Origin of the sequence: Pseudomonas sp. BTN1 (genome assembly GCF_001907715.1) — a bacterium.
Taxonomy (GTDB): domain Bacteria; phylum Pseudomonadota; class Gammaproteobacteria; order Pseudomonadales; family Pseudomonadaceae; genus Aquipseudomonas; species Aquipseudomonas paracarnis.
The window spans coordinates 110,692-168,362 of sequence record NZ_MPBM01000018.1; the positions used below are offsets into that span (position 1 = coordinate 110,692).

The following is a 57,671-nucleotide window of genomic DNA, read 5'->3' on the forward strand; positions in this document are numbered from 1 at the left end:
CGAAGAATTAAGAAGAGGCAGGACCCATGGCAAACGTGCAAAGCGGCAAAATGATCGTCGGTCTCGATATCGGCACCTCCAAGGTGGTGGCGCTGGTGGGCGAGGTCGGGGAAGACGGCGCGATCGAAATCGTCGGTATTGGCACGCATCCGTCCCGGGGCCTGAAGAAGGGCGTGGTGGTGAACATCGAGTCCACCGTGCAGTCGATCCAGCGCGCCATCGAAGAAGCGCAGCTGATGGCCGGTTGCCGGATTCACTCGGCGTTCGTCGGCGTGGCAGGCAACCACATCCGTAGCCTGAACTCCCACGGCATCGTGGCGATCCGCGACCGTGAAGTCAGCTCGGCCGACCTTGAGCGCGTCCTCGACGCCGCCCAGGCCGTGGCGATCCCGGCGGACCAGCGCGTGCTGCACACCCTGCCGCAGGACTACGTGATCGACAACCAGGAAGGCGTGCGCGAGCCCCTGGGCATGTCGGGCGTTCGCCTGGAGGCCAAGGTCCACGTGGTGACCTGCGCCGTCAACGCCGCACAGAACATTGAAAAATGCGTGCGCCGCTGCGGCCTGGAAATCGACGACATCATTCTCGAGCAGTTGGCCTCGGCCTACTCGGTACTGACCGACGACGAAAAAGAGCTGGGCGTGTGCCTGGTGGACATCGGCGGCGGCACCACCGACATCGCGATCTTCACCGAGGGTGCGATTCGTCACACCGCCGTGATCCCGATTGCCGGCGACCAGGTCACCAACGACATCGCCATGGCGTTGCGCACACCGACCCAGTACGCCGAAGAAATCAAGATCCGCTACGCCTGCGCCCTGGCCAAGCTGGCCGGTGCCGGTGAGACCATCAAGGTGCCAAGCGTGGGTGATCGTCCACCCCGCGAGCTGTCGCGCCAGGCCCTGGCCGAAGTGGTCGAGCCACGCTACGACGAGCTGTTCACCCTGATTCAGGCTGAACTGCGCCGCAGCGGCTACGAAGATTTGATCCCGGCCGGCATCGTGCTGACCGGTGGTACCTCGAAGATGGAAGGCGCGGTCGAGTTGGCCGAAGAGATCTTCCACATGCCGGTGCGCCTGGGCGTGCCCCATGGCGTGAAGGGCCTGGGCGACGTGGTGCGCAACCCGATTTATTCCACCGGTGTGGGCTTGCTGTTGTACGGGCTGCAAAAGCAGACCGACGGCATTTCCCTGTCGGGCCCGAGCATCCGTGACAGCTACCGCAGCGATGACGATGAGAAAGCGCCGCTGCTGGACCGGATCAAAAGCTGGGTACAAGGCAATTTCTAAAGATTTACCGCGACACCGCAACACCCGCAGCAAGCAGTAGGCGAAAAAACTAGAGAAAATGAAAGGAGAGGGAACATGTTCGAACTCGTAGACAACATCCCCGCTAGCCCGGTTATCAAAGTAATCGGTGTCGGCGGTGGCGGCGGCAACGCTGTCAACCACATGGTCAAGAGCAACATTGAAGGCGTTGAGTTCATCTGCGCCAACACTGATGCCCAGGCGCTCAAAAGCATCGGCGCGCGGACCATCCTGCAATTGGGCACCGCGGTGACCAAAGGCCTCGGCGCTGGCGCCAATCCGGAAGTCGGCCGTCAAGCCGCCCTGGAAGACCGCGAGCGTATTGCCGAAGTGCTGCAAGGCACCAACATGGTGTTCATCACCACCGGCATGGGCGGCGGTACCGGTACCGGTGCTGCACCGATCATTGCCGAAGTGGCCAAGGAAATGGGGATTCTGACCGTTGCTGTCGTGACGCGTCCGTTCCCGTTCGAAGGCCGCAAGCGCATGCAGATCGCCGACGAAGGTATCCGTCTGCTGTCTGAAAGCGTCGACTCGTTGATCACCATCCCCAACGAGAAACTGCTGACCATCCTGGGCAAGGACGCAAGCCTGCTGTCTGCGTTCGCCAAGGCTGACGATGTACTGGCCGGTGCCGTTCGCGGTATCTCCGACATCATCAAGCGTCCGGGCATGATCAACGTCGACTTTGCCGACGTTCGTACGGTCATGAGCGAAATGGGCATGGCGATGATGGGCACTGGCTGCGCCAGCGGTCCGAACCGTGCACGCGAGGCCACCGAAGCGGCCATCCGCAACCCGTTGCTCGAAGACGTGAACCTGCAAGGCGCACGCGGCATCCTGGTGAACATCACCGCCGGTCCCGACCTGTCCCTGGGTGAGTACTCCGACGTGGGTAGCATCATCGAAGCCTTCGCGTCCGAGCACGCCATGGTCAAGGTGGGTACCGTTATCGATCCGGACATGCGCGACGAACTGCATGTAACCGTGGTTGCGACCGGCCTGGGTGCGAAAATCGAGAAGCCTGTAAAGGTCATCGACAACACCCTGCACACTAGCCAGGCCAGCCAGGCAACTGCTGTCCCAGCCCCTGCTCGCCAGGAACTGCCGTCGGTGAACTACCGTGACCTGGACCGTCCGACCGTGATGCGCAACCAGGCTCAGGCCGGTGCTGCGGCGTCCCGTAGCCCGAATCCGCAAGATGACCTGGACTACCTGGACATCCCGGCATTCCTGCGTCGTCAGGCCGATTAATGGAATGTATCAGGGCTATGAAGGTGATTGGTGTTCAGCAAAGGTCTGGTCTGTTATTATCGCCAGCCTTTGTTGATACCAGTTCGCAATTTGCGCTGAAGCGGTCCAAGCCATGATTAAACAACGCACCCTGAAGAATATTATCCGTGCCACAGGTGTAGGTCTGCACTCCGGGGAGAAGGTATACCTGACCCTCAAGCCCGCACCTGTCGACACCGGCATCGTGTTTGTTCGTGCCGACCTGGACCCTGTGGTGCAGATTCCTGCTCGCGCGGAAAACGTTGGCGAAACCACGATGTCGACCACTCTGGTCAACGGTGACGTCAAAGTGGACACGGTGGAGCACTTGCTCTCGGCCATGGCTGGCCTGGGCATCGATAACGCCTACGTCGAGCTCTCCGCGTCCGAAGTCCCGATCATGGATGGCAGCGCTGGACCCTTCGTATTCTTGATTCAATCTGCCGGCCTGGAAGAACAGGACGCAGCCAAGAAGTTCATTCGCATTCTGCGGGAAGTGACAGTAGAAGACGGCGACAAGCGCGCCACCTTCGTCCCGTTCGAAGGCTTTAAAGTGAGCTTTGAGATCGATTTCGATCACCCGGTATTCCGTGACCGCACCCAAAGTGCAAGCGTGGATTTTTCCAGCACTTCGTTTGTAAAAGAAGTCAGCCGCGCCCGTACCTTTGGTTTCATGAGTGACATCGAGTACCTGCGCAAGCACAACCTCGCACTCGGCGGCAGCGTGGAAAACGCCATCGTGGTCGACGCGGATGGTGTACTGAACGAAGACGGCCTTCGCTACGAAGACGAATTCGTGAAGCACAAGATCCTCGATGCAATCGGTGACCTCTACCTGCTGGGCAATAGCCTGATAGGCGAGTTCAAAGGCTTCAAGTCGGGCCACGCCCTTAACAACCAGCTGCTGCGCAAGTTGATTGAGCAGACAGACGCTTGGGAAGTCGTGACCTTCGAAGATGCCAGCACCGCACCGATCTCTTACATGCGTCCCGTTGCGGCGGTGTAAGTAACAACTCTCTTTCTTTAGTTTTGAAAGGCTGCCTTCGGGTGGCCTTTTTTTATGTCCGACGTTTGCCCCCTGTAGGAGCGAGCTTGCTCGCGAAAAACCTGAGAGCACCCTGCGCATTCAGGAATCCCTCGTTATCGTTGACGTTCTTCGCGAGCAAGCTCGCTCCTACAGGGGGTGGGTTGTGGCATCCATTGTCCGGTTACGGCCGCTGTGCTTGGCCTGGTACAACGCCTGGTCAGCCTTGAGCAGCAGGTCTTCAAGGGAAATGCGGCTGTGCTTCTGCCAGGTACTCAGGCCGATGCTCACCGTGATCGGTTGTTCATCCCCGGCCATTCGCGGCAAATGCTGGACCCCCTCGCGGATATGCTCGGCGATCACCCAAGCTCCCCTGGCGTTGGTGTTGGGCAACACCAACGCAAATTCCTCACCGCCATAACGCGCCGCCAGGTCGGCAGGGCGGCGGATATGGCTGGCGATCACCTGCGCGACTGCGCGCAACGCCTCATCGCCGCCCTGGTGGCCGTGGCGGTCGTTGAAGGCCTTGAAGTGGTCCACATCGATCATCAGCACACTCAACGACTCGATGGAGCGTTGTGCCCGATCCCATTCCAGCCGCAAGCGTTCGTCCAGCGTGCGGCGGTTGGCCAGGCCGGTAAGGGCGTCGGTGGCTGCCAGTTCTGACAGCACCTGTTCGGCGCGATGGCGACGGCGCAGCTCCATGCACAGTGCCCAGGTCAGCCACAACAGGCCCACGCACAACACTCCGGTCGCGATGCTGACCAGCCACGCCGCACGTCGCCAGGGGGCGAACATTTCATTGCTGGACAAGGCCACTGCCACGATCAGCGGCAAGTTGCCCACATTCGAAAAACTGTAGAGCCGTGCCTGGCGATCGACACTGGAGATACTTTGGAAGCTGCCGTCCCGTTCGCGCAGCATGCGCGCCACATTCGGGCGCTGGCTCAGGTCCTTGTCGACGATATCTGCTTCCAGCAGAGGCTCTTGCGCCAGCAGGATGCCTTGGTGGTTGAGCAGGTTGATGGTGCTGTTGCTGCCGATGTTCAAGCTGCTGAATAACTGATGAAAGTACGACAGGCGCATGGACGCGACCGCCACTCCCAGGAAGCGCCCATCCGGTGACGAAACGCGACGGCTGAACGCGATGCGCCAGGGGTCGGCACACTGGCAGCGCGCCATGAACGGACGGCTGATATACAGGCCCAGGTCGGGGTTGGTGCGGTGCGCCCGAAAGTAGTCCCGGTCGGCAAAGTTACCCAGTTTGGGCGTGAGCAGGGAGGAATCGGCAATCACCTCGCCAGCCGGGTCCAACAGCAGGATATCGCCCTTGTAGGGCGCCGCTGCGGAACGATCGAACAGCACCAAATGACGGATGCTCTCTGAAACGTCTTGCAGGTCGGTGCGCTCGGTGGCGCTGATCAAGCCTTTGAGGGCCATGTCGTAAAGTTCGACATTGCGCAGCACGTCAGCGTCGATCAATTGAGTGATGGTGTTGGCGGTGCGCTTGGCCGTCTGCAGGGTGTTGGCATGTTCACGAATCAGCAGCGCAGTGACGACCCCCACGATCAGCAACACCGTGAGGGTGCTGCCCAGGATCAGCAGGCGCTCCGGGCGGCGGTTGGGGCGGGTAGGGCTTGAACTCATCGGGCACACTTCTGCATTGAGAATGCCCTTAGCGTAGTAGCAACTCTTAAATATGGCGCAAAGCCAACCTGTAGGAGCGAGCAAGCTCGCTCCTACCTGTAATCAGAACACATTGATCGGGTAGTCCACGATCACACGGTATTCATCCACATCCCGGTCCACCGCCGAGTAGCCATTGCTGCCGCGATTGGTCGCCCATTGCAGGCGCACGGCCAAGTCCTTGGCCTTGCCGCCCTGCACCACATATTTCAGGTCGATATCGCGCTCCCAGTGCTTGGCATCCTTGCCATCGGCGCTGTACCAGTTGCTGTAGCCGCGACTGTTGGGGTCGACCTTGGTCAGGTCGGTCTTGCCGCTGATGTAGGACACGGCGGACGTCAGGCCGGGCACGCCGAGGCCGGCAAAGTCGTAGGCGTACTTGAGCTTCCAGGAGCGCTCATTGGGCCCGTTGAAATCCGAGTACTGCTGGGAGTTGTCCAGGTACACGCTGTCGCCCTGGGTGATGTAATCGAACGGCGTGTTGCCATTGACCCGCTGATAAGTCGCTGTGACGCTGTGGTTACCCACGCCCACGGTGAAATGCAGGCTGTAGGTGTTGTTGTCGATATCCCCCAGCAGCGATTGACCGGTGTCCTGGGTATGGTAGTAGTGCAGGCCGGGCGTCAGGCTGACCAGGTCGTTCAGGGCGTAGGTGTATTCCAGGTCGTAGTAATACTGGTGCCAGACGTCCTTGAGCTCGGACGCGTACAGGTTGCTGGTCAGCCCCTCGATCCCGCTGAACGACACGCCAGCCCAGTCCAGGTGCTGGCTGTCGGTGTTGGCGGGCAGCGTGCCGTAGCTGGTACCAATACGCCGATGGCCGCTCTGGTTATAGAGCTTGGTGAAACTGGCCTGGCCACCTTCGAACATCCAGCCGTCAAAGCTGTGGTTGGTCAGGCTCACGCCACGGAAAGTCTGCGGCAACATGCGTGTCATGCCGCCGGCGATCACCGGGTTGTTGAGGAACAGGTCGCCGGCTTTCAGTTCGGTGTCGAAGGCGCGCAGCTTCAAGGTGCCGCCAGCCGTCGAGAACGAACCCGGCGCTTTGCCGTTGCCGCTGCCATACGGAAGGATGCTGGAACCATCCGTACCGCCACCGCCGTCGAGCTTGAGGCCGAACATGGCATTGACGTCCAGGCCGAAACCGACGGTGCCCTGGGTGTAGCCGGATTCGAAGGTGCCGATAAAGCCCTGGCCCCACTCCTTGCTGTCATCGGTATGAATATCGCGCCGGTCGCGGTTCATGTAGTAGTTGCGGGTGTTGATCGTGAGGTGTGAACCCTCGACGAAGCCTTCGACGGGCGGTGCGTCTGCCGCGTGGGCAAGCGGGATGATCGTTGCTGCGATTGCGAGGAATAACGGGGTGAATGTCAGCGAGTTCTTCACCGGTGGAGCTCCTTTGGTCAATCATGAACGGCCAGTGTCGTGGGGTGTGCCCGGCCTTTTTTCACGGCAAAAAAAAGCCGCTGAAGTCAGCGGCTTTAAGACAGATTCCCAGTGTAGAGCCCTGGAAATAAGTCGAGGGAAATTCGGGTGAGTGGTCAGCTGTCTTTGCCGTCGCGCTCATCGATGCGTCAAAGTAACGCAGGGGAGCGGTGCGATACAGAGTGTAACAAGATAATAACTATTGCCCAAATCGCAACAGTTCGGATGTACGTCGATCTAAATGTGGGAGCGGGCTTGCTCGCGAATTCAGTGTGTCAGTTACAGATATATTGACTGACACACCGAATTCGCGAGCAAGCCCGCTCCCACATGTGACTCAAGCGTTCTTACGATTTAGACCGGAAGGGTGATACCAAACGTATTGCCACCGCCTTCACTGCGCACAAACACATCCCCGCCATGCATCAACGCAATCGCCTTGACGATCGCCAGCCCCAACCCGTGATTGGCCCCGCTGTTGCTGCGCGAGGCATCCACCCGATAGAAGCGTTCGAACAGGCGTGGCAAGTGTTCGCTGGCAATCGCGTCGCCGGGGTTGGTCACGCCGATTGCCACCTGCTTCTCCTGCACCTGGATATGCACGTCGATAATCTGTCCGGGTGCGGTGTGTTGCACGGCATTGCTCAGCAGGTTGATCAGCGCACGCCGCAGGTGGGCTTTTTCGATCTGCACCAGGGCATCGCCGTCCACGCGCACCTGAACCTGGGCGTCTTCGAGGATAAAATCCAGATAGTCGAGGGTGGTGGCCACTTCATCGGCCAGGGAGCATTCGATCAGCTTGGTGGCTTTGCTGCCCTGATCGGCGCTGGCAAGGAACAGCATGTCGTTGATGATCGAGCGCAGCCGTTCCAGCTCCTCCAGGTTCGATTGCAGCACCTCAAAATAGTGTTCGGCCGAACGCCCGCGTGTCAGCGCGACTTGGGTCTGGCCGATCAGGTTGGTGAGCGGCGAGCGCAGTTCATGGGCAACGTCGGCGTTGAACGATTCCAAGCGCGAATACGCCTGTTCAACCCGGTCGAGGGTGGCGTTGAATGAATTGACGAATTGGCTCAGCTCGGGCGGTAAGGGTGACAATTGCAGGCGCCCGGAGAGTTTCGGCGGCGCAAGCTTTTGCGCTTCATCCGAGAGTTTGCCCAAGGGCTTGAGGCCGATACGCGCGACCCAGAACCCCAGCAGTGCCGCCAGTATTACACCCACCAGCGCGAGGCTGATCAACGCCACCAGCAAGTGATGCTGGGTGGCGCGGAAGTTCTCCGTGTCGATGGCAATCATAAAGCGCAACGCCGGGCGCTGGTCCTTGGCTGCAAATTGGCTGACCAGCACCTTGAAGGGATAATCGTGACCCGGCAGGCGCAGGTCGCGCTTACCTGTGGCGCCTTCGGCAAAGGCGCGAATCTGCGCGTCCGGCTCACCGTATTCGTAGCTCGGGTCGCTGCTGACCACCCAGAAACGGATGCGCTTGTCTTCTTCCCCCAACAGCTTGAGCTTGGACCTGATCTTGGCCCAATGTTCCGGCGTGCCGAAGCGATTGATCGACGATTCCAGCACGCTGTAGCGCGCATCCAACTCGGCACCTGGCAACAGCCCCAGGCCACGGTCGACCTGCTGGTACAGCGCGCCGCCGATCAACAGAAAGATCAGCAACGCCACCAGGGTGAACATGCCACTCAGGCGCAGGGCGATGGAATTAGCGACCACTGTGGTTTTCCTGTATGCGGTTCTCCAGCACATAGCCCATGCCGCGAATGGTGTGCAGCAGCTTGTGTTCGAACGGCCCGTCGAGCTTGGCGCGCAGACGCTTGATCGCCACTTCCACCACGTTGGCATCGCTGTCGAAATTGATGTCCCAGACCATCTCGGCAATCGCGGTCTTGGACAGGATCTCGCCCTGGCGTCGCGCCAATACGCTGAGCAGCGAGAACTCCTTGGCGGTCAGGTCCAGGCGTACACCGTTGCGGCTGGCCTTGCGGCTGATCAGGTCGATCCACAGGTCGGCAACGGTGACCTGCACCGGTTCATGGCCGCCGCTGCGGCGGGTCAGGGCTTGCAGGCGGGCCACCAGTTCCAGGAACGAAAACGGCTTGCCCAGATAATCGTCGGCGCCTTCGCGCAGGCCGCGGATGCGGTCTTCAACGCGCTCGCGAGCGGTGAGCATGATCACCGGCGTCTGCTTGCGGGCGCGTAAGGCACGCAACACACCGAAGCCATCCAGGCCGGGCAGCATCACGTCGAGCACGATCACGGCGTAATCGTTTTCCAGCGCCAGGTGCAGGCCCTCGATGCCTTCACGGGCGACATCGACGGTGTAGCCTTGCTCGGTCAGGCCGCGGTGCAGGTAGTCCGCGGTTTTTTCTTCATCTTCAATAATCAGGACGCGCATGACCGCCTCAGTGTGTGGTCGCCAGCGTCAGCGCTGGTTTGGGCCTGTGGAAAAAACGTTCAAGGTACAAGTATATGACCGGCGTGGTGAACAGCGTCAGCGCCTGGCTCACCAGCAAGCCACCGACCACCGCGATGCCCAGCGGCTGGCGCAGTTCCGCCCCGGGGCCTGCGCCGAGCATCAACGGCACGGCGCCGAGCAACGCGGCAAGGGTGGTCATGATGATCGGCCGGAACCGCGTGACGCAGGCTTCATAAATCGCATCTTCGGGCGGCAGCCCGCGTACCCGCTGCGCCTCCAGGGCGAAGTCGATCATCAAGATACCGTTCTTCTTCACGATGCCGATCAGCAGCACCAGGCCGATCAAGGCCATGATCGAAAAGTCCTGGCCCAGCAGCCACAGCATGACCAGCGCACCGAGGCCCGCCGAGGGCAGGGTGGAAATGATCGTCAGCGGGTGCACAAAACTCTCGTACAGCACACCCAGAATAATGTAGACCGCCACCAGCGCCGCGAGGATCAGCCAGGGTTGGCTGGCCAGCGAGCTCTGGAACGCCTGGGCCGCACCCTGGAAGTTGCCGATGATTGTGCTCGGCATCCCGATTTCGTTTTTGGCCTGGTCGAGCATGATCACTGCATCGCCCAGGGCTACGCCGGGCGCCAGGTTGAACGACAGGTTGGCAGCAGGGAACATGCCGTCATGGCTGATGGACAACGGCCCGACCGTGGGCGGGTCGACTTTGGCCAAGGCCGACAACGGCACCATCTCGTTGGTCAATGGCGAGCGCAGGTAAAAGTAGTCGAGGCTTTCGGCCTTGCCGCGCTGTTGGCTGTCCAGTTCAAGTATCACTTGGTACTGGTTGATCTCGGTCTGGAACTCGTTGATCTGGCGCTGGCCGAAGGCGTCGTACAACGCCTGGTCGACATCGGTGGCGGTCAGCCCGAAACGTGCGGCGGCCTGGCGGTCGATGCTGATATGGGTGATGCTGCCGCCCAGTTGCAGGTCGTTGGACAGGTCGCGAAACGCCGGGTTGACGCGCAGTTTTTCGGTGAGACGCTGGGTCCAGGTGTTCAGCGTCGGGCCGTCGTTGCTCTTGAGCACATATTGGTACTGGGCGCGGCTGGGGCCGGAGCTCAGGTTGATGTCCTGGCCGGCGCGCAGGTACAGCACGATGCCCGGCACCTTCGCCAGTTGTGGGCGGATGCGGTCGATAAACTGGCTGGCGGACACATCGCGCTCACTGCGGTCTTTCAAGGCGATCCAGAAGCGGCCGTTGGCGATGGTCTGGTTGCTGCCGGTAACGCCCACCGAATGGGAAAACGCCTGCACCGCCGGGTCGGCCTTGACGATCTCGGCCAGGGCCTTGTGCTTGGCGACCATGTCCTTGTACGACACATCGGCCGCCGCTTCGCTGGTGCCGAGCACGAAACCGGTGTCCTGCACCGGGAAGAATCCCTTGGGAATGAACACATAGCCGACCACCGCCAGGGCCAGGGTTACCACGAAGATCGCGGCCATGCTGCGTTGGTGCGCCAAGGCCCGGCGCAGGTTGCGCGCATAGCCGGCCAGCAGGCGTTCGCTGAAGCTGGGTTTGGCGTGGGCAGGGTGGGTAGGGGCACGCATGAACAAGGCGGCCAGCGTCGGGGCCAATGTCAGCGAAACCACCACTGAAATCAGAATGGTCGCGGTGGCCGTCAACGCAAACTCCTTGAACAACCGACCGACCACTCCGCCCATGAACAGCAGCGGAATAAACGCCGCCACCAGCGAGAAGCTGATGGACACTACGGTAAAGCCAATTTCACCCGAGCCCTTGATCGCCGCTTCACGTTTGCCCAAGCCGGCTTCCAAGTGCCGATGAATGTTCTCCACCACCACAATCGCATCGTCCACCACAAAGCCCACGGCGATCACGATGGCCACCAGGGTCAGGTTGTTCAGGCTGAACCCCATCACATACATCAGGGCGAAACTGGCTACCAGCGACACACCCAATACCGCAGACACAATCAGCGTCGCCGACAGTTGACGCAGGAACAATGCCATCACCGCCACCACCAGCAGGATGGCGATCAGCAGGGTCATTTCCACTTCATGCAGTGAGGCGCGGATAGTCTTGGTGCGATCGGTCAACACGCTGACCTGCACCGAGGCTGGCAACATGCCTTGCAGGCGCGGCAACTCGGCCTGGATGCGGTCGACGGTGTCGACGATGTTGGCGCCAGGCTGGCGTGAAATCACTAGGTTCACCCCTGGCGTATCGCCGGACCAGGCTTGCACGTAGGCGTTTTCCGAGCCGTTGATGACCTTGGCGATATCGCGCAGTTGAACCGGCGCACCGTTCTTGTAGGAAACGATCAGTTGGCCGTATTCCTCTGGGTGAAACAGCTGGTCGTTGGTCGACAGGGTGGACACGCTGTTTTCGCCATAGATCGCGCCCTTGGCCAGGTTCAGGCTCGACTGCTGGATGGCCAGGCGTATGTCGGCGAGCGTCAGGCCGATGGCCGCGAGCTTGTCGGGTGCCGCCTGCACGCGGATCGCCGGGCGTTGCTGGCCGGTGATGTTGATCTGGCCGACGCCGTCGATCTGGCTGATCTGGCGCGCCAGCAGGGTTTCCACGTAGTCGCTCAGCTCGGTGCTGGGCATGCTGCTGGAACTGACACTGAGGATCAACACCGGGCTGTCCGCCGGGTTGACCTTCCTCCAGGTGGGCAAGCTCGGCATGTCGCTGGGCAACTTGCCGGACGCGGTGTTGATCGCGGCCTGGACTTCCTGGGCGGCGGTGTCGATGCTTTTTTCCAGGGTGAACTGCAGGGTCAAGAGGCTGGAGCCCAAGGCGCTGCTGGAGGTCATCTGGGTCATGCCGGGGATGGCACTGAACTGCACCTCAAGAGGCGTGGCCACCGATGAGGCCATGGTGTCCGGGCTGGCGCCGGGCAGTTGCGCGGTGACCTGGATGGTCGGGAATTCCGCTTCCGGCAGTGGCGCGACGGCCAGGTTCGGGAAGGCAATAATCCCCAGCAACACCAGGGCGAAGGTCAGCAACAGGGTGGCGACCGGGTGGTCAACGCACCAGGCCGAGGGCGACCGGCTTGCACTCATGGTTGCACCTGGGCGTTGGCGGTGTGGATCACTTGCGGCGGCTCCTTGAGCACCTCCACCTGCGCACCGGCCTTGAGCCGCGATTGCCCATCGCTGACCAGCACATCGCCGGCCTGCACGCCTTTGATGATATTGATGTCGCTGTTCTGGTAGGCGACTTGCACCGGCACCACCTCGACTTTGTCAGCGCTTACGCGGTACACGAAATGTGAGTCCAGCCCGCGCTGCACCACGGTCGGCGGTACCACCAGGGCGTTCTTGTCGAGGGCCGTCTGGACCTTGATGGTCACCAGTTGCCCCGGCCATAGCTTATGCGCCGGGTTGCTGAACTCGGCCTTGGCCCGCAGGGTGCCGGTGGTGGAACTGATCTGGTTGTCGATCAGGCTCAGGTGGCCTTCGCCGAGCAGGTCGCCGGTCTGGTTGTCGGTGTCGGCGCCCAGGTAGGCGTCGACGGTGGCCCGGGTGGGGGCGGCAATCAGGCCCTGCAAGGTCGGCAGCATCTGTTGTGGCAGGGAGAACTCAACGGCAATCGGATCGAGCTGCGTGACGGTAAACAGCCCCTGGGTGTCGCTCATGCGCAGGAAGTTGCCTTCGTCCACGTTACGGATGCCCACGCGGCCGCTGACCGGGGAGCGAATCTGGGTATAGGAAAGTTGTACTTGAGCCGCATCAATGGCCGCCTGGTTGCCCTGCGCGGTGGCCTTGAGCTGGTTGACCAGCGCCTGTTGCTGGTCATAGGTCTGTTTGGACACGCCGTCGTCGATGCTCAGCGCTTTGTAGCGCTTGAGATTGACCAACGCCACTTGCAACTGCGCCTGGCTTTCGCCCAATTGCGCCCTGGCCTGGTCGAGGCTGGCGCGGATCGAACGGTCATCGATGGTCGCCAGCAAGTCGCCGGCCTTCACCGATTGGCCCTCCTTGACCAGCAACTGGGTGAGGATGCCGTCGATCTGCGGGCGAATCACCACACTGTGCAACGACAGCACTGAGCCGATGCCGCTGATGAACCTGGGAACGTCCTGTTGCGCGACGCTCACCACCCGTACCGGGATCGCTGTGGGCGCAGCCAGCCGGGGCTTGGCAGGCCGTGTTACGGCCCAGGCGGCCACCGCTAGTATCAAGAGGACGCCCACCATCAGGGCCGTGTTTCGTTTTATCTGCATGGGAGGCGCCGGGACGCAGTTGCACGCTTTAAGCCGCAAGCTGCCAGTTGAAGGTTGGGTAGCTGCTTTATAGCCCGGTAATACGGTCAGCACGGTGACGCGAAACTGACAGCCGCGACAGCTAGCGCGTTTTACTTGTGGCTTGAAGCTTACCGCTTGCCGCTTTGCCCCCGTATACTCGCGCTTTTACACCTATAGCTGCGCCGGAGCCCCTATGACTTCCCCAACCCAACCCCCTGTCGACGCGGCTGACCTCGTCGATTCGGCCACCGCCGACGGCGTTGAAAAAACCGAGATCCCGGCGTTTAAGTTCCCCTTCAAACCGGGCGAGCTGGCTGGCGCCAAGAATGCCAGCCAGCCCTGGTACAAAGGCGGCGCCAAGAACGGCCATACCAAGACGCCGGGCATGGCGCCTCCGGGCACTCGCCGGTCCATGGGTAAACGCTGAGATTAAAACCGTAGGTGCGTTATAGGCTGTTACCTACATTGCCCGTAGAAATTTCTGCTTGTAGGTCCGCGACCGATTCTTGAAAGCTTGCACAGCGTTTGCTTCGTCCCGATGACGCTCATCGGGGCGTGGTGAGTCAGCTTTCCGGAAAAGGACATTCCCGTGGCCCTGATACACCTCTGTGCGGTGCTCGCCCTCTTGCTCTCGACAAGTGTCGTTGCCGCCGACGTGCAACCGCGGCGTGAAATCCGTTTCGCCGTTGCCGCGCATTTCCCGCCTTTTCAAAGCCGCAATTCCCAAGGGCAATTGGTGGGGCTGAATATCGAACTGGGCAATGCCCTCTGCGAGCAGCTCAACGTGCGCTGTACCTGGGTTGACCAGGTCGTGATGGAAAACTTCCCGGCCCTTGAAGCCAGGCAGTTCGACGCGATCATGGGCATGGCGCCCACCTGCCGTCGGCGCAAACGGGTGAGTTTCACCGATGACCTCTACCCGATCACCACGCGGCTGGTGGCGCGTAAAACCTCAGGCCTGCGCCCTGATCGGCGCTTGCTCAAGGGCAAGCGGGTCGGGGTATTGGTGCGCAGTAATCGTGAAGCCTACGCCCTGTCGCAGTGGGCGCCGGCGGGAGTGATCATCAGGAGTTTCTGGCTGAACGACCAACTGGTGCAGAGCCTGGTTTCGGGCGATATCGATGCGACCCTGCAAGGCGTCGTGGAGATCCGTGAAGCCCTGCTCGACACGGCCGATGGCCTGGACTTCGACTTCATGGGCCCGCCTGTGTCGTCTGGCCTGCTGGGTAATAGCGTGGCGATCGCGGTGCGAAAAACCGATACCGCGTTGCGTAATGAGCTTAATCACGCGCTTGAGCAACTGATGCAGAATGGCGAATACCAACGCATCCTCCAGCCCTATCGCCTCGGTGTATTGCCCGCCCGTCCATGAGCGCTAATGTGTGTGCAGCTTTGCACCCGAAGTTGAGTTAGATACCCATACCGTCATGAGGCCGCAGCGGCTTAAGCCGCCCTCAACGAGATAAACGCATAATTGGCTGGCACCTCAGTGGCAATTTGCGCTCCGGCATCCAGCACCTGTTCGGCGACGTCCATCCCGGACACATGAAACACCCATTCATTGGTCACCGCCGGCTGTTCAACCGCCTGTTCAATGGCCTGGGCAAACGCCTGCATATCCGGCAAGTACGCGGTAAACCCGTCGCCCTTGAGCGCGGTCGTGCGGATGCCGAGCAACGCGCACACCGCTTCTTTGGTCTGCACGTCATCACGGTCGGCCTGGCGTGAGCGGCGAATCAGTTCGGCCAGTTGTGCGTCCATCAACTCGCCACCGACGATCAGCGCGGGGCCTTGCTCCCAGGATTCGGGCGGGCAGTCCTTGGCGCTCGGGTTCAGCGGGATATGCGGGTTGATCTCCATCGGGTAGATGCGGCACACCAGCGGGCGCCGTTCGTAGATGCGGCAGCGGTTGTCTTCGTCAAGATTCCGGCAGCGTCCGGCGTTGTAGGCGGCAAAGGTAATTGCCACAAACGCCTCGGTATTGCCGCTGGGCACGACCACTGAGCGGCGCTCAGCGTGTTCCCGTTGTTGCAGGGGCAGGCCCAGGCCATTGCCGAGAAAGCCCTCGACCAGAACGATGACGTTGCCGCCGTCCGCCGCCCAGCTGCGGGCTTCTTCGAGGGTCAGGGGCACGTGATGGTCGCTGCAGCATTTACCGCAACCGACGCAGGAAAAGTGTGTGTTCATGGCGGATCTGTCACCAGGCAAGGTCAGAGGGCACGCTTGAGGGGTGACGGGTTTTTACCTTTATCTACCGCTCAGGGGCTCTGGAAGCAAGTTATGCGCCAGTGAGGATCAGCCCTTGGATACGATGTCGCGCAGCACAAACCGCATGCCCGCACTTTCGTACAGTTGCCGGGCGCGCAGGTTGCTCTCCAGCACCTTGAGGTCCACATAGGGTTCGCTGCGCTGCTTGAACACCTGGAAGCTGTGCAGCAGCAAGGCGCGGCCCAGCCCTTGGCCTTGGGCACAGGGGTGTACGGCCAGGTTCTTGATAAAGGCGCTGGTCCAGCATTGTGCCACTGCGAGAATACCGTCGCGGTTACTCGCCACCAGACACAGCGTCGGGTCGTAGTCGGCATCGGTGACGAACTGCTGGCGCCACTCCTCCAGGTGGCCGACACGGCCGCCGCCTTGGTCCTGGGTCATGCGCAGCACGGCATGGATCGCCGGAGCTAGCTCATCGCGATAATGATCCAGCCGGGTATTCGCTGGCCACTGCGGGGCGGGCAGGCTGCCGGTGAGGTCGCGACGCAGCAACTGGTAATACTCGGCCAAGGCTTACAGCCCCTTTTGCGCCACGGTTTGCGCGGCGACCACCAGGCATTTGGTCAGCTCTGGGGATGAGAACTTGGTGAGCACCGAGTCGGCGCCGGCCAGGCGCGCTTTTTCGCTGTTCATCGCACTGTCCAGGGAGGTGTGCAACAGCACATAGAGGTCCTTGAAATCCGGGGTTTCGCGCAGGGTGCGGGTGAGGGCGTAGCCGTCCATCTCAGACATCTCGATGTCCGACACCACCACGTTGATCTGTTCAACCGTGCCTTGCAGTTCCAGCAACACGTCGATGGCTTCCTTGGCGCTGCGGGCGGTGTGGCAGGTCAGGCCGAGGTTGCGCAGGGTGTGTACCGATTGCTGCAAAGCCACCTGGCTGTCGTCCACCACCAGGATGCGGGCGTTGCCCAGCACTTCGGCTTCTTCCATGGTCAGGTCGGTCGGCGCCGCTTCAATCGGTGCCGGGGCGATGCCATGTATGACTTTCTCGATATCCAGCACCTGCACCAGGCCACCTTCCACCTGGGTCACACCGGTGATAAACGCCCGATTGCCGCCGGAGCCGTAGGGCGGCGGGCGGATATCGGTGGTCAGGCAATGCACGATCTTGCTCACCGCCTGCACATGCAGGCCCTGCTTGGAACGGCTGACATCGGTGACGATCAGGCAGCCGCCGTCCGGGTCTTGCAAAGGCATTTCACCCAGGGCGCGGCTCAAGTCGATCACCGACAACGAAGCGCCGCGCAAGGTGGCGATGCCTTTGACGTGCGGGTGGGACTCCGGCAGCTTGGTCAACGGCGGGCAGGGGATGATCTCACTGACTTTCAACAGGTTGATGGCCATCAGCTTGCCGCTGCGCAAGGTAAAGAGCAGAAGCGAGAGTGAGTCTGCGCGGGCTTTGGTGGTGGACATAAAAACCTTCTGTGGATCAGGGATGACGATCTATAGAGAGTTATCGACTTGGCTGGCCTGGGCTTTAACCGGATTTTTGTGTCGGGCACTGTTTATGTGGGCGCTGGCAAGCCAGCTCCCACATTAAGTCCAGTATCAGCCCTTCCAGGCCTGTGGGTTCACCAGATCCTGCGGGCGTTGGCCCAGCAGGGCGCTGCGCAGGTTGTCCACGGCGCGGTTGGCCATGGCTTCGCGGGTTTCACCGGTGGCCGAACCAATATGCGGCAGGGTCACCGCATTGCTCAGCTGGAACAACGGCGATTCAGCCAGCGGTTCCTTTTCATACACATCCAGCCCGGCGCCACGAATGCGTTGGGTTTGCAGGGCTTCGACCAGCGCTGGCTCATCCACCACCGGCCCACGGGAAATATTGATCAGAATCGCGCTGGGCTTCATCAACCCCAGCTCCCGAGTGCTGATCAGGTGATGGGTCTTGTCGCTCAACGGCACCACCAGGCAGACGAAATCCGCCTCGGCCAGCAACTGCTCCAGGCTGCGAAACTGCGCGCCCAGTTCCTGCTCCAGCGCGGTCTTGCGGCTATTGCCGCTGTAAATGATCGGCATGTTGAAGCCCAGGCGCCCACGCCGGGCCACGGCCGCGCCGATATTGCCCATGCCGACAATGCCCAGGGTCTTGCCGTGCACATCGCAACCAAACAAAGGCGCGCCCACGCTGGCTTTCCATTGGCCGGCCTTGGTCCAGGCGTCCAATTCGGCCACGCGGCGGGCGCTGCTCATCAGCAACGCAAAGGCCAGGTCGGCAGTGCTCTCGGTGAGCACATCGGGGGTGTTGGTGAGCAGGATCCCGCGCTCGTTGAAGTACGGCACGTCGTAGTTGTCGTAGCCCACCGACACGCTGGACACCACCTCCAGCTTGCTCGCGCTTTCAAGCTGCTCGCGGCCCAGCTTGCGGCCCACGCCGATCAAGCCATGGGCATGGGGCAGGGCTTCGTTGAACTGTGCGTTGATGTCACCCAGTTTGGGGTTGGGCACGATCACCTCGAAATCCTGTTGCAGGCGTTCGATCATGGGCGGGGTGATACGGCTGAAGGCCAGGACAGTCTTTTTCATTGCAGAACTCCACTCAACATGTGGGAGCTGGCTTGCATGCTCCCACAATGAATTTATAGGGGGTGGGGAAGCAGCATGCCAAAATCAGTTCGCCATCCGCACGCCACCCACACCACCGCTCAACTCATACGCCACCAACTCCGCTTGGTGCGCCGCCAGAATTTCCGGCAACGAACCGCGCAGGTATTCCACCCAGGTCTTGATCTTCGCATCCAGGTATTGGCGCGAAGGATAGATGGCGTACAGGTTCAGCTCCTGGGAACGGTAGGTCGGCATCACCCGCACCAGCGTGCCATTGCGCAGCCCTTCGATGGCGGCATACACCGGCAGCAGGCCGACGCCCATGCCGCTGGTGATCGCGGTTTTCATCGCGTCGGCCGAGTTCACCAGGAACGGCGAGCTGTTGATCGCCACGCTTTCCTGGCCTTCAGGGCCGTTGAAGGTCCATTTGTCCAACTGGACCACTGGGCTGACCAGGCGCAGGCACGCATGGTTGAGCAAGTCCTGGGGCCGCTGTGCGCAGCCCTTGGCCTTGACGTAGTCCGGCGAGGCGCAGGCGATGCTGTAGGTGATGCCCAGGCGCTGGGACACGAAACCTGAATCCGGCAGTTCGCTGGCCAGCACGATGGACACGTCGTAGCCCTCATCGAGCAAATCCGGCACGCGGTTGGCCAGGGTCAGGTCGAAGGTCACGTCGGGATGGGTGCGGCGATAGCGGGCAATGGCGTCAATAACGAAATGCTGGCCGATGCCGGTCATGGTGTGCACTTTCAACTGCCCGGCCGGGCGCGCGTGAGCGTCGCTGGCCTCGGCCTCGGCCTCTTCGACGTAGGCGAGGATCTGCTCGCAGCGCAGCAAATAGCGTTTGCCGGCTTCGGTCAGCGCGATGCGTCGGGTGGTGCGGTTGAGCAAGCGGGTTTGCAGGTGGGCCTCAAGGTTGGAGACCGCGCGCGAGACGTTGGCCGTGGTGGTGTCCAGTTGCACGGCGGCGGCGGTGAAGCTGCCGGCTTCGGCCACACAACTGAAGGCGCGCATGTTTTGCAAAGTGTCCATGGAGTGTTCTCAAGGGAGATAGCAAATTGTGACAGAAAGTTACGCTTTCAGTGATCCCTACCAACGGATTATCGCCTGAACGGTAACAAAGATTCACAGGAATGCCAGCTTATCGTCCTCCCTGGCGCCGCCTAGAATTGCGCCACCTCTCCCGCAACACCCTCTCAGGAATTCGCTTGCCGTGCCGCGTCGCATCAGCAGAGAGCTGAAGACTCTCAGTGTTTGGGCTTTAACGTCAGTCATCAGCGGTTGCATCGGAACCGGAGGAATCGCCCCGCAAGGCCAGGCGATCAACGCCAATAGCCTGGCCACCGACGCCGCGATCCAGAGCGCCGACCGCGACGCCCACTGGCCCACCGCCCAATGGTGGCAGGCCTACGGCGACCCGCAGCTCAACCGTTGGGTCGAACTCGCCACCCGCAACAGCCCCAGCCTGGCCGTAGCCGCCGCCCGCGTACGCCAAGCTCGGGCGCTGGCCGGCGTGGCCGAGTCGGCCGAGTCGCTGCAGATCAACAGCGACACCACCCTCAAGCGTCACAACTGGCCGAAGGATCAGTTCTACGGCCCCGGCCAATTGAGCGGCGCCAACACCTGGGACAACAATTCGTCCCTGGGCCTGAGCTACGCCCTCGACCTGTGGGGCCGGGAAAGCAACACGACCGAACGTGCGGTCGACCTGGCGCACATGAGCGCCGCCGAAGCGCGCCTGGCCCAGCTCGAACTGCAAAACAACGTGGTGCGCGCCTATATCCAGCTGTCGTTGCAGTACGCCAACCGTGACATCGCGGCCGCCACCCTGGCCCAGCAACAGCAGATCCTGGACCTGGCCAACAAACGCCTGGCCGCTGGGATCGGTACTCACTTTGACGTCAGCCAGGCTGAAACCCCGCTGCCGGAAACCCATCGCCAACTGGATGCCCTCGACGAGGAAATCGCCCTGAGCCGTAACCAGCTGGCCGCGTTGGCCGGCAAAGGCCCGGGGGAGGGCGCGCAGTTGCAGCGCCCGACCCTGGCCCTCGCCGCGCCGTTGAAATTGCCCTCCAGCCTGCCGGCGCAATTGCTCGGCCAACGCCCGGACGTGGTCGCCAGTCGCTGGCAGGTAGCGGCCCAGGCACGGGGTATCGATGTGGCTCATGCAGGCTTCTACCCCAACGTCGACCTGGTCGGCAGCCTCGGCTACATGGCCACCGGCGGCGGTATGCTGGAGTTTCTGGCCGGCAAGAAATTTAACTACAACGTCGGCCCGGCGATCACCTTGCCGATCTTCGACGGCGGCCGTCTACGTGCGCAATTGGGTGAAGCCAGTGCCGGCTACGACATCGCGGTGGCCCAGTACAACCAGACCCTGGTCAATGCGCTCAAGGGCATCAGCGATCAGTTGATCCGCCGCGAATCCATGGACAAGCAATCGGTTTTTGCCGCGCAGTCGGTGGCCTCGGCGCAGAAAACCTACGACATCGCCATGATCGCCTATCAGCGTGGCCTCACTGATTACCTCAACGTGCTCAACGCCCAAACCTTGTTGTTTCGCCAGCAGCAGATCGCACAACAGGTGCAGGCGGCACGCCTCAGCGCCCATGCCGAGCTAGTGACCGCCTTGGGCGGCGGCCTCGGTGCTGGCGATGATGTGCCCACGGCTGCCAAGACACTCCCAAGCAAGACTCCGGCGGCGCTCGCCGTGTTTGATCACTGAGTAGGCCTTGATGACTCCCTTGCCTGCACCGCTGCGCTGGCTGCATTCCCTTGAGTGGCGCCGTGGTTTTTTCGACTGGGCACGCAGTGATGGCGTGACCTGGGTGTATATCTTCAAAGTGCTGGTCGCTGCGTTCCTGACGCTGTGGCTGGCGATGCGCCTGGAACTGCCGCAACCGCGCACGGCGATGATCACCGTATTTATCGTGATGCAGCCCCAGAGCGGCCAGGTGTTCGCCAAGAGTTTCTATCGCTTCCTCGGGACCTTGGCAGGCTCGGCGGTGATGGTGCTGTTGATCGCTTTGTTTGCGCAGAACACCGAACTGTTCCTGGGTGCGCTGGCGATCTGGGTCGGCATTTGCACCGCTGGCGCCACGCGCAACCGCAACTTTCGCGCCTATGGGTTCGTGCTCGCCGGCTACACCGCGGCGATGGTCGGCCTGCCGGCCCTGGCCCACCCGGACGGCGCCTTCATGGCGGCGGTGTGGCGGGTGCTGGAAATCTCCCTGGGGATACTGTGCTCGACACTGGTCAGCGCCGCCATCCTGCCGCAGACCTCCAGCGCCGCCATGCGCAACGCGCTGTACCAGCGCTTCGGTGTGTTCGCGCTGTTTGTGACCGATGGCCTGCGCGGGCGCAGCCAACGCGAAGGTTTCGAGGCCAGCAACGTGCGCTTTATTGCCGAAGCCGTGGGGCTGGAAGGCCTGCGCAGCGTCACTGTGTTCGAAGACCCGCACATGCGTCGGCGTAACGGGCGGCTCAGTCGCCTTAACAGCGAATTCATGAGCATCACCACGCGCTTCAACGCCTTGCACCAATTGCTTGAACGCTTGCGCGCCGATGAGGCCGACCATGTAGTGGCAGCGATCAAGCCCGGCCTGCAAGACCTGGCCGAAGTGCTCGACGGCTTCTCTGGCCGCGCCCTCACCAGCTTGGATGCCGCGCGCCTGGTCAACCAACTGAGCGCCTACAAGGACGGCCTGCCCGCCAAGGTGCGCAGCCTGCGGGCGAGCTTCCAGGAAGACAACCCGACGGACGCCGAGCAGTTGGATTTCCACACTGCCTACGAGCTGCTGTACCGCTTCGTCGACGACCTGCACAACTACGCGCAAACCCACGCGTCCCTGGCCGAGCATCGCCATGCGCGGGAGGATTGGCACGAAGCCTACACGCCAAAGACCAACTGGCTGGCCTGTGCCGCTGCCGGTGTGCGCGCCTCGTTTATCTTGGTTGTGCTGGGCAGTTACTGGGTGGCCACGGCCTGGCCCAGCGGCGCCACCATGACCCTGATCGCGGCGGCCACGGTGGGCCTGTCTGCTGCCACGCCCAACCCCAAGCGCATGGCGTTCCAGATGGCCTGCGGTACCTTGATCGGCGCCTTGGTCGGCTTTGTCGAAATGTTCTTCGTGTTTCCCTGGATCGACGGTTTCCCGCTGCTGTGCGTGATGCTGGCGCCGGTGATCATCTTCGGGGCCTTTCTGTCTTCACGCCCGCAATACGCCGGTGTGGGTGTGGGCCTGTTGATCTTCTTCAGCACCGGCTCGGTGCCCGACAACCTCACAGTCTATAACCCCTACACCTTTATCAACGACTACATCGCCATGGTCATCGGCATGCTGGTATGCGCGGCGGCGGGGGCGATCATTTTGCCGCCCAACAGCCGCTGGTTGTGGCGCCGCCTGGAGCAAGACCTGCGTGAGCAGGTGGTGTATGCCATCAGCGGCAAGCTCAAGGGCCTGGCGTCGAGCTTTGAAAGCCGCACCCGCGACCTGCTGCACCAGGCGTATGGCCTCGCGGCGGGCCAGCCGCAGGTGCAACGCGATTTGCTGCGCTGGATGTTCGTGGTGCTGGAGGTCGGCCACGCGATCATCGAACTGCGCAAGGAGCAGGCGATTTTGCCGGTGCACCCGGCGTATGCCGAGTCGCAGCCGTGGCGCCAGGCGATCCGCGTAATGGGACGCTCGCTGGTGCGGCTGTTCCTGCAACCCAGCGCCAGCAACCTGGAGCGCGGGTTGATTGCCGTCGACCATGCGATCAGCCGCGTGCAGGCCACCGACGAACCCTTCGCCCCGCACTTCGACACCTCGGCTCTGCGCCGGGTGAAGAGCTACCTGCACTTTATTCGCACCTCGTTGCTCGACCCGCAATCGCCTCTGGCCGCCCTCAAAGGAGCCCCGAATGCCTCGTGAAATTGCATTCCACGGCATCTATATGCCGACCATGACCCTGATGTTCTTGATCGCAGCGGGGCTGGCCTGGGCGGTTGACCGCTTCCTGGCCGGGTTCGACCTGTACCGTTTCTTCTGGCACCCGGCGCTGCTGCGCCTGAGCCTGTTCGCTTGCCTGTTCGGCGCCCTGGCGCTGAGCGTCTACCGTTGAGAATGCCCCGATGAAAAAGTTTTTCAGCCTGCTCGCCACCTTGCTGGTGCTGGCGTTGGCGATCTGGATTGGCCGCACGTTGTGGGTGCACTACATGCAAACGCCGTGGACCCGCGATGGTCGCGTGCGCGCCGACATTATCAATGTGGCGGCTGACGTTACCGGCGAAGTGGTGGACGTGCCGGTACGCGATAACCAGTTGGTGAAAAAAGGCGACCTGCTGATGCAGATCGACCCCGAGCACTACCGCATTGCCGTCAAGCAAGCGCAATCGCTGGTGGCCTCCCGCAAGGCCACTTGGGAAATGCGCAAGGTCAACGCGCACCGCCGCGCCGACCTGGACGCGCTAGTGATCTCCAGGGAAAACCGCGACGACGCCAGCAACATCGCCGACTCGGCCCTGGCCGATTACCAGCACGCCCTGGCGCAACTGGAGGCCGCCGAACTCAACTTGAAACGCACGCGAGTGCTGGCGGCGGTGGACGGTTATGTCACCAACCTCAACGTGCACCGTGGCGACTATGCGCGTATCGGCGAAGCGAAGATGGCTGTGGTGGATATGAACTCGTTCTGGGTCTATGGCTTCTTCGAAGAAACCAAACTGCCCCACGTGAGGGTGGGTGACAAAGCCGATATGCAGCTGATGAGCGGCGAGACCTTGAAGGGCCATGTGGAAAGCATCTCCCGTGGCATCTACGACCGCGACAACCCCGAGAGCCGTGAACTGATCGCCGATGTGAACCCGACCTTCAACTGGGTGCGCCTGGCTCAGCGCGTGCCGGTGCGGATTCACATTGATGAAGTGCCGGAAGGCGTGTTGTTGGCGGCAGGGATTACCTGCACCGTGATCGTCAACCCAACACAAAACTAAACTGTGGGGGGGCTTACCCGCTCCCACAGTTGACCGCGTCAGGCTTTGATAAAGGTTTCATGCAGGTGTCGCCACAGCAGCGCGCCACTGGCCTGTTTCTCGAACACCACCGTGGCGCGGCGGTCGGTCTGGGTGCCGCTGTCGTCAATCTGATGCTCGCGATACGTCACCGTGGCGCCGCGCGCATGGCGGTCGATGCCGGTCATTTCACTCAAGGTGATTTTCAACCCCGGACGCATCCCGCCCAGACGCGTAAACAACGCATTGACCCCGGCCCTGTTGACCCGCGTACCGGTGGCGGGGGCGATCATGCTGAACTCGGGTGAGAAGCGCGCGAGCAGATTTTCCAGCGTGCCCTGAGGCGCAACCCCGGCAAACCATTGCTCGATCTCGACGTGGGTCTGGATCACTTCTTCAAAAAAATCGCTGTAGTCAATCATGCTTGGGCTCGCTGCAAGGGTGAAGCAGCGTGCGTACTCTGGAAGCATCCAGGCGCAACACTGCGAAAAGCGGCAACAGGGTCAGAGCTGCCGCCATCGTGAAGGTTATGGCGAAGGAATCCAAGGCCGACAGTATTGCACTGAGCACGGCGGCGCCGACGCAGAAGCTTACTTGACGGTTCATGTTCCACAACGCACTGGCGTGGCCCATGCGCTCGGCGGGAATATCCAGAAAGGCCAGAGTTTGCGCAGTGCTGCTGCACAGGCTGCCGCCCAGGCCCATCAAGACGTAGGCCGCAATAATCAGCGCGGGCTCGTTGAGCAACAGGATGCCAGCGCATTGCAGCGCTATGCCCGCCAGCAACAAGGGTTTGGGGCCGCAGCGATTGAAGAGTTTTTTGCTCAGGTAGATTGCCACTGCCGAGGCCAGCGCCCAGGGCAACATCAGCGCGCCGGTTTGGGTGGCGTCATAGCCCAAGCTGCGCACATAAAGGATGGCGATCAGACTGGTGCCGATAAACACCCCGGGTATGCACAGGTAGACGAGCATCGCCACGCGCAGCATCGGACTGGCAACCTGTTTGAAAATGCTGCTCAGGTCCAGAGGTGGGCGCACGCGGGTGGGCGCGTCGGGTTTTATCCACAACAAGGCCAGCAGCAGGGTCACCAAGGCCAGTGGCAAGTTGGCGTAGAAAATCCAGCGCCATGCCACAGTGTCGACAATCACCCCACCCAATGCTGGCGATAGTGCCGGCACCAGCAACGCCACCGACATCACCCGCGCCGTCAGCTGGCTGCGCTCGGCGGCGGGGAAGTGCCGGTAAGCCATGGCCTGGCCCACGGGAATCAGCAAACCGCCACCGAGCCCTTGCACTGCGCGCCAGCCTATCAACGCCTCAATGGAGCCGGCCTGGCCCACCATCACCGAGGCGCCGGCGAACAGCAGCAGGCTGGAAGCGATCAGGGTGCGCTCGCCCATGAGCGCCGCCAACCACACACTCAAGGGGATGATCACTGTCAGCCCGAGCATGTAGGCATTACTGATCCACGCCAACTGTGTGACCGAGGCGTGCAGCTCGCGGGCGATATCCGGGTAGGCGACGGTGGCAACAAACATGTTCACCAGGTCCAGGGCAAAACCCAATAAAAAGATCCAGGCGACTTTCGAGCGGTAGGTCATGAACGCGTTCCTGCAAGTGAAGCCGGCAGGGTAGGCCGCAAGCAGGGGTTGGGATACGCCGGTTTGCCTGCTAGTTTGTCAAAAATATTTTGACAAAGGAGGGCGTCCATCATGGTCAGCCTGGACCGTTTTGACACTTTCAAGGCTGTGGTCGAGGCCGGCTCGCTCACTGCTGCCGCGGACCTGCTGGGCCAGACTCGCGCCGTGGTCAGCTTCAACCTCAAGCGCCTGGAGGCGGAACTCGGCGTCACCCTGCTGACCCGCAACACCCGCCAACTGGCGCTCACCGATGCCGGCGAACGCTTTTACCTGCGCTGCACGCGCATGCTTGAAGAGGCCCGCCTGGCGGTAGAAGAAGCCCGCAGTGAACATGCCCAGCTCAAAGGCACCCTGCGCATCACCACCACTGTCGAATATGCCCTGGCTGTAGTTGCTCCGGCGGTAGAAGCCTTTCGACGCCTGCACCCGGACCTGAATATCCACTTATCCACATCCTCCACCCACGCCGACCTGATCTCCGAGCGTTTTGACGTGGCGATTCGGCTGGGGCGCCTGCTGGACTCCAATCATCGAGCGGTGCAGTTGTCGACGTTCGATGTGTTTGCTGTTGCGGCACCGCAGTTTGCCGGGCTTCAGACCCTGGAAGAGCTGGAGCAGATCCCCCGGTTGGGCCATGGCCGCTTGACCGAACTGAGCGTCACCGACCCGGCGGGCATTCAACATCAATACCGTGTCGGGCCTGCTGCGTTGGTGGCTGATAGTGCGGCAGTGCTCCAGGCATTTGCTGTGCGCGGCCACGGTGTGGCGATTCTGCCGCAATGGCTGGTGCAGGAAGACTTGGAGGCCGGACGGCTGGTGCGTGTGCTGGCGGATCATCGCTTCGCCCCCCAAGGGGTCTACGCGATGTACCCGGATACCCGGCACCTGCCGCTGAAGGTGCGGGCGTTTATTGATTTTATGAAGGGCTAGAGGCTGCCACTCAAACCAAAGCGCTTCTTCAACACCATCTCCAGCAAACCCTTTGGCAACAGTGCCGCCATCAATGGCAACGCGCGGCTGCCGTTGCCCGAACGCAACAGGCGTGGCGGTCGCACGTGCTGCACCGCCTTGAGCACGTCTGCAGCAAATTCACTGGCCGGGGTTGGCTTGTCCTGGGACGCTTGGCTGCGTGCCCGAATGCCCTCGCGCAACGGCCACCATGGTGACTGTTCGTGGATCAGCAATTCGGCTTGGGCGCCGGCATTCTTTGCAAAGCTTGTATTGATCGCACCAGGCTGCACTTCCATCACCTGCACGCCAAACGGTGCCAGCTCCATGCGCAGGGCGTCGCTTAACGCATGCACAGCGGCTTTGGACGCGCAGTAGGCGCCGGCAAACGGCGTCACCAATACGCCGGAAACGCTGCCGATATTCACCACCAGGCCCTTGTTGCGGCGCAGGGCGGGAAACAAGGCCTGGGTCACGCCGACGATGGAAAACACATTGGTTTCGAATTGGCGTTGCATCGCCTCGGTACCGCCGTCGAGCAATGGGCCCATGGCGCCGTAGCCAGCGTTGTTGATCAGCACATCCAACTCGCCCCACTGCTCGGACAAGCGTTGCAGGGCGGCGCTGTCGTTGACGTCCAGTTGTAGGGCATTAAAGCCTGCGGCGGTAAGCGCGGCGACATCATCGGGTTGGCGGGCGCTGGCCCATACCTCGAAGCCTGCGGCTTTGAACGCCTCGGCAAGGGCGCGGCCGATGCCGCTGGAACAACCGGTGATCAGTACGTTGGGCATGCATCATTCCTTTGTCAGTCCGAGAAACTGCCTTGCAGGTGCTCGGCGCGAAATTCCAGGGTTTGTGGGCGATAGCCGGGACGCAGCGGCGGGGTGGGCAGGCAGTCATCCCAAGTAGCGCCCGCCTGCAACTCGCCGGGGCCGCGATAGCGTGGGGCGGCGTAGACATTGTCGGCCAGGTTGACCGTATCGCCCGGTGCATAGGCGGCGACGCGCCAGCGCAGTTCGGTCAGTGGCACGTCGTTGCCGTTGTTCAGGGTCAGTTTTAAAGGACGGTCGGCCGGGCATTCCTGTGGGGCGTAGGTGATGCGCAGTTCAAGGCGCGCCAGTTGCGACGCTTCGCGGTTGTCCAGCCATACCACCCACACTGCGACAAACCCCAGGCCGACGGCCGCGGCCAACGATACCGGCAGCGCCTTGGCTGGGTAGCGCAGCAGCAGGATCAGCCAGGTGATGATCAGGAGAACGCCGAAGAACATGGAGACCACCTCGAATAGGGAACCAGCATCCTAACTTAAGCGTAGGTGGGATTGCTTAGCTTGAGCATTGTGTTGGCCGCACGGACGCCATCGCAGGCAAGCCAGCTCGATCGTTCCCACGCTCTGCGTGGGAATGCATCCCGTGACGCGTCACCCATGCACCGGATGTGAATCGGAACGCGGAGCGTCCCAGGCGGCGTTCCCACGCGGAGCGTGGGAACGAGCAGTAAAAAGCCCCCACCCAACCCACTGCGGATAGGGGACGCAATGGGCTGGGCGAGGGCTTCTTGTACGACTGTTTTACTGCGCGATAGTTTTCACCGATACACCACGTTCAACCGGTGTCGAGCGACCATAGATATCTTCGAAGCGCTCGATATCGTCTTCACCCAGATAGCTGCCCGATTGCACTTCGATGATCTCCAACGGGATCTTGCCCGGGTTGCGCAGGCGGTGCACCGAGGCGATCGGGATGTAGGTGGACTGGTTTTCGCAGAGCAGGAACACGTTGTCGTCACAGGTGACTTCGGCGGTGCCGCTGACCACGATCCAGTGTTCGGCGCGGTGATGGTGCATCTGCAGCGACAGGCACGCGCCCGGCTTGACCGAGATGTGCTTGACCTGGAAACGCCCGCCCATGTCCACCGAGTCGTAGGAACCCCACGGACGATAGACTTCGCAGTGGTTCTGGGTCTCGCTGCGGCCTTGCTCGTTGAGGGTGTTGACCATCTGCTTGACGCCCTGGACCTTGTCCTTGTGGGCAATCATCATCGCGTCTTTGGTTTCCACCACCACGATGTTGTCCAGGCCGATCACCGACACGAGTTTGCCGTTGCCATGCACCATGCAGTTGCGGCTGTCCTGGATCACCACGTCGCCTTTGCTCACGTTGCCGTTGGCGTCTTTATCGTTGACCGCCCACAGCGAGGCCCAGCAACCGACATCGCTCCAGCCAGCGGCCAAGGGCACGACGCAGGCGCGTTGGGTTTTTTCCATCACGGCGTAGTCGATGGAATTGTCCGGGCAGCAGGCGAAGGTGGCGTCGTCGAAGGTCACGGTATCGGCGGTCTGCTCGCTGCGCTCCAGGGTCAGCACGCAGGTGTCGTAGATGTCCGGGTCATGCTTTTTCAGCTCTTCGAGGAAGCGGCTGGCACGGAACAGGAACATGCCGCTGTTCCAGAAGTAGCCACCGCTTTTGACGAACTCGACCGCACGTTTTTCATCGGGTTTTTCCACGAACTGTTGCACGCGGCTCACGCCTTCAGGCAGCAGCGAATCGTTGGTGGACTTGATGTAGCCGTAGCCGGTCTCCGGGCGGGTGGCCGGCACGCCGAACAGTACCATCTCGCCCCGCTCGGCGGCCACGGTGGCCAGGGCCAGTGCGCGTTGCAGGGCTTTCTGGTCGTCGATCACGTGGTCGGCGGGCAGTACCAGCATCAAATCGTCACGGCCTTCGTTGACCAGCATCATCGCGGTCAGGGCCACCGCCGGCGCAGTGTTGCGGCCGAAGGGTTCCATCAGGATGCGCTGGCAGTCGAGCTTGCGTGCGCTCAGTTGCTCGTTGACGATGAAACGGTGATCTTTGTTGCAGACCACGATGGGGGCGTCCATGCCTTCGAACACCAGGCGCTCCAGGGTTTGCTGGAACAAGGTGTGCTCGCCGGTCAGTGCCAGGAACTGCTTGGGGAATTGTTTACGCGAAAGCGGCCAAAGACGTGAGCCGCTACCACCGGAAAGGATTACTGGGATCATGGTGTTTCTCCTTGAATCGATATGGGTCAGAGCTACGAAGGTTTGTCGTTTCACTCTTGTTTTTGTCTCGGTCCTGAGTTGAACCCCGGTCAGTGTGGGAGCTAGCTTGCCTGCGATGGCGCCTACAAGACCGCCATCGCAGGCAAGCCAGCTCCCACAAGGGGGCGTGTCAACTCAGGGAAATAATCAGCGGGTCGACACTGGGCGTTTCACCCACACTGGCGACAGGCTCGAACCAGAACCGGTGACATACAGCACCGCCGCTTCACCGCGTTCCAACGCAACCGGCTTCACATCACCGACTTTCTTGTCACCGTCATACAGCGCCAGGCTCACTTTCACCGGGTTGATCTCACGCTCGCCACGGCCCTTGGCGGCCACCGACTTGACCACATCGGTCTTGCCGTCGGCGGTCTTCAAGGTCAGGGCCTTGTCGCTGAGGTTCTGTACGCGCACCAGGGATTTCTGCTTGTTCTTGAACGGGGGCTCTTCAATCAACTGCGGCTGGCCGCTGCCACTGTTGACCAGGGTGTAGTAGTGGTCGGCAGCCAGTTTGACCGGCAAGGTCTGGCTGCCGACCTTGGCGCTGTAGTCGCCGCCCGGCATGAAGCTGAAGTCGCTGCTGGCCAGTGGCGCAACGTCGCTGAGGTTGGTGCTGCCGACGGTGGCGCTGACTTCCTGGTTGCTGGCGTTGTAGATACGTACAAAGCTGGAGCCTTTTGGTGCAGTCGGGCCGTACAGGGCGGCGTCACCGGCAGCGAAGGCCGACAGGGATACGAAGCTCAAGCCCGCTGCGATAGCCAGGGTTTTAGCGAGACGACGAGGAGTAGTAGTGAAAGTCATGTGAGTTACCTCTCTTTCAGTTTTGCGCCCGGTCGGGCGTCTCGGATTTAGGTGTGTTGATTGCCATGTTCTGTTGGCGCGAACCGGCTTGTTTAAGCTGCGCAACCCAGGCTGGGTCGGCATCACCGATTTCGTTATTCACGGGCAGATAGCGTTCAGGAAACTCCCAGATCAGCACCTGGGGCGGGCTGTTCTTGAAGTCATCACTTTTGAGATAGCTGAGCATCGGCAGGATCGGGCCATGGCCGTCTTCGGCGTAGCTGACTACGTCGCTGTGCAAGGCTTGCTTGAGTGCACCGACGAAGTTCCAGTTGGGGTTGGCGCTGTAGCTGGTGCCGACCAGTGCCACCGGGGTTTCGCTGTCGCTGAACAGCGCGTCATCACCTTTCTCTTCGGCCAGGTGGGTGACACGTTTTTCCAGCGGCTCTTTAGGTGGCATCAGGTTTTCGAACAGCGGGTCCAAGGGCAGGAACAAACGCAGGTCGCCTTTATGCGGTTCGGTTTTCTCGGCCTCGGTGACAAAACGCTGCGGCTCGCCGCTCAGTGGGGTCTTGTCGGCAATCGCCTTGGCCAATTGCTTGGCGGCGACTTCGGCACCGTCCGGGGTCCAGTGGGTATCGGTACGCAGGAACACCTGCTTGCCGGCGAGCTTGGCCTGTTGCAGCGGGCCGAGCAGGTCTGGCGCCGGGATGTTGTCTGCCGCCACGCGAGCGTGGAAGTCCTGGTACAGGTTGGCGTGGATGCTCGCCGGTTTCACCTCACCCAGGTGTTCCGGATACAGGCGCACCTTGGCCGGCACGATCGCCATCACCAGTTGGATGCCCTGGGCCTTGAGCTTCTGGCGTACGCCTTCGACCAGCGCGTAGTTGCCTTGCAGGTTCTGGTCTTCGTTGACGGCGGGGTTGAATTCCTCGTCGCTGTACAGCCAGTGATCGCGGCCCAGCACCACGCCAGGGCGGCCTTCATTGAACAACTTGTAGTCCAGCGCCGCCCACAGGTTGGTGCCCAGGCGCTTGATCGGGAACTCGTCGTCGTAGTGGGTCTCGACGGCTTTGGTCCAGCGACCGTTGAGCACGGTGGCATCGGCGTTGGTGCTGAAGCCAAAGAAGCTGCGCAGCGACCAGGCGCCGAGTGCCAGCAACAGCACCAGGAACAGGCTTATGTAGAGGACGCGTAATGAACGGGTCATGGTCGGCTCCCTCAGAATTGGAAGTAAAGGAACGGCGAGAAACTCTGCGCCGACAGTTTCAGGATCGACGCCACGAACAGCAGCAGCACCGCCGCGCGCATGGCGTAGCGTGGCCAGTCAGCGGTCCAGTAGGCCGGTTGCACGGCAGCGTCACGGCCCACGCTGAAACCGGGCTCGTGGATGCTGCCAGGGTTGTCGCCCGGTACGGCCTTGATCAGGCTCGGGTCGGCTGGCTTGGCCTTTTCGGCAGGGCGGTTGGTGTAGAAGTCGCGCAGGCCGAAGAACGCCAGCGTTGCATAGGCCACCACCAGGGTTGCCACTTGCAGGCCGGTAAGGTTGGCGCGGTTGAGTTCCGACAGTGACCACTCGCCAAAGCTGAACATCGCACCGTACATACGCCCGGCAACGTGCAGGTTTTCGGCGCGGAAGATCACCCAGCCCATCACCACCAGCAGGAAGGTGAAGGCCCAGCGCAGCACATTGAAACTGCGCGGTGCGGTGTTCAGCCCGATGGCTTTTTCAATCGCCAGCCACATGCCGTGCCAGGCGCCCCACACGATGTAGGTGATGTTCGCGCCGTGCCACAAACCACCGAGCAGCATGGTCAGGAACAGGTTGCGGTAAGTGGTCAGGGTGCCTTTGCGGTTGCCGCCCAGGGTGATGTACAAGTAGTCACGCAGCCAGGTGGACAGGCTGATGTGCCAGCGCCGCCAGAACTCGGTGATCGACTGGCTGATGTAGGGCTGCTTGAAGTTTTCCATGAAGCGAAAACCCATCATCAAGCCCAAGCCAATGGCCATGTCGCTGTAGCCGGAGAAGTCGAAGTACAGCTGCGCGGTATAGGCCAGCGCGCCGAGCCAGGCATCGCCTGTAGTGGGGTTTTGCAGGGCGAAGCAATGGTCGGCCACCACCGCCAGGGTGTCAGCAATAAAGACCTTCTTGATGAAACCCTGCATGAACCGCGTGCAGCCCTCGGAGAATTTATCCAGGGTGTGGGTGCGGTTGTTGAACTGATCGGCCAGGTCGCGAAAGCGCAGCACGGGACCGGCGATCAGGTGCGGGAAAATCGCCACGAACGCCGCAAAGTCGATGAGGTTGCGGGTCGCCGGGGTGTCGCCACGGTACACGTCGATGATGTAGCTGATGGACTCGAAGATGTAGAACGAGATCCCGATCGGCAACAGCACGTGAGTGAGGATGAACGGCTCCAGGCCTGCCGACTTCATCATTACATTGATGCTGTCGACGCCGAAGTTGGCGTACTTGAAGTAGCCGAGGATGCACAGGTCGACCGCCACCCCGAGCAACAGCCAGCGCTGCGCCGGCTTGGTGCGTACACCGGCGGCACCGACCTTGAGGCCGATCCAGTAGTTCCACAGCGTGACGGCTGCGAACAGCGCCAGGAAGTCCACTCGCCACCAGGCGTAGAACACGTAGCTGGCAATCAGCAGCAGCAGATTGCGATAGCGTTGCCCGCTCAAATAGTACAAGCCGAGAAAGATCGGCAAGAACAGAAACAGGAACACATTGGACGAGAAAACCATCCCGATCTCTCCATGTTTAACCAACAGTCAAGGGCCAGAGCCCCCCCAAACCCCCCCACGATGTCGGGGGAGGTTGTGATCGTTCCCACGCTCTGCGTGGGAATGCCTCTTGTGGCGCTCTGCGCCACGCTTTGGGACGCACAGCGTCCCGTGCTGCATTCCCACGCAGAGCGTGGGAACGATCAGCGACTAGCTGCCTTTGTTGCCTTTTTCATGCGCCGGGTCGTAGACCTTGGTCAGGTCACCGCCCAGGCGGAAGGTCTTGAACGGTTGCATGCCATGCTTGCGTTCGATCACATCCGGTGCGCAGGTGTAGAGGGTGCAGAAGGGCTCAAGCCAGGCAAATTTCGTGTCTTCCTTGAGGTCCTTCATGTCCTGCTCTTTGCCGTTCTTCTGCTCGAAGATGTCCGGGTCTTTCACCCCGGCCAGCACCTTGTCGCCCAGGCGCTTGAGCGCGCTGTTGTTTTCCTGGCGCAGGTCCACGCCGTTGACCAGCGCAAAACTGGCGATCATCGACAGCGGCGGCAGCGCGTAGTTGTGGTACGACAGGGCGCGTTGCTGGCGCTTCAATTCGTTCGGCAGGAAACCCTGGTCATCGACCTGGTTCACGCCGACCTTGTATTCCTTCACCGCCCAGTCAAACAGGTCGCGGCGGTTGGTAGCGATGGACGTTGCCATCACCGACCAGGCGGCCCAGTACGAGTGGTTGTTAGTTTTTTCCAGGGGCAGGTTGTCCCAGTCGCTCACCACCTGGTCGGCCAGCTTGTTGAACCAGGCTTCGATCTGCTGGGCTTCCTGCGGGTGCTTGGCCAGTGGCTGCGACTCGGAGAACTTCAGGCGCACATAGGCCGAGGCCATGCTGCCCAGCGCCCATTTGCGCATGGACTTGCCGGTGTGATTGAAGTCCTTGGACATCAACGCATCGGCCTTGGCCCATGACACCAGCCAGTTCAGGGTGCATTCGAGCTGCTGTGGACGGCCGTCGCGCATGAACTGCATCACCCGTTTGCTGGTGTCTTTTTCCAGCTTGGTGATGTCGGCGGTGCTGTCGCGAAAGGCTTTTTCCGACTGCACATTCAGGGTCGAACGGGCCTTGTCGGAACCTTCGTACTTGCTGCGAAACTGCAACGGCCCGGTGTAGGGCGTTGGCATGCTGTCGCAATCATTCTTGAAATCGCCGGTCTTGAACGCTTCGATCGGTGCGAAATAGCCCTGGGGTGGACGCAGTGGCGCCGCTGCATTGACGGAACCTGCGAACATGGCCAGGCCCAGCAGGCCAGGGAGCAATAACTTTTGCATAAGTAACCTCACTTCCCGAGTTGGGCGGTCTGCTGACCACCGCTTGGGAATACGTTGCGTGTGCAAATTTTCGCTTCAACCTTCTGCGCCGCAGCGCCCGCTTCGGGGCCCTGCACTTCCACGGCCAGCAAGTTCTGCGAGGCCCAGTCTTCATCGGTGCGCAGTTCAAAGGCGAAACGCCCGTCTGTATCGGATGTTTCGGGTTTCTCGATCTTGATGTCCTCGTGGCGCCCGTTCATGTACCAGAGGGTGGCTTGCAAGGTTTTCACCGACGGATCGGCGAAGCGGATATCGACCTGATGGTTGGCGTTGCGCAGGTCTTTGTTCGCGCTGTTGACCATCAGTTCGTTTTTGCCCGGTTTGAGCGTGGTGCTGGCCGACATCTGCGCGGTCTTGCCTTCGCAGCCGTTGTCCAGCAGCGCCATCATCTGGCGGTAGATGGTTTCCTGGTCGAGGCGGTACAGCGGCGAGAATTCCCAGATCAGTATCTTCGGTGGGCTCTTCTGGAATTCATCGCTGCCCAGGTACTGCAGCATCGAGCCTTCCAGGCCACCGCCGGGGAAGGCGACGTTGAGGATGTCAGCGCCGATTTCTTCTTCGAGGAAGCCGGCGAAGTTGTAGTTCTTGCCGCTGTGGCTGGTGCCCACCAGGGTGATCTGCGGGTTGCCCGAATCGCCGAACAGGTCGCCGTCACCGGCTTCGCCCTTGGGTTCGGTGGTGAACTGGTCCATGTACTGGATCGCATAGCTGGTGCCGCACAGTTGCCCGGCCATGTTGTGCAGGGTGCCGGTCTTGCCCATGCGGCCCGAGCGCTTGGTCTCGAATTCGCGCTTGGGAATCTCGGCATATTCCGGCATCTGCTTGACCTTGGCCGCGACGATTTTCGCGGTGCGCTGGGCGCCGTACGGGGTCCAGTGCTGGTCGCCACGGAAGTAGAAATCGTGGGCCGGCAACTCATCCGGCAGTTGCTCGTTGGTCAGCGGCGACAGGTCTGGCACCACGTAGCCCATCTTGGCGAATCGGCCGAGCATGGTCTTGTAGTTGGTCAGGGCCTTGTCGAAATCGTACCTGGCCTTTTCCTCAGGGTTGAGCTTGTTGCGGTTTACCAGGCCACGGGTCGGCTGGTAGACCACCACCAGTTCCACGCCCTTGCTCTTGAACGCATCGTGCAACTGCTGCATGCGCTTGTAGCCGGCCGGGGTGGTGTCGAACTCGGTGCGCAGGTCTTCCTGGGTACGGAACAGCCAGTCGCCCTGGGCTTGCACCAGGGTGGTGAAGTTCTGCTGGTAGCGCGTGGTGTAGTTTTTCGCGTCATGGGCGGCCGGGCACAGGCTGCAGCAGGGTTCAGCGGTGAAGGTAGGAGCTTTGACTTCATCGGCGCGTACGCCCTGGCTGGCCGCCAGCAGGCCGAGGGTCAGACCCGAGAGGCTCAGCAGTTTGATCATGTGTGGGTGCATAAGGGTCATCCTCAGTCCTGCAATTCGGTCTGGCGTTCGACGGGGTCGATCAGCACGGCTTTCTGCTGGCGAACCAGCAGGTCGAGAATTTCTTCCTGGCGGTCGCCCAGGATGCCGGAGAAGCTGATGCCGCTGGATTTGGTCGGCGCCAGCATCGACACGCGATACAGCTCGATACTCAACGGCGAGTCGATGGACAGCGGCCCGCTGCCGTTACCCGCCAGTTCACCGCCGACCACGATCAGCGAGACCTTGGCGTCGAACGGGTCGAGGGCGATGTCGCGGTCGGTGTCGGTCAAGTCCTTGATGTGGCCGTACACGCCGGTCAGCCCGTTGGCCATCGAGGTGTTTTCGTAGAGCTTGATGTTCACGCTGTTACGCACGCGGATCCCGTGGCGACGGTTGCTGATCACCTTGTTGCCCCACAGCAGGTTGTCGCCGCTCTCATAGAGGGTGATGCCGTCGGTGTGGTTGCGGTAGATCTCGTTGTCGGCGATCAGGTTGTTCACGCTGTTACGGTCGATCACCAGGCCCGAAAGCTTGTTGTCATAGCTGCGGTTGTTGAAGATGAAGCTGTCGTTCACTTCCCGGGAAATGATGATGCCGTGCTTCTTCTTGGTGCCGTACACGGTGTTGTCCGCGATGATCAGGCCGTGAGAACGGTCATGGGGGTCAATGCCGTAGACGATGTTGTCTTTGTAGGTATTGCCCTTGATCACAAAGCCCGTGGTCTCGTAGCAGTAGAAGCCGTACCACATGTCCGAGAACTCGGAGTCGATGATCCAACCGGTCGGCTCGGGGCGCTTGAGCACCTTGGCCATGTTCGGCGTGTACTGGGAAATACTCACCCCGTACGACTTACTGTTGGCGTAGCCGAAGCTGGCCATCTTGGTCTTGGAGATGTAGGTCTCGGTGCCGCCCCAGGCCAGCAGGAATGGGCGGAATTCCTTGGCTGACTTGAACAGCGCCGGGCCATTGGTTTTTTCATCCCAGCCGGTGACCTTGGTGTCGCGCACGAACAGCTGGCCGTCGTTGATCAAAAACGAACCGGCTTGTTGGGACAGGCGCAGTTCCTGGGTATTTTTGTCGATATCGAGGATGCCCTTGCGACCGACCACGATCGGCAGCTTGGCCAAAAAGACACCCGGCGACGTTTCGCTGAAGTACTGCTTGGGCACCTTGCCCAGCAGGTCCTTGAGGTTCATGTAGCCGTCATCGACGAAGATCGCCTGGGGAATGCCATGCTGGCGCACCACCCATTCGGCCATCTTGTTATCGCCGCCGATAAAGTCCTTGAGCGCGTCTTCTTGCATCATGCGGCGGATGCTGATTTTGCCCGCCTTGGTCTTGACGATTTTCTTTTCCATCGCCTGCGCGGTGTAGCCCGACAGGTCGGGCAGCGCCGGTTTGGCCATTTCCAGCGGCGCGGTGGGCGGGCTGGAGATGGTGTAAGTTTTGGCCTGTTGCAGTTCCTTGGCGATGATCGGCGCCTTGGCCGCCGTATCGGCAAACGCTGTGGCGCTGGCCATCAGCATTGCCGCGACGAGTAGGCTTTGAGCATTCATGGCGCAGGCTCCCATCAGAATTTCCAGACCACGTCGACAAACGCGCGGTGCATGTAGGAGTCGACCTGGCTGCCATAGGCATCGCCGGGCTTGAACACGCCGGCACGCAAACGCACCAGGGCTGAAGGCTCGTCGATCGACTGGCTCAGCGCCGCTGGCAGCAAGCCTTTCTTGAAGTACTTGGTGACCACCAGGTCCATTTCTTGGCCGAGGTCTTTCTTGCCGTCTTCCAACGGCAGGGAGGTGCTGGAGAGGATCGCGCCGGTGACGTCATCGGTGTTGTTCTGCACCGCGTCGATGCCGTTGCTGCCCACCGGCTTGTTGCCGTCCACGCGCCAGAACTTGTGGTACACCAGGCTGGCGTCATAGTCCTCGCGCAGCTGCCAGGAACCGAACAGGCTCATGGACTGCATGTTGTTCATTTCGCCGCGAAACGCTTCACCAAAGCGATGCACACGGGACTGGGTGCCGGTCCAATTCGAACGGTTGCTTTGCAGGCCGTTCTGTTCGTACTCGGCACTGGCGCGCGAGTACGCGGCACCCACTTGCCACTGCGGATCCAGGCGCAGGCGCACGCCGATATCGGTGGCCCAGCCGCTGACGTCATCGCTGCGTTTGGCGGAGGTGGGGCGGCTGCCGTCGGCGTTCAAGGCGTTGACCTTGTCGCGGTCGCCTTTCATGCCGGTGATGCTCGCCCAGTAGTTGACGGTGTTGGTGTTGCGCCAGTTGTAGGCGTCGCTATTGGCTTCGATGCCCAGCCAGGTGAGGTCGCCGTTTTCGCGCTTGTCCAGCGGGTCGCTGGCCACACCCGGTTCGGCGTAGTCGAGCTTGCCGTCGTCGTGGGTGTGGTGGCCGCGCAGGCCGATCCACTGGCCCGGTGTCCACTGGTAGGCGGCGTCGGCGTAGAAGTGCTGGCGGTCCTTGTCGACCGGCGACAATTCCTTAAGGTCGGTGCGGTATTCGCTGAAGCGTTCGGCGGCGCCGACATTGGCCTTGAGCAAGGTGGTGTCGAAGGTCCAGTTCAACGCTTCGATGTTGGTGTCGCGCCACTGGCCGTCGTCATTGCGCAGGCGCTGGCGGCCGAACTTGAGGATCTCGCCGGGGTAGGGCGTGAAGCCGCTGTAGCCGACCCAGAACTCACGCAGGGCCAGGTAGTTTTTCTTGGCCTTGCGGTCGTCGTTGCTCGACTGCTGCTCGGTGGTGTCATCGGCCGACGGTTGCAGGGTGTCGGTCTCGATGATGTCGCTAGACACCACTGCCTGGCCCATGGCGTAGGCGCTCCACGCGCCGCTTTCGCCGTAGATCCAGGGGCGCAGGTCGAGGCCGATGCCGTTGACGTCGCCGCCTTTCTGGGTGCCCAGGTCGCGGTCATCTTCAGACTGCGCGGTGGCTTTGACTTCCAGGCCGAAGTTCTTCGCTTCGGTGAGCGCGGCCAGGGTCGGGCACGACCACAGCAGGGCGAAGGACAGGCCGATACCGGCCTTGACGAATGGGTTGAGCTTCATAGGGATTCCTCGCCGTCTTCTTCTTGCAGGGCGTGCAGTTGCAGCGTGCTTTGGGCCAGGGTGCCGCGGGCGGCCAGTTCCTGTTGCACCAGGCGTTGGCCTTCGGCGCGTTGCGCAGGCGTCAGCGGCGCTTCGAGCTGGGTGGCCAGGTCATTGGCTTCTGGCGTGTCCTGGGCCTTGGCCAACTGGCTGAAGACATAGGCGTTCAATGGGTCGGGCTTGGTGCCCTTGCCTTGGGAAAACAGTTGGGCAATGGCGAAGTCGGCGCTGTTCTGGCCGTTGCGCGCTGCGGTCAGCAAGTGGTCCAGGGCTTTTTGCGGGTAAACCTTGCCCAGGTAGCCACGGCGGTAGATCTGGCCGAGGTAGTAATCGGCGGCCACTTCACGGCCCACGGCTTTCTCGAAATGCGCCTCGGCGGCCTTGGCATCGGCGGGCACCCACTTGCCTTCGTAGTAGAGCTTGCCCAGCAGCAATTCGGCGCGTGGCTGGTCGGCGGCGCGGCCGTTGTCCAAGTACTTCATCATCTGCTCGACATCGCCTAGTTCGGGGAAGTCGTAGAGCAGTTGCGCCAGGCTGACCCAGGACGCCGGGTAGCCGGGGGCGATTTTTTCCAGCAACGCCTGGGCGGTTTTCTCGTCCGGGGTACCGAGGGTGGCATCGCCGAGTACGCGGGCGACGCTGTCGACGCGCTGGGCGGTGACGGTGCCACGGCTTACGCCTGCTTCCATTTGCTTGAGCAGTTCGGCCTGTTGTTCCGGCTGCTGTTTTTTCTGATAGACCGTGGCCAGTTCGACGTAGCAGATATCGGTGGTGTTCAGCGCGGCTTTGCAGATGCGCTCCACATCATCCAGATGCTGGTCGTAGGTACCCTGGGTGCGATACAGCAGCACCTGGGCCAGGCCGGCCTCCGGGTAACCCGCCGCCTGCCATTGGCTGATCTGCTGTTGGGCATTCACATTGGGGAAGCTGTGGGGGTATTGCAGGTACAGCATCGCCAGCGGGATCAAGGTGTTGCCTTCGCCATTGGCAAAGGCTTTTTTCAGCAGGCTTTCGGCTTCATGGTGCTCGGCCTCAGTGGCGCCCGGCTTGGCCGCCAACAGGCGACCCAGGCGTGCCTGGGCGCGGGGCGAGGTGTCTGCGGCCGCACGGTAGGTGGCTTCGGCCTGCTTGATTTGCGCTGGGTCGCGGGTGCCGACCTGGATATCGGCCAGGCCCACCTGGGCCTCGCTGTAGCCCAGTTCCGCCAGTTGCTGGTAATTCTGCTGGGCGGTGACGGTGTCGCCGCGTTTCAGCGCTTCATTGGCCAGGCGCTGGTCGGGCAGGCCGGCGCAACCGGCCAGGCTTACGGCCAGTGCCAGCGCGCAGTACGCAGAGGCCAGGTGAAATTTGCTCTGTGTGGGAGCTGGCTTGCCTGCGATGGCATCGCTGCGGTGCAACTGATGCACCGAGTCGCCTGCATCGCGGGCAAGCCCGGCTCCCACAGAGGTCAGCGGTGTTGTTGGAATAGAGTTCACAGGCATGTCCTCGCTTACAGACCGTGAGCCATGGCTTTGTCGATCAGCCAGTTCAGCGATGGGCCACGGTCGCTGGTGACTTCCACCGGGCGGCCGGCGTAGGTGCTGTCCAGCGGTGCGTCGGGCTTGATCTGCACACGGATGTCAGAGGACAGGTCGGCGCTGTTCAGGCTGGTGCTGCTGACGATGGTGCCGGTGCGAACCTGTTCTTCGTCGGCGACCTGGAAGCTCACCGGGGTACCTGGGCGCACATCACCGAACTGGCGATAGCTGAAGCGCGCTTCCACATTGGCCTGGCTGCCGCGTGGCACCAGTTGGAAGATCACATCGCCCTTGCTGGCGTACTGGCCGTCGGCGACCAGTTGCTGGGCGACCACGCAGTCGCACGGCGAAGTCAGGGTGCCGGTCATTTGCTTGCCGAACAGCTCTTCAACCTTGGCCGGTTGCAGTTGGTCTTCGTCCAGGTGGCCCTTGAGTACGTCGAGCATACTGGTGCTGAACGTCGCCAGTGGCGCGCCCTTGGCCGCAACCGAATCACCTTTGAGCAGGCTCTGCACGGTGCCGTCACGGGGCATGGTCACGTTCATGCCCGGTACGCTGACGAGGCCGGCCTGGGCGTGGCTGACGAAGTACATGCCGTAGAGCGACTTGACCACAAAGCCGAAGGCTGCCAGGCCGACCAAAAAGATCGCCAGGCTGAATGTCACGGCGCGCAGGCGACCGAACGCAGTCATGCCGCTGCCGCCGTCCTTGACCTTGCGTGCCTTGGTGAAGTTGTCGCGTTGCAGGGTCGCGAGTACGTCGCCCATGGTCACGATGTCGCCGGACAGGTGCGAAGTGATCAGGTGACGCAGGGTAGAAATATCCTGGGCATCGAGGTTCTGAAACTGGCAGCCGGTGCGGCCGGTCTGGCGGTCGTAGGAGCGGATCTGCAGCTCCACGTCCATGGCCAGGCCGAGGTTGTCGATCACGAACTGCAGGCGGCCCTTGTGCACTTGGCCGATGGTGAGCGGCTGGGTGGCGGTGAAGGCCAGGCCGCCGGCGGACAGGTCGATAACCTTTGCTTCGGTCGGCGTGCGGTCACTGTTGAAGAAGCGCAGCTTGGCCGGGATTTTCACCCGGGCGTGTTGGCGCTGGGCTTCGGATTCGTGGACAACGTTGGCGTTTACTTGGCTGTTCATAGTATTCGATTTCCTAGTTAATTCAGGCTTGGCAGGGTCAGACCATCATCAGCAACACGGCAACGAAGATGCTGCCGGCGGAGAAGGTCATGGTCCGAGACGACCAGGTGTTGAACCAACGTTGAAAGCTGGCCAAATCGCGGGTCAGTTTGGTGTCCTGGCGGGTCCAGGACTGTTGATCAAGGCGGAAGAACACGTAGATCTTCACCAACGCGCCCATGATCTGGTTGTAATAGAGAATCAGCGGGTAGGCCGGGCCGATCTTGTGGCCGGAGCATGACAGCAGCAGGGTGAGGATCAGGCGGGTGATGCCGATCCACAGCAGGTAGGCGAGGATGAAGGCGCCGCCGTACTTGAAAGTGGCAATCATCGCTACGGTCAGGCCGAGCAGGGAGGTCCACATCGACACGCGCTGGTCGAACAGCACCACGCTGGTGAACAGGCCCAGGCGACGCACGCCCAGGCCGAGGGCACGGGAGTTCTGGCGCAAGTTGTTGCCGTACCAGCGGAACATCAGTTTACGGCTGGCCTTGATAAAGCTCTTTTCCGGCGGGTGTTCCACGGTGTTGATGGCGGCGTCCGGCACGTAGAAGGTGTCGTAGCCCAGGCGCATCAGGCTGAACCAGCTGGACTTGTCATCGCCGGTGAGGAACTTGAAGCGGCCCAGGCGCCAGTGTTGCAGCGAGTCGCTTTCCACATCGGCGATAAAGCCCGGGTCAGTCACTACGCTGGCGCGGAATACCGACATGCGCCCGGTCATGGTCAGCACGCGCTTGGACAGGGCCATGGAGCACATGTTGATGTGGCGTTGGGCAAAGCGCAGCTTGTGCCACTCGCTCATGATGTAGCCGCCGCGCACTTCGCAGAATTCGTTGGTGGTCAGGCCACCGACATTGCCGAACAGCTGGAACCACGGCACGGTCTTGCGCACTACGCCTTCGGCGAGCACGGTGTCGCCATCGATCACGGCCACCACGGCGCGATCGTCCGGCAGGTGGCGGGAGATGGCGCGGAAACCAAACGCCAGGCCGTCGCGTTTGCCGGTACCGGCGATGCGCACGAAGTCGAGCTTGACGTGAGCCGGCGGGTTGAGCTTTTCCCAGAGGCTCTTGACCAGCAGCTCATCGGACATTTCCACCAGCGAGCACACCACGGTGGTGGGAAAGCCGCAGTCGATGGCTTCACGAATCACCGAGCTGTAGACCTGGGCGGTGGTCAGCGCGTCGATACGGAAACTGGTGACCATCAGGAACACATGGGACGGGTCGGCGGCCTTGCCCAGCTTGCGCACTTTGCGGCGCAGGTGCGGGTACACCACGTAGAGAAACAGCATGCCGCGAAAGAAATGCGTCGCACCCATCGAGTAGCGCCAGATACCCACAGCGCCAATCAGGAAAATAAAATTCTTCGATTGCGAATCGAAGGTACTCGCCGGCAACAGCAGGGCGAGACCCATCAGCAGGCTGAGAAAGAACAGCCAGCCGGCCGATTGCAGAAATACATGTTTTAACTTGGACATAAGCGTCATCCGCAAGGTGAGGAGGCTTCAGGCTGCAAGCGCTGGGGATAAAGCCACTGGCAGCCTGAAACTTGCCGTTGCTGTTACCAGCAAATACCTTCGGTACGGCCGCTCACGCTGGTGGCCTTGGACATGAAGCCCACCAGGTCGACCACTTGCTTGCCTTCCGGAGCGTTATGCGCCAGGGCACGGAACTTCTCGTCACGGTTACCGAGGATGATCACGTCGGAGTTGTTGATCACATCATCGAAATCCGAGTTGAGCAGGGACGACACGTGCGGGATCTTGCCTTCGATGTAGTCCTTGTTCGCGCCGTGCACGCGGGCGTATTCGACGTTGCTGTCGTAGATGCTCAGGTCGTAGCCCTTGCCGATCAGCATTTCCGCCAGTTCTACCAATGGGCTTTCACGCAGGTCATCGGTGCCGGCCTTGAAGCTCAGACCCAGCAGCGCAACTTTGCGTTTGTCGTGGCTGGAGACGATGTCGAAGGCGTTCTGTACCTGGGACTCGTTGCTGCGCATCAGCGAATTGAGCAGCGGTGCTTCCACGTCCAGGGAGCCGGCGCGGTAGGTGAGGGCACGCACGTCTTTGGGCAGGCACGAACCGCCGAAAGCGAAACCTGGGCGCATGTAGTACTGGGACAGGTTGAGGGTCTTGTCCTGGCAGACCACTTCCATCACTTCACGACCGTCAACGCCGACGGCCTTGGCGATGTTGCCGATCTCGTTGGCGAAGGTGACTTTGGTGGCGTGCCATACGTTGCAGGTGTACTTGATCATTTCGGCAACGGCGATGTCCTTGCGGATGATCGGCGCGTCGAGTTCTTCGTACAGCGATTGCAGCACATCGCCGGAGGCTTTATCGAACTCGCCGATAACGGTCATCGGTGGCAGGTCGTAGTCGGCGATGGCAGTGGATTCACGCAGGAATTCGGGGTTGACCGCAACGCCGAAGTCGACGCCGGCTTTCTTGCCGGAGCAATCTTCCAGGATCGGGATTACCACGTTGGCGACGGTGCCCGGCAGTACGGTGCTGCGCACCACGATGGTGTGGCGGGTGGTCTTGTCACGCAGCACAAAACCAATCTCGCGGCATACCGACTCGATGTAGTTCAGTTCCAGGTCACCGTTCTTCTTGCTTGGCGTGCCGACGCAAATCATCGACAGGTCGGTATCGCGAATCGCCTCGGCGAAGTTGGTAGTGCCACGCAGTCGGCCCGTCTGGATACCCTGGCTCAACAGCTCGCCCAGACCCGGTTCAACAATCGGCGACTTACCGGCATTGATCAGGTCGATCTTTTCCTTGGAAATGTCTACGCCGACCACTTCGTGGCCACGGGCAGACAGGCAACCGGCACACACTGCGCCAACGTAACCCAAACCAAATATGCTGATGCGCATCGCAATTACCTCTTTGTTTAATTCATGCCATTAAATGGCCGGAGTTCATGTTTGCAAGCGTCACTGATGCCGCGAAAGTTAGGCGAATAGACGCCGACTTACCGCGTGCAGGCATGTTGAATAACGAGTGACTAACTATTGCACTCAAGTTGTGCGCAACGAGGCCTTATTATTGGGGCTTGCCCTGAAATGCAGCCGTGCTTCCTTGGAGGAAGGCTCCGGCGCCGGTGCGGCAAGGTTTTGATGCAGGCAAAATGCCTTTTTTATCAATGCCTTGTGTGTTTGCACGGGCTCATTTAGGTCAGCGCTGCCTTGGCCTGCAGGGGATAGCAATGCGTACTTATCGCCACCCTTAACTCGATCAGTTGATGTTATGACCATAGAGCCAAAGTGCTTTATTACAATTTGGCTACTTCCGTTGGTCGCTATGTAAGTCATCTCTTACGTAAGCAGAGAATTTCGTTACCGGTGGTATGAGCGGTGCTTCAGGACGAAGTTCCGGGCCACTCATCCCCTTTCCCGAAATTTTTTGAAATATTAGAAAAGATGGCACTGGTACTATATTGATAGCACTTGCTATTTAGGCCAGTAGTTATGGGGAGTTGGTGCGAGGGGATAGTTTTGTGCCACTACCGTTTAAAAAAAGTGGTGCCACTACGAAAAAAACCGACGGGTGTCGAGTGAAGAAATCGTTAGGGTTGTGTCTGGATGTTTTTCTGGCGCCAAATAAATGACGATTGATGGGGTGGAATGCAGGCAAAAAATGTGGGAGCTGGCTTGCCTGCGATAGCGGTGTATCAGCGACATGTGAGTCGGCTGACCCTCCGCTATCGCAGGCAAGCCAGCTCCCACAGTTGATGTTGGTGGCTGTACAGGCCTTATTCCGGTGCGTGATCGCGCAAAAACACCAGGTTATCCGGCTTGGATTGCTCCGCATTGAAGCGATAACCCTGCACATCGAACTGCTTGAGCTTGGCCGGGTCGTTGATGCGTTCTTCAATCACAAAACGGCTCATCATGCCTCGGGCCTTTTTGGCGTAGAAGCTGATGATCTTGTACTGACCGTTCTTCAGGTCCTTGAACTCGGTATTGATGATCCGCGCGTTCAAGGCCGTGCGCTTGACTGCCGAGAAGTACTCATTGGAGGCCAGGTTAAGCAGCACATCGTCGCCTTGTTCGGCCAGGGCCTCATTCAACCATTCGCTGATGCGTGTGCCCCAGAACGCGTAAAGGTCCTTGCCGCGGGCGTTGGCCAGCTTGGTGCCCATCTCCAGGCGATACGGCATCATCAGGTCCAGCGGACGCAGCAGGCCGTACAGGCCCGAGAGCATACGCAGATGGTCCTGGGCATAGCTGAAATCGGCCTCGCTGAAAGTCTCGGCATTCAGGCCGGTATACACATCGCCCTTGAACGCCAGCAGCGCCTGCTTGGCGTTGGCCGGAGTGAAGGCCGGTGTCCAACTGCCGAAACGCGCGGCGTTGAGGCCACCGATCTTGTCGGAGACGTGCATCAACTCACTGATTTGCGCCGGGCTCAGTTCGCGCAGTTGCTCGATCAGTTCCTGGGAGTGGTCCAGGTACTGCGGCTGGGTGAAGCGCGCAGTGACCGGCTTGGACTCGAAGTCGAGGGTTTTGGCGGGGGAAATCACCATCAGCATGAAGTTGGCTCCTGGAATCGTGGGCGAGATTCTAGGGGTTGGGGCGTTTTGACTCCACCTATGATGGCGATAGATGCGATCCGCTATGATGGGCGGTAACTTTGTAGAGGGAGACCCCGTGTGCGATTAGCGCTTTTATTGTCCGCTTGCCTGCTGTGCCTGAATGCCCAGGCCGCGCCGGTGGATGTCGCCAGCCTGGACCGTGGTACCTGGCCGGAAAAACTCGCCAGCCCGGCGCTGTTCGATGTGGCTTCGCGGGCGGAGATCCTGATGTTCGCCCATGGCCTGCTCGCCAGCGAAGCCCTGGACGACGCGGCGCTCAAGCAACGGCTGGGGCTGAAGATCATCAACCTGGCCGCCATCGATGACCTGCGTCGCCAGCTCTGGCAACGGCTGTTGGAGAACTACACATTCGCCCAGCAGAGCTGCGAAGCAGATGCCTCGTTCTGCTACCTGGTGGAAAACATGGACGATCTGCGCGAGCAGGCCGGCAAGTTCGAGGTCAGTGACAACTCTTTCTATATAGGCTGGGCTGCCCCCAGTCGGCACTTTCATGAGCGCTATCTGGATGAGCTGCTGCGCAAGGCTGCGCTGTTTCCGCAGATCAGCAGTGAAGTGGCGCGCTTTGGCGATCATGAGCGCAATGGCGACGAGCTCAACGATCGCATGTTCCTGCTGACCTTCGACGGTGGCCCGGCGTTGATGGGCGGTAATACCGATTGGCTGACCGACTACCTGCGCAAGCAAAAGATGAACGCCGCGTTCTTCGCCCTTGGCAGCCGTTTGCAAAGCCGTGTGGAGCGCAGTTCTGTCTCGGATGTGCAGGCGCTGTATCAGGGGCAGTGCGTGGGTATCCAGGGGTGGCAATACCGTTCCCATAGCCATTGGGTTGACTGGCAAAGCTCCATCACCCGCAGCGCAGCGCTGGTGCAGAATCTGCTGCCGGAAAACTATGTGCCGCTGTTCCGTCCGCCCTATGGGCAGCGCCGTGCGGACAGCCAGGGCTTCCTCCAGCAACAGGGTTTGCAGGTGGCGTTATGGGACATCGATTCCCAGGACGAGCCGGGCAAGCTCAAGGCCGATGAGTCGGCGCAACGGGTGCTGACGTTGATGCTGCTATGGCGCAAAGGCGTGATCGTGTTTCATGACACCCAGGACAAGGCGCGGGTGGCATTGCCGATGGTATTGCAGGCAACGACGCAGAGTGGCTTGGGTTGGCAGGAGTGTCGCGAGGCATTTCGATGAAGTGCCCGGCTTTGCTGGTGATGGGGTCTTTTCGGGGTGATTTGCTACGACATTTCGATGCAGGCGGACTTCCGACTTTAACGGGGTACATGGCACTCGGCTAGTGCTATTCGTCATCCTGAAAAATAAACTTCAAAAAAACGTCAAAGTGCTTTTTCCTGTCATGGGTTTTGCGGTATTACGAAGTCAGATCGCCGAAACCTGCAGCACAGGTGGCGTCTTCCAAGACTCCTCCTGTGGGCACTGCACTTGACCTTGTTCAAGGTGCAATCGGTGGTCGAATCGAGGCGCAGCACCGCCCAGGTATTGCGTCGAATGGCTCCCACAAAGGTGACCGAGTATGGATGATCATGGACGTAACCCTTCTTCCGACCAGCCAATCCTTTATGTGCTTGATACCAACGTATTGATCCACGATCCAAACGCACTGCTGAACTTCGAAGAACACCACGTCGCCATCCCGATGATCGTGCTTGAGGAGCTCGACAAACTCAAAAGCGGCCACCACAGCGTTGCCGCCGAGTGCCGCCAGGCCATCCGCCTGATCGACAAGACCCTGGGTGAAGCCTCGCCCGAGGACGTTGAAGTCGGCGTACCGATCCAGCGTGGCAAGGGCGGCCCGAAGGGCTTGCTGTCGATCCTGATGAGCAAGCGCAGCGAGCCCAACAGCCTGCTGCCGGAAAACCTGAACGACAACAAAATCATCAACCAATTGATCGACCTGCACGCCCGCGACAAGGACCTGCGCGTGGTGCTGGTGACCAAAGACATCAATATGCGCCTCAAGGCACGAGCGTGTGGGATCGCTGCCGAGGACTACAGTACCGACCAACTGGTCGACGATGTGTCGATGTTGTCCCGTGGTTATCACATGATGACCGGTTCGTTCTGGGACCGTGTGAGCAAGGTCGAAACCCGTCAGGACCACGGCCGCACCTGGCATCAGGTACAGCTGATCGACAACCTGCCGGCCGTGCATATCAATGAGTTTATCGTCGATGAACAGGGCTTCGTGGGCTGGATCAAAGAGATCCAGGTCGACAAGTTGCTGATCCTCGACCTGCATCAGGAACCCCTGTTGCACCAGGAAGCCTGGGGCCTGAAACCGCGTGATATCTACCAGAGCCTGGCGCTGTATGCGCTGCTCGATCCGGACATTCACCTGGTCAACCTGACCGGCGCCGCAGGTTCGGGCAAAACCATCCTGGCCCTGGCCGCCGCCATCGAACAGACCATGGTCACCAAACGCTATCGCCGCATCATCGCCACCCGCAGCGTGCAGGGCCTGGACCAGGAAATCGGCTTTCTGCCCGGTACCGAGGCGGAAAAAATGGAGCCGTGGCTGGGGGCGATTACCGACAACCTCGAAGCCTTGCACATGGATGACGAAAACACCCATGGCAGCGTCGACTACATCCTCAGCAAAGTGCCGTTGCAGTTCAAATCCCTCAACTACATCCGAGGTCGCAGCTTCCAGCAGAGCCTGATTCTGATCGATGAATGCCAGAACCTCACACCGCACCAGATGAAAACCATCATCACCCGTGCCGGCGCCGGTTCCAAAGTGGTGTGCCTGGGCAACCTGGCGCAGATCGACACCCCTTACCTGTCCGCGACCAGCTCCGGGCTGACTTACCTGACGGAACGCTTCAAGGACTTCCCGAACGGCGTGCACATTGCGCTGCAAGGGGTACCGCGTTCGATCCTGGCTGAATACGCCGAGTCCCATCTATAACTACGCTGAACCCGCTGCGAAAAGCCCTGGATTTTTCACGAAATCCGGGGTTTTTGTTATGTGCGACATTTGCCTGCGTTAACGCGTCCTGGGTGCTTGTGGTTTCTGTAATTATTTTGTTACATTTTTTCTGCGGTAAAAACAATAAGAAGACTGCTTGACCCCGTCGGAACGCCACCTCCTTGATTCGACGAACGCTTGGAAAACCTGTCCAGGGTTTTCACCGTGACCCTGCCTATTACAAAAGCCCGAAACACCGCTCATTGATGACGCACATATCCAAAGGGAAAGGAAAATGGACGTAGCAGGTAATGGCTTCACTGTGTCGCAACGCAATCGTACCCCCCGTTTCAAGACCATCCCCCTCACACCCATAGCACTCGGCCTGGCGTTATGGCTGGGCCACGGTTCCATGGCCAGGGCAGACGATAACCCTTACACCCCGCAGGTATTGGAGTCGGCGTTCAGGACAGCCGTCGCCTCATTCGGCCCTGAGACTGCCGTGTACAAAAACCTCAGGTTTGCCTACGCCGATATCGTCGATCTCGCGGCCAAGGATTTCGCCGCCCAGTCCGGCAAGTTCGATTCGGCCCTCAAGCAAAACTACGAGCTACAACCCGAAAACTTGACCATCGGCGCCATGCTCGGCGACACCCGGCGGCCACTGGACTATGCCTCGCGCCTGGATTACTACCGCAGCCGGCTGTTCAGCAACAGCGGCCGTTACACCACCAATATCCTCGACTTTTCCAAAGCCATTATCGCCAACCTGCCGGCCGCCAAGCCTTACACTTACGTCGAGCCGGGCGTTAGCAGCAACCTCAGCGGGCAGTTGAGCGCAGGCCAGTCCTGGGCTGGGGCAACCCGTGACTGGAGCGCCAACGCGCAAACCTGGAAGACCCCGGAAGCCCAGGTCAACTCCGGCCTGGACCGCACCAACGCGTATTACGCCTATGCCCTGGGCATCACTGGCAAGGGGGTCAATGTTGGCGTGCTGGACTCGGGCATCCTCACCGAACACTCCGAGTTCCAGGGCAAGAACGCTCAGGGCCAGGACCGGGTGCAGGCGGTGACCTCCACGGGCGAGTACTACGCCACCCACCCGCGCTACCGCCTTGAAGTGCCCAGCGGCGAGTTCAAGCAGGGCGAACATTTCAGCATCCCAGGGGAATACGACCCCGCGTTCAACGACGGGCATGGCACAGAAATGTCCGGGGTGCTGGCCGCCAACCGCGACGGCACCGGTATGCACGGCATTGCCTTCGACGCCAATCTGTTTGTCGCCAACACCGGCGGCAGCGACAACGACCGCTACCAAGGCTCCAACGACCTCGACTACAACGCATTCATGGCCAGCTACAACGCCCTGGCGGCGAAGAACGTGGCGATCGTCAACCAGAGCTGGGGGCAGAGCTCGCGTAATGACGTGGAGAACCACTTCGGCAACGTCGGCGACAGCGCCGCGCAGAACCTGCGCGACATGACCGCCGCCTATCGCCCGTTCTGGGACAAAGCCCACGCCGGGCAGAAAACCTGGATGGACGCCATGGCCGATGCGGCCCGGCAAAACACGTTCATCCAGATCATCTCTGCGGGCAACGACAGCCACGGTGCCAACCCGGACACCAATGCGAACCTGCCGTTTTTCAAGCCGGATATCGAAGCTAAGTTCCTCTCCATCACCGGCTACGACGAGACCAGCGCCCAGGTCTACAACCGTTGCGGTACCTCCAAGTGGTGGTGCGTGATGGGCGTGTCGGGCATCCCGTCCGCCGGTCCCGAGGGCGAAATTATCCCGAATGCCAACGGCACCTCGGCCGCCGCGCCGAGCGTTTCCGGAGCCCTGGCGTTGGTGATGCAGCGCTTCCCCTATATGACGCCCAGCCAGGCGCGGGACGTGTTGCTGACCACCTCCAGCCTGCAGGCGCCGGATGGCCCGGACACGCCGGTTGGCGAGCTGACCGGAGGCCGCACCTATGACAACCTGCAACCGGTGCATGATGCCGCGCCGGGTGCCCCACAAGTACCAGGTGTGGTCAGTGGCTGGGGCTTGCCCAACCTGCAAAAAGCTATGCAAGGGCCGGGGCAGTTCCTCGGTGCGGTAGCAGTGGCGTTGCCCAGCGGTACCCGCGATATCTGGGCCAACCCGATTTCCGATGAGGCCATTCGCGCCCGTCGCGTAGAAGACGCTGCCGAACAGGCGACCTGGGCCGCCACCAAGCAGCAAAAAGGCTGGCTCGATGGCCTGCCCGCCAATGCCTCGGCCGACGATCAGTTTGAATACGACATGGGTCATGCCCGGGAGCAGGCAACACTCACCCGCGGCCAGGACGTGCTCACCGGCAGCACCTACGTCGGTAGCCTGGTCAAGTCCGGGGATGGCGAGTTGGTGCTGGAAGGCCAGAACAGCTATTCGGGCAGTACTTGGGTGCGCGGAGGCAAATTGTCGGTGGACGGCGCATTGACCTCTGCCGTGACGGTAGATAGCAGCGCCGTAGGCACGCGCAATGCCGATAACGGCGTGATGACCACACTGGGCGGCACCCTGGCCGGCAACGGCACGGTGGGCGCCTTGACCGTCAACAACGGTGGGCGAGTGGCCCCGGGGCATTCGATTGGCACACTGCGCACCGGCGATGTCACGTTCAACCCGGGTTCGGTGTATGCCGTCGAAGTCGGGGCCGATGGCCGCAGCGACCAGTTGCAGAGCAGCGGGGTGGCGACCCTCAATGGCGGTGTGGTGAACGTGTCCCTGGAGAACAGCCCCAACCTGTTGACCGCCACCGAGGCGCGCAGCTTGCTGGGCCAGCAGTTCAATATCCTCAGTGCCAGCCAAGGTATCCAGGGGCAGTTTGCAGCGTTTGCCCCCAACTACCTGTTCATTGGCACTGCGCTCAACTATCAACCGAACCAATTGACCCTGGCGATAGCCCGCAACCAGACCACCTTCGCCAGTGTCGCGCAAACCCGCAATGAGCGAGCGGTGGCGACGGTGGCCGAGACATTGGGCGCTGGCAGCCCGGTCTACGAAAGCCTGTTGGCGTCGGATTCCGCCGCCCAGGCGCGGCAGGGCTTCAAGCAACTTTCAGGGCAATTGCATTCGGACGTGGCCGCAGCGCAAATGGCTGACAGCCGCTACCTGCGTGAAGCGGTCAACGCTCGCCTGCAACAGGCGCAGGCACTGGACTCCAGCGCGCAGATCGACAGCCGTGACAACGGCGGTTGGGTACAGCTACTCGGTGGACGCAACAACGTCAGTGGTGACAACAACGCCAGCGGCTACTCCTCGTCCACCAGCGGCGTACTGCTGGGCCTGGACACCGAGGTGAACGACGGCTGGCGTCTGGGGGCGGCGACCGGTTACACCCAAAGCCACCTTAACGGCCAGTCGGCGTCGGCCGACAGCGACAACTATCACCTGTCGGTCTACGGCGGCAAACGCTTCGAGGCGATTGCCCTGCGCCTGGGCGGTGCCAGCACCTGGCACCGTCTGGACACTTCGCGTCGGGTGGCCTATGCCAATCAGTCGGACCATGCCAAAGCCGACTACAACGCGCGCACCGACCAAGTGTTTGCCGAGATCGGCTACACCCAATGGCGCGTGCTTGAACCCTTCGCCAACCTCACGTATCTGAACTATCAAAGCGACTCGTTCAAGGAAAAAGGCGGTGCTGCAGCCTTGCATGCCAGCCAGCAAAGCCAGGACGCGACGCTCTCCACCCTGGGCGTGCGTGGCCATACTCAGTTGCCACTCACGTCCACCTCGGCGGTGACCCTGCGCGGTGAGCTGGGGTGGGAGCACCAGTTTGGTGACATCGATCGTGAAGCTTCTCTGAAGTTTGCCGGTAGTGACACGGCCTTCGCCGTCAACAGCGTGCCTGTGGCGAGGGATGGCGCGGTGATCAAAGCCAGTGCGGAAATGGCCCTGACCCAGGACACCTTGGTGTCGTTGAACTACAGTGGCTTGCTCTCCAACCGAGGGAACAATAACGGCATCAATGCCGGGTTTACTTTCCGGTTCTAACCTTGAATGTAGGAGCGAGCTTGCTCGCGAAAAACGCCAACGATAACGCGTGCACCCTGGGTAAACGCGGCGCCTGAGAGTTTTTCGCGAGCAAGCTCGCTCCTACAGGGGGGGATAAACAGCCCTGCGCAAATTTTGACCCACAGGTTTACAATCCCTGCTCCTGATCAGGAGTATCCCTGTGCTGACTCATCTCGATTCCCAAGGTCGCGCCCATATGGTCGACGTCACCGACAAAGCCGTGACGTTCCGTGAAGCGGTGGCGCAAGCGCGGGTGCGCATGCTGCCCGACACCCTGCAAATGATTGTCGACGGCGCCCACCCCAAGGGCGACGTGTTTGCCGTGGCCCGCATTGCCGGGATCCAGGCGGCGAAAAAAACCAGTGACTTGATCCCCCTGTGCCACCCGTTGATGCTCACCGGCGTCAAGGTCGAGTTGAGTGCCGACGGTGCAGACGCGGTTCTTATCGTGGCGCGCTGCAAACTCTCCGGCCAGACCGGCGTGGAGATGGAGGCCCTCACCGCCGCCAGCGTCGCCGCGCTGACGATCTACGACATGTGCAAGGCGGTGGATCGCGGCATGACCATTGAGAGTATTCGCCTGCTGGAAAAGCTGGGCGGTAAAGGCGGGCATTTCAAGGCGGATGAACAATGAGTATCAACGTACTGTTTTTTGCGCGCTACGCCGAAGCGGTGGGCTTTGATTCGCTGGAGATGGAAGGTGAATTTTCCACCGTCGACGCTGTGCGCCTCGCGCTGGCCTCAGACCCGGAATTCGCCGTGCTCAACGAAGCGAGCCTGATGTGTGCGCGCAACGAAGAGCTGTGCAGCCTCGACGAGCCGGTACAAGCCGGTGATGAAGTTGCCTTCTTCCCACCCGTGACCGGAGGCTGAGCATGGCCATTCGTGTGCAGGTCGAAGCCTTTGATCCGGGTGCCGAAGTCAACGCCATGCACGCGGCCAACGTGGGCGTGGGCGCGGTGGTGAGCTTTGTCGGTTATGTACGCGACTTCAACGATGGGCGCGACGTGTCGGGGATGTTCCTGGAACACTACCCCGGCATGACGGAAAAGGCCCTGGCCAAGATCGCTGTGGAAGCCGAGCAGCGCTGGCCGTTGCTCAAGCTGGAGGTGCTGCATCGTATTGGCGCGCTGGAGCCGGGCGAGCCAATTGTGTTTGTCGGCGCGGCCAGTGCGCATCGCCAGGCGGCGTTTGATGCCTGTGCGTTTGTGATGGATTACCTGAAGACGCAGGCGCCGTTTTGGAAGAAGGAAAATACACCGGAGGGGCCGCGGTGGGTGGAGAGGCGAGAGTCGGATCATTTAGCTGCGAAGCGGTGGATATAAAATACGATGTTTTGAAGGCGCTCGGCATGCCTTGCCATAAACGGGTTAAATAAGGTTTGTAAAAGCATTTTTTAAGTTCGTTTTTCTATTAAAAAACCCCCGCTACTGTCAATTGTGACAGTAGCGGGGGCTTTTTTTTGGGTGTTAACTGGCTGCAACCACATCGGCTTTTCAGTGAGACTCAAAGGTTGATGTAACTATTAATATACACGTCGGAGTAAGAATATGGCCGCTGGAGATATTAGTTTAAAACGGTTTGATATTGAACTTCCGAGTGGCCAGTTGGTGACCCGTGAACTTTACGCCAATGGGCGGCATCAATGTCGTGTAAGTTTGTTGGTTGTCAAAATTGTTGAAGATGAGCGCGGAATTTGGGTTGAAACGCCCTTAACCGAAGTCGAACGCGCAAGTGCTACCGTCACCCAGTTTGGTTCGCCCAATCAACCGTTACCGCCGGGTTGGTACTGTGATACTGAGAAAAATAAATTTGACGCTGGCCTTTGGCGTGTTGCGGATCTAGGCGAGCAATGTACCCAAGCGTCTGAACCTGTCGAACTTGTGCCTGAAGCTACTGTTGTCGAATTGATACCTCGGTATATGCGTGCTGCTACCAGCGTTCGTGATGACCCTGTAAGGTTTATGGGGCGTATTACTTTAGGTGGTAAGGTGTTTACGACCAACGGCAGCGCTGGGGGGACGATTTTTTATACCTATGTGGATATTTTTCCCATGCTTGCGATTCGCCTGTTGGTACGCGACCTGACTGAGTATCAAGACTTGAATGCCTTCAGTGGAGAAGTTGCCAACAACAAAATTGATATTGATGTCTATTACTGGATGCCGCCGTCTGGTTTGCGGTTCATCGAAAACAAAGGGTTGGATAACCCGGTACCAGTCACGCTTGAAGGTATGTATTTTCAAACATCGTTTATTTATAACTTTAGTGGTGGTAATCGGAAAAAAGGTGGGATTGTTTGGAAAAAAGACGCGCTGGGGTTGCAGTTGCGAGTGGATGATGTTCAACGGCCTGCCGGGGATAATCCCTTTATTGAATTCAATCGTTACGCAACGATCATGCGGGCGATACGGTACTCCGGCTGGATTGACAGCCCTAATAGCGAGCGCATGAGTCCGTGGAGGTTACTGGATAACTTCGGTTGCGAGCATGTATTTCGGATTGCCCATGGCGACAACAGAAATTTGTTGAGATTAGTGGACGTTGGTTTTGAGGAACTGGATTGATACCGCTAAGGCGACTATTCGAAGGCAGAGGGCAATACCGCCATGAATATTTATTCCAATGCATTTAACTTCAGTACCCACCTCAATGGGGTAGTCGACCCGCGCACCGGGCAATACACCGCTCGTGTCAACCTGGGCACCTTCTATCCACAAGGACCGTTGGAGATCAGCCGCAATATTGCGCTGTCCTTCTCGATGTTGAGTTCCGATCAATCAGGGAACTATGGCGCCGGATGGAGTCTGAGCAATACCGAGCTCGACTTGGCAACTTCATCACTCACGCTCATAACAGGTGAGCGTTATCAGATCCAGAGTCTACCGTCCGTCGGTGGCACGCTGGTGATTAAGGATTGCAAACTTAAAGACGTGGTGGTCAAGCGCATCGCCGAGTCGGAACTGCATGTCATCTACAAAGAGGGTACGGTCGAAATACTGGGACGCCCTATCAATCCCGGGCCTTTCAAAATTATGGCGATCGCATTTGAAAACGGAGAGCGTTGGAACTTTCGTTATCTTGATGGTGGGCCACTGAAACACATTCTTGACCAAAATGGGCAAGAGATGCTTGTGCTGACTTACATTGATGGTTTGCTCGTTATGGCTGATGCGCGGATTGAGGGGGGACGTTATGCGCGTACTCGAATAAATTATGGTAATGCCAACAATCAACTGGTGAGCGTCACGGTGCCGTATGACAGCACACAGGTTCCGCCAGGCACGGCGTCCTTCAATTTTATCTATCGCCAGCCGTTTCGCAATGGGCTGATTGCGATCACTGAAGTTGAATCACCCATGGGGGGTACCGAGCTAATCAGTTATGAAGAGAATGGTCACCCTTATGCAGCTGGTCAGTTCATCCCGCGCGTGGCAGGTTGGCGGCGGACGCCGGGTGCGGGTCAGCCTCCTATAGGTAGTGTCTACAGCTATAGTCCAACGCATAACTTCACGGGCTATTATTCTGGAAGCGTTTATCGACCTGGCGAGGACAATTTGTATCTGGTGGTCGGGGACTACGATTATTGGACCGACGAAACCTTGATCGACACCAGCAACAATGACGCCGTTCTCTGTGTTACGCGCACTACCTATAACAAATTTCATCTGTTGAGCGAGGAGCGGGTGACGCGCGAAGGTACGCGAGTCATTACGACATACGATTATAACGTTGAGCCCGGAAAACTGTTCCCAGACCAGCCAGCCAACCTGCAACTTCCTCGGCAGATCACCAATCGTTTCGAGCTGGTTGCAGACGGCAGCACGCGTGAAGAAGTACAAGTGTTGGAAACAGATGAGTACGGTAACGTTCTTAGCCGCACCGAGTCTTCCGGGGTTCGCATCGAGTACAGCTATTATCCGGTCGCAGGTGAAAGCGGCAAATGCCCAGCCGATCCCCATGGGTTGTTTCAGCGTTACTTGAAGCACGAGCGCCTGATCCCCGTAGGAGGCACTCCTACAGACCGACTTACCGAGTACACCCACACGCGTGTACCCAAAACCGGCACGCATTACCTTGTCTTGCAAGCGTCCAGTAATCAGGCCGGAGTGTTCCACACGGAACAAACATACTTTGATGCCCCCGTGGAGT

The 57,671-nt window shown here is 60.5% G+C and carries 47 protein-coding genes and 1 pseudogene (2 of these 48 only partly in view); 19 read left to right on the forward strand and 29 right to left on the reverse strand.

From position 1 onward, the window contains the following. The 4 genes from BMH52_RS07385 to lpxC all read left to right on the forward strand — a co-directional run. Window positions 1–11: the 3' end of a cell division protein FtsQ/DivIB gene (locus BMH52_RS07385; RefSeq protein WP_032893516.1), read on the forward strand. 859 nt of this gene lie to the left of the window's left edge; the window shows 11 of its 870 coding nt (coding positions 860–870); its start codon lies beyond the left edge, outside the window; the stop codon is at window positions 9–11. A 15-nt stretch (window positions 12–26) separates the two neighbouring features. Beyond that, window positions 27–1,289, forward strand: a complete 1,263-nt coding sequence (ftsA, locus tag BMH52_RS07390; protein ID WP_014716976.1) for a cell division protein FtsA — start codon at window positions 27–29, stop codon at window positions 1,287–1,289. A gap of 75 nt (window positions 1,290–1,364) precedes the next feature. Further along, window positions 1,365–2,561, forward strand: a complete 1,197-nt coding sequence (gene ftsZ / locus BMH52_RS07395; protein WP_060766552.1) for a cell division protein FtsZ — start codon at window positions 1,365–1,367, stop codon at window positions 2,559–2,561. Between the two features lie 112 nt (window positions 2,562–2,673). After that, entirely contained in the window at window positions 2,674–3,585 is a 912-nt protein-coding gene (lpxC, locus tag BMH52_RS07400) for a UDP-3-O-acyl-N-acetylglucosamine deacetylase (RefSeq protein ID WP_003171886.1), read from the forward strand. Between the two features lie 73 nt (window positions 3,586–3,658). On the opposite strand, the pseudogene BMH52_RS29525 reads toward lpxC, so the two are convergent. The 7 genes and pseudogenes from BMH52_RS29525 to BMH52_RS07430 form a co-directional block, all read right to left on the reverse strand. Next, a pseudogene (locus BMH52_RS29525) lies at window positions 3,659–3,745 on the reverse strand (outer membrane lipoprotein carrier protein LolA); the annotation flags it as partial. Window positions 3,746–3,753: 8 nt separating this feature from the next. Continuing rightward, window positions 3,754–5,250, reverse strand: a complete 1,497-nt coding sequence (locus tag BMH52_RS07405; protein WP_073843279.1) for a diguanylate cyclase — start codon at window positions 5,248–5,250, stop codon at window positions 3,754–3,756. 102 nt (window positions 5,251–5,352) lie between these two features. Then, window positions 5,353–6,675 (reverse strand): OprD family porin, encoded by a 1,323-nt coding sequence (locus BMH52_RS07410; protein ID WP_019816942.1) that lies wholly within the window; start codon window positions 6,673–6,675, stop codon window positions 5,353–5,355. Between the two features lie 393 nt (window positions 6,676–7,068). Then, window positions 7,069–8,433, reverse strand: a complete 1,365-nt coding sequence (locus BMH52_RS07415) for a heavy metal sensor histidine kinase (RefSeq protein ID WP_072434192.1) — start codon at window positions 8,431–8,433, stop codon at window positions 7,069–7,071. Next, entirely contained in the window at window positions 8,423–9,115 is a 693-nt protein-coding gene (locus BMH52_RS07420; protein ID WP_019816940.1) for a heavy metal response regulator transcription factor, read from the reverse strand. The genes BMH52_RS07415 and BMH52_RS07420 overlap by 11 nt, the downstream gene beginning before the upstream one ends. Before the next feature lie 7 nt (window positions 9,116–9,122). Continuing rightward, window positions 9,123–12,218 carry a multidrug efflux RND transporter permease subunit gene (locus BMH52_RS07425; RefSeq protein ID WP_073843281.1) on the reverse strand — a complete coding sequence of 1,032 codons (3,096 nt, stop codon included), beginning with the start codon at window positions 12,216–12,218 and terminating at the stop codon, window positions 9,123–9,125. After that, window positions 12,215–13,381 (reverse strand): efflux RND transporter periplasmic adaptor subunit, encoded by a 1,167-nt coding sequence (locus BMH52_RS07430; protein ID WP_032872214.1) that lies wholly within the window; start codon window positions 13,379–13,381, stop codon window positions 12,215–12,217. Before BMH52_RS07430 ends, BMH52_RS07425 begins: the two co-directional genes overlap by 4 nt. 214 nt (window positions 13,382–13,595) lie before the next feature. Between BMH52_RS07430 and BMH52_RS07435 the strand changes: the two genes are divergently transcribed. Both BMH52_RS07435 and BMH52_RS07440 read left to right on the forward strand, forming a co-directional pair. Next, entirely contained in the window at window positions 13,596–13,829 is a 234-nt protein-coding gene (locus BMH52_RS07435) for a hypothetical protein (protein ID WP_014716984.1), read from the forward strand. Window positions 13,830–13,991: 162 nt separating this feature from the next. Then, the gene (locus tag BMH52_RS07440; protein WP_072434195.1) at window positions 13,992–14,774 is read left to right on the forward strand and encodes a transporter substrate-binding domain-containing protein; all 783 of its coding nucleotides are present in this window, start codon (window positions 13,992–13,994) and stop codon (window positions 14,772–14,774) included. 71 nt (window positions 14,775–14,845) lie between these two features. Here BMH52_RS07440 and BMH52_RS07445 read toward each other — a convergent pair whose 3' ends face one another. The 5 genes from BMH52_RS07445 to BMH52_RS07465 form a co-directional block, all read right to left on the reverse strand. Continuing rightward, window positions 14,846–15,589 (reverse strand): YkgJ family cysteine cluster protein, encoded by a 744-nt coding sequence (locus BMH52_RS07445; RefSeq protein ID WP_019816937.1) that lies wholly within the window; start codon window positions 15,587–15,589, stop codon window positions 14,846–14,848. A 108-nt stretch (window positions 15,590–15,697) separates the two neighbouring features. Further along, window positions 15,698–16,180, reverse strand: coding sequence for a GNAT family N-acetyltransferase (locus BMH52_RS07450; RefSeq protein WP_072434197.1), 483 nt, complete (start codon window positions 16,178–16,180; stop codon window positions 15,698–15,700). A gap of 3 nt (window positions 16,181–16,183) precedes the next feature. Continuing rightward, window positions 16,184–17,086: a chemotaxis protein CheV gene (locus BMH52_RS07455; protein ID WP_014716988.1), complete on the reverse strand. Its 903-nt coding sequence runs from the start codon at window positions 17,084–17,086 to the stop codon at window positions 16,184–16,186. Between the two features lie 135 nt (window positions 17,087–17,221). Then, on the reverse strand, window positions 17,222–18,196 hold the full coding sequence (locus tag BMH52_RS07460) for a D-glycerate dehydrogenase (RefSeq protein WP_073843283.1): 975 nt from the start codon (window positions 18,194–18,196) through the stop codon (window positions 17,222–17,224). An 84-nt stretch (window positions 18,197–18,280) separates the two neighbouring features. Then, on the reverse strand, window positions 18,281–19,249 hold the full coding sequence (locus tag BMH52_RS07465) for a LysR family transcriptional regulator (protein WP_038448973.1): 969 nt from the start codon (window positions 19,247–19,249) through the stop codon (window positions 18,281–18,283). Between the two features lie 181 nt (window positions 19,250–19,430). Between BMH52_RS07465 and BMH52_RS07470 the strand changes: the two genes are divergently transcribed. The 4 genes from BMH52_RS07470 to BMH52_RS07485 are packed head-to-tail and all read left to right on the forward strand — an operon-like array spanning window position 19,431 to window position 24,191. Beyond that, entirely contained in the window at window positions 19,431–20,942 is a 1,512-nt protein-coding gene (locus BMH52_RS07470) for an efflux transporter outer membrane subunit (RefSeq protein ID WP_073843285.1), read from the forward strand. A gap of 10 nt (window positions 20,943–20,952) precedes the next feature. Next, on the forward strand, window positions 20,953–23,130 hold the full coding sequence (locus BMH52_RS07475) for an FUSC family protein (protein WP_014716992.1): 2,178 nt from the start codon (window positions 20,953–20,955) through the stop codon (window positions 23,128–23,130). Continuing rightward, window positions 23,120–23,320 (forward strand): DUF1656 domain-containing protein, encoded by a 201-nt coding sequence (locus BMH52_RS07480; RefSeq protein ID WP_003188711.1) that lies wholly within the window; start codon window positions 23,120–23,122, stop codon window positions 23,318–23,320. Before BMH52_RS07475 ends, BMH52_RS07480 begins: the two co-directional genes overlap by 11 nt. Before the next feature lie 10 nt (window positions 23,321–23,330). Next, window positions 23,331–24,191, forward strand: coding sequence for an HlyD family secretion protein (locus BMH52_RS07485; protein ID WP_014716993.1), 861 nt, complete (start codon window positions 23,331–23,333; stop codon window positions 24,189–24,191). Window positions 24,192–24,229: 38 nt separating this feature from the next. On the opposite strand, the gene BMH52_RS07490 is transcribed toward BMH52_RS07485, so the two are convergent. Continuing rightward, window positions 24,230–24,631 carry a nuclear transport factor 2 family protein gene (locus BMH52_RS07490; protein WP_014716994.1) on the reverse strand — a complete coding sequence of 134 codons (402 nt, stop codon included), beginning with the start codon at window positions 24,629–24,631 and terminating at the stop codon, window positions 24,230–24,232. Next, window positions 24,624–25,811 (reverse strand): MFS transporter, encoded by a 1,188-nt coding sequence (locus BMH52_RS07495; protein ID WP_073843286.1) that lies wholly within the window; start codon window positions 25,809–25,811, stop codon window positions 24,624–24,626. Before BMH52_RS07495 ends, BMH52_RS07490 begins: the two co-directional genes overlap by 8 nt. A gap of 111 nt (window positions 25,812–25,922) precedes the next feature. Between BMH52_RS07495 and BMH52_RS07500 the strand changes: the two genes are divergently transcribed. Continuing rightward, the gene (locus BMH52_RS07500) at window positions 25,923–26,780 is read left to right on the forward strand and encodes a LysR family transcriptional regulator (RefSeq protein ID WP_073843288.1); all 858 of its coding nucleotides are present in this window, start codon (window positions 25,923–25,925) and stop codon (window positions 26,778–26,780) included. Here BMH52_RS07500 and BMH52_RS07505 read toward each other — a convergent pair. The 15 genes from BMH52_RS07505 to yaaA form a co-directional block, all read right to left on the reverse strand. Further along, window positions 26,777–27,589, reverse strand: a complete 813-nt coding sequence (locus tag BMH52_RS07505; protein WP_073843290.1) for an SDR family oxidoreductase — start codon at window positions 27,587–27,589, stop codon at window positions 26,777–26,779. The two genes, BMH52_RS07500 and BMH52_RS07505, sit on opposite strands and share 4 nt — an antisense overlap. Window positions 27,590–27,603: 14 nt before the next feature. Beyond that, window positions 27,604–28,068 (reverse strand): multidrug transporter, encoded by a 465-nt coding sequence (locus BMH52_RS07510; protein ID WP_072434202.1) that lies wholly within the window; start codon window positions 28,066–28,068, stop codon window positions 27,604–27,606. Between the two features lie 300 nt (window positions 28,069–28,368). Continuing rightward, on the reverse strand, window positions 28,369–29,820 hold the full coding sequence (locus BMH52_RS07515) for a mannose-1-phosphate guanylyltransferase/mannose-6-phosphate isomerase (RefSeq protein WP_032903349.1): 1,452 nt from the start codon (window positions 29,818–29,820) through the stop codon (window positions 28,369–28,371). 186 nt (window positions 29,821–30,006) lie between these two features. After that, entirely contained in the window at window positions 30,007–30,663 is a 657-nt protein-coding gene (locus BMH52_RS07520) for an alginate O-acetyltransferase AlgF (protein WP_032893493.1), read from the reverse strand. Between the two features lie 16 nt (window positions 30,664–30,679). Next, window positions 30,680–31,852: an alginate O-acetyltransferase gene (locus BMH52_RS07525; protein WP_073843292.1), complete on the reverse strand. Its 1,173-nt coding sequence runs from the start codon at window positions 31,850–31,852 to the stop codon at window positions 30,680–30,682. A gap of 11 nt (window positions 31,853–31,863) precedes the next feature. Next, window positions 31,864–33,396: an MBOAT family protein gene (locus tag BMH52_RS07530; protein WP_058409878.1), complete on the reverse strand. Its 1,533-nt coding sequence runs from the start codon at window positions 33,394–33,396 to the stop codon at window positions 31,864–31,866. Window positions 33,397–33,585: 189 nt separating this feature from the next. Further along, a complete protein-coding gene (locus BMH52_RS07535) occupies window positions 33,586–34,695 on the reverse strand; it encodes a mannuronate-specific alginate lyase (RefSeq protein ID WP_073843294.1) in 1,110 nt (369 codons plus the stop codon). Between the two features lie 8 nt (window positions 34,696–34,703). After that, complete coding sequence (locus BMH52_RS07540) at window positions 34,704–36,152, reverse strand: alginate O-acetyltransferase (protein ID WP_073843310.1); 1,449 nt, start codon at window positions 36,150–36,152, stop codon at window positions 34,704–34,706. A gap of 11 nt (window positions 36,153–36,163) precedes the next feature. After that, entirely contained in the window at window positions 36,164–37,732 is a 1,569-nt protein-coding gene (gene algG, locus BMH52_RS07545; RefSeq protein ID WP_038448982.1) for a mannuronan 5-epimerase AlgG, read from the reverse strand. Further along, a complete protein-coding gene (locus BMH52_RS07550) occupies window positions 37,732–39,222 on the reverse strand; it encodes an alginate export family protein (protein WP_019817624.1) in 1,491 nt (496 codons plus the stop codon). Before BMH52_RS07550 ends, algG begins: the two co-directional genes overlap by 1 nt. Beyond that, a complete protein-coding gene (algK, locus tag BMH52_RS07555; RefSeq protein WP_051661130.1) occupies window positions 39,219–40,640 on the reverse strand; it encodes an alginate biosynthesis TPR repeat lipoprotein AlgK in 1,422 nt (473 codons plus the stop codon). Before algK ends, BMH52_RS07550 begins: the two co-directional genes overlap by 4 nt. 110 nt (window positions 40,641–40,750) lie before the next feature. Continuing rightward, a complete protein-coding gene (locus BMH52_RS07560) occupies window positions 40,751–41,917 on the reverse strand; it encodes an alginate biosynthesis protein Alg44 (RefSeq protein WP_014717008.1) in 1,167 nt (388 codons plus the stop codon). 37 nt (window positions 41,918–41,954) lie between these two features. Further along, window positions 41,955–43,436: a mannuronan synthase gene (alg8, locus tag BMH52_RS07570; protein WP_003188740.1), complete on the reverse strand. Its 1,482-nt coding sequence runs from the start codon at window positions 43,434–43,436 to the stop codon at window positions 41,955–41,957. 83 nt (window positions 43,437–43,519) lie between these two features. Beyond that, entirely contained in the window at window positions 43,520–44,836 is a 1,317-nt protein-coding gene (locus BMH52_RS07575) for a nucleotide sugar dehydrogenase (protein WP_014717010.1), read from the reverse strand. Between the two features lie 878 nt (window positions 44,837–45,714). Then, window positions 45,715–46,494 carry a peroxide stress protein YaaA gene (gene yaaA, locus BMH52_RS07580; protein WP_019817626.1) on the reverse strand — a complete coding sequence of 260 codons (780 nt, stop codon included), beginning with the start codon at window positions 46,492–46,494 and terminating at the stop codon, window positions 45,715–45,717. A 120-nt stretch (window positions 46,495–46,614) separates the two neighbouring features. On the opposite strand from yaaA, the gene BMH52_RS07585 reads away from it, so the two are divergent. The 8 genes from BMH52_RS07585 to BMH52_RS07620 all read left to right on the forward strand — a co-directional run. After that, window positions 46,615–47,739 (forward strand): polysaccharide deacetylase family protein, encoded by a 1,125-nt coding sequence (locus BMH52_RS07585; protein WP_073843296.1) that lies wholly within the window; start codon window positions 46,615–46,617, stop codon window positions 47,737–47,739. Window positions 47,740–48,079: 340 nt separating this feature from the next. Then, on the forward strand, window positions 48,080–49,474 hold the full coding sequence (locus tag BMH52_RS07590) for a PhoH family protein (RefSeq protein ID WP_003188745.1): 1,395 nt from the start codon (window positions 48,080–48,082) through the stop codon (window positions 49,472–49,474). A 295-nt stretch (window positions 49,475–49,769) separates the two neighbouring features. Next, on the forward strand, window positions 49,770–53,498 hold the full coding sequence (locus BMH52_RS07595; RefSeq protein WP_073843298.1) for an autotransporter domain-containing protein: 3,729 nt from the start codon (window positions 49,770–49,772) through the stop codon (window positions 53,496–53,498). Between the two features lie 181 nt (window positions 53,499–53,679). Continuing rightward, a complete protein-coding gene (gene moaC / locus BMH52_RS07600) occupies window positions 53,680–54,153 on the forward strand; it encodes a cyclic pyranopterin monophosphate synthase MoaC (RefSeq protein ID WP_073843300.1) in 474 nt (157 codons plus the stop codon). After that, a complete protein-coding gene (moaD, locus tag BMH52_RS07605; RefSeq protein WP_073843302.1) occupies window positions 54,150–54,392 on the forward strand; it encodes a molybdopterin converting factor subunit 1 in 243 nt (80 codons plus the stop codon). The genes moaC and moaD overlap by 4 nt, the downstream gene beginning before the upstream one ends. Window positions 54,393–54,394: 2 nt before the next feature. Then, entirely contained in the window at window positions 54,395–54,844 is a 450-nt protein-coding gene (moaE, locus tag BMH52_RS07610) for a molybdopterin synthase catalytic subunit MoaE (protein WP_073843304.1), read from the forward strand. Window positions 54,845–55,069: 225 nt separating this feature from the next. Then, window positions 55,070–56,086: a hypothetical protein gene (locus BMH52_RS28770; RefSeq protein WP_143192517.1), complete on the forward strand. Its 1,017-nt coding sequence runs from the start codon at window positions 55,070–55,072 to the stop codon at window positions 56,084–56,086. Between the two features lie 42 nt (window positions 56,087–56,128). Further along, on the forward strand, window positions 56,129–57,671 hold the 5' portion of the coding sequence (locus BMH52_RS07620; protein WP_073843308.1) for an RHS repeat domain-containing protein. The gene runs 3,284 nt beyond the window's last position; 1,543 of the gene's 4,827 nt are visible here — the first part of the coding sequence; the start codon lies at window positions 56,129–56,131; its stop codon lies beyond the right edge, outside the window.

What these genes read in the sequence shown, in the direction of transcription:
- BMH52_RS07535 (WP_073843294.1), bottom strand. Translation starts at nt 34,695, where the DNA reads ATGCAAAAGTTATTGCTCCCTGGCCTGCTGGGCCTGGCCATGTTCGCA.
- BMH52_RS28770 (WP_143192517.1), top strand. Translation starts at nt 55,070, where the DNA reads ATGGCCGCTGGAGATATTAGTTTAAAACGGTTTGATATTGAACTTCCG.
- BMH52_RS07500 (WP_073843288.1), top strand. Translation starts at nt 25,923, where the DNA reads ATGGTCAGCCTGGACCGTTTTGACACTTTCAAGGCTGTGGTCGAGGCC.
- BMH52_RS07435 (WP_014716984.1), top strand. Translation starts at nt 13,596, where the DNA reads ATGACTTCCCCAACCCAACCCCCTGTCGACGCGGCTGACCTCGTCGAT.
- BMH52_RS07485 (WP_014716993.1), top strand. Translation starts at nt 23,331, where the DNA reads ATGAAAAAGTTTTTCAGCCTGCTCGCCACCTTGCTGGTGCTGGCGTTG.
- BMH52_RS07490 (WP_014716994.1), bottom strand. Translation starts at nt 24,631, where the DNA reads ATGATTGACTACAGCGATTTTTTTGAAGAAGTGATCCAGACCCACGTC.
- BMH52_RS07525 (WP_073843292.1), bottom strand. Translation starts at nt 31,852, where the DNA reads ATGACCCGTTCATTACGCGTCCTCTACATAAGCCTGTTCCTGGTGCTG.
- BMH52_RS07550 (WP_019817624.1), bottom strand. Translation starts at nt 39,222, where the DNA reads ATGAAGCTCAACCCATTCGTCAAGGCCGGTATCGGCCTGTCCTTCGCC.
- BMH52_RS07540 (WP_073843310.1), bottom strand. Translation starts at nt 36,152, where the DNA reads ATGCACCCACACATGATCAAACTGCTGAGCCTCTCGGGTCTGACCCTC.
- BMH52_RS07515 (WP_032903349.1), bottom strand. Translation starts at nt 29,820, where the DNA reads ATGATCCCAGTAATCCTTTCCGGTGGTAGCGGCTCACGTCTTTGGCCG.
- BMH52_RS07465 (WP_038448973.1), bottom strand. Translation starts at nt 19,249, where the DNA reads ATGGACACTTTGCAAAACATGCGCGCCTTCAGTTGTGTGGCCGAAGCC.
- BMH52_RS07495 (WP_073843286.1), bottom strand. Translation starts at nt 25,811, where the DNA reads ATGACCTACCGCTCGAAAGTCGCCTGGATCTTTTTATTGGGTTTTGCC.
- moaE (WP_073843304.1), top strand. Translation starts at nt 54,395, where the DNA reads ATGGCCATTCGTGTGCAGGTCGAAGCCTTTGATCCGGGTGCCGAAGTC.
- lpxC (WP_003171886.1), top strand. Translation starts at nt 2,674, where the DNA reads ATGATTAAACAACGCACCCTGAAGAATATTATCCGTGCCACAGGTGTA.
- BMH52_RS07445 (WP_019816937.1), bottom strand. Translation starts at nt 15,589, where the DNA reads ATGAACACACACTTTTCCTGCGTCGGTTGCGGTAAATGCTGCAGCGAC.
- BMH52_RS07480 (WP_003188711.1), top strand. Translation starts at nt 23,120, where the DNA reads ATGCCTCGTGAAATTGCATTCCACGGCATCTATATGCCGACCATGACC.
- BMH52_RS07420 (WP_019816940.1), bottom strand. Translation starts at nt 9,115, where the DNA reads ATGCGCGTCCTGATTATTGAAGATGAAGAAAAAACCGCGGACTACCTG.
- alg8 (WP_003188740.1), bottom strand. Translation starts at nt 43,436, where the DNA reads ATGTCCAAGTTAAAACATGTATTTCTGCAATCGGCCGGCTGGCTGTTC.
- BMH52_RS07590 (WP_003188745.1), top strand. Translation starts at nt 48,080, where the DNA reads ATGGATGATCATGGACGTAACCCTTCTTCCGACCAGCCAATCCTTTAT.
- BMH52_RS07530 (WP_058409878.1), bottom strand. Translation starts at nt 33,396, where the DNA reads ATGGTTTTCTCGTCCAATGTGTTCCTGTTTCTGTTCTTGCCGATCTTT.
- BMH52_RS07430 (WP_032872214.1), bottom strand. Translation starts at nt 13,381, where the DNA reads ATGCAGATAAAACGAAACACGGCCCTGATGGTGGGCGTCCTCTTGATA.
- BMH52_RS07505 (WP_073843290.1), bottom strand. Translation starts at nt 27,589, where the DNA reads ATGCCCAACGTACTGATCACCGGTTGTTCCAGCGGCATCGGCCGCGCC.
- BMH52_RS07560 (WP_014717008.1), bottom strand. Translation starts at nt 41,917, where the DNA reads ATGAACAGCCAAGTAAACGCCAACGTTGTCCACGAATCCGAAGCCCAG.
- algG (WP_038448982.1), bottom strand. Translation starts at nt 37,732, where the DNA reads ATGGGAGCCTGCGCCATGAATGCTCAAAGCCTACTCGTCGCGGCAATG.
- BMH52_RS07520 (WP_032893493.1), bottom strand. Translation starts at nt 30,663, where the DNA reads ATGACTTTCACTACTACTCCTCGTCGTCTCGCTAAAACCCTGGCTATC.
- yaaA (WP_019817626.1), bottom strand. Translation starts at nt 46,494, where the DNA reads ATGCTGATGGTGATTTCCCCCGCCAAAACCCTCGACTTCGAGTCCAAG.
- BMH52_RS07405 (WP_073843279.1), bottom strand. Translation starts at nt 5,250, where the DNA reads ATGAGTTCAAGCCCTACCCGCCCCAACCGCCGCCCGGAGCGCCTGCTG.
- BMH52_RS07475 (WP_014716992.1), top strand. Translation starts at nt 20,953, where the DNA reads ATGACTCCCTTGCCTGCACCGCTGCGCTGGCTGCATTCCCTTGAGTGG.
- BMH52_RS07425 (WP_073843281.1), bottom strand. Translation starts at nt 12,218, where the DNA reads ATGAGTGCAAGCCGGTCGCCCTCGGCCTGGTGCGTTGACCACCCGGTC.
- moaD (WP_073843302.1), top strand. Translation starts at nt 54,150, where the DNA reads ATGAGTATCAACGTACTGTTTTTTGCGCGCTACGCCGAAGCGGTGGGC.
- BMH52_RS07455 (WP_014716988.1), bottom strand. Translation starts at nt 17,086, where the DNA reads ATGTCCACCACCAAAGCCCGCGCAGACTCACTCTCGCTTCTGCTCTTT.
- BMH52_RS07460 (WP_073843283.1), bottom strand. Translation starts at nt 18,196, where the DNA reads ATGAAAAAGACTGTCCTGGCCTTCAGCCGTATCACCCCGCCCATGATC.
- BMH52_RS07510 (WP_072434202.1), bottom strand. Translation starts at nt 28,068, where the DNA reads ATGTTCTTCGGCGTTCTCCTGATCATCACCTGGCTGATCCTGCTGCTG.
- BMH52_RS07575 (WP_014717010.1), bottom strand. Translation starts at nt 44,836, where the DNA reads ATGCGCATCAGCATATTTGGTTTGGGTTACGTTGGCGCAGTGTGTGCC.
- BMH52_RS07595 (WP_073843298.1), top strand. Translation starts at nt 49,770, where the DNA reads ATGGACGTAGCAGGTAATGGCTTCACTGTGTCGCAACGCAATCGTACC.
- ftsA (WP_014716976.1), top strand. Translation starts at nt 27, where the DNA reads ATGGCAAACGTGCAAAGCGGCAAAATGATCGTCGGTCTCGATATCGGC.
- ftsZ (WP_060766552.1), top strand. Translation starts at nt 1,365, where the DNA reads ATGTTCGAACTCGTAGACAACATCCCCGCTAGCCCGGTTATCAAAGTA.